The following is a 57,671-nucleotide window of genomic DNA, read 5'->3' as shown; positions in this document are numbered from 1 at the left end:
TTTACTATTGGTGGTATAACTGTCAATCAGGTGAAAAGCAAGGATCACATTCCGGTTTATTTTAATAAAATGATCCGGATCCAGCTGACTTTCCATATCTCTGGTGGTGATGTCTATAAACCAGATGCTGCCGTCTGTTAGTGAAGCTTTCCCGGTACCCGATTGTCGTACAAAGTAATTCAGCTCCTTTACATGGAAAACACGCTTCTTTTTACCCAGTACGCCTTCAAATACCTGTGCCCGCTCAGGTTCCAGTGGTGTCGGACCATAATCGTGGCCAGTCTTTATTTTCATATACCAGCCATTCATAAGGTAAATCAATAGTTTAGCCAATGGAAATTCTGAAAGGAGGCAGCTGTTTCCTTGAAAATCCAGCTTGAAAAGCCACAAAAAAGACTTAATCAGAACCAGGTCGAGATATACAGGAACTAAAGTGCAAAATAGCAACTGATAAGCCAGTCGCCTGTTCCAGCCTGAGGGCCACGGACACCATCGATCAAGCAGTATGGAAACCAGGTGGATGTAGTTGATTAAGACCATGACGATGGCCACACTGAACAGCAAAGTGATAGATATGCCGGAGGCAACAATCAATTCATTCACCGGACTGATCTGGCCTTCTGCCACGATATAAACAGCCACCAGAATAGCCAAAACAAACCTGGTGTAAAAGGATGGGTAATGTGTTTTTTGGTTTGAAATTGAGTACATAAAATAGAAATATTTATTTTTAAATAGAAAATATATCAAAAAACATATTCAATAAAAAAATACAATATTATTCCTATTCGCTATAATTATTTTTATCAGGAGGGACTAAAAAGTATTCGGGCGGATATTTGACGTTTTCGGACCGTTTGGATGACAATTTGGACGATTTAATCAGCTAATCCGGCTCTTTTATATCAGCGACACAACTGACAGTTTTTTTTAACCGGCAGAGTTGATAAGTTTGATGATCGCAATGTTGCGTGTAAAAAAGATGATGATGAAAAAAATTAAATCAAATGCCGGAGGGCAGCAGCAACTGCTGTCCAAAAGAAGGCCGTTAGTCGTACGTCAGGAACAAAGCAAAGGCACGACTGCCAATGGTGCCTATAGCGAAGATGCGCTGATCACCTAAATTAAGATGGCCAATCCTGTTATTGCCTGCCACAATTGGTTTGACCGACACCCGTTGTGGTAAATCATTCCGGATCAATCCCTACTGCTGATCACATCCCTGATATTTATTTCCGGCTTAAATGAGGCATATCCTTAAGATCAAAAATTAGCGTAATGATACGACAACCAATGAATAACCTAACGCCATCGTACTGGCGTTTTAAATTTATTTATGTTTTGCCATATGAAGGACAAGAGTTGTAAGCTAGATGTTTAGATAGCTTATTTGGATATAATCAGCACTGGTTTTCTGATTCCCCGGCTATGTTAACCTTCGTTCTGCTTCATTAATGGCTAAGTTATTGATGCTCGCATATCTTTTAGCCATTAAACCGTTTTCATCAAATTCCCAGTTTTCGTTCCCATATGCCCTGAACCAGTTACCTTCTGAATCCTGGAATTCATATTCGAACCTTACTGCAATACGGTTGTCTGTATGCGCCCAGTATTCTTTTCTAAGCTTATAGTTCAACTCTTTTTTCCATTTTTCAGAAAGAAATTTTACAATTTCTTCTCTTCCGTTTACAAATTGGTCTCTGTTTCTCCATTCACTATCGATCGTGTAAGCTTTAGCGATTTTCTCAGGATCCTGTGAATTCCAGGCATCTTCGGCAAACTGGATTTTCTGTAATGCGGTCTCCAATGTATATGGTGGCAGCGGATGTTTCTGTTCCATTATTTTAATGTATTAAGTTATTTATAATTGATTTTGATTTTTCTATGAGTTGATTCGATTTGAACAGTTTACTTTCCATCATGCAGCTTTCGAAGAGCAGATAAATGTGATCCGACATCATTTCATCAGCTATAAGTGACTGAAAAAATGCCCGGAGGTCTACCTTATGTTTCAGGATCGGATTCAAAATTTTAACATGATCACCTGGTCTTTCAACTAAAATATTCAGGAAGCTACACCCTCGAAAATTTTCCTTGTGATTCATGTGAATCAAAAAATCAAATGATGAGATTACCTTTGGTTTTACCTCTTTTTCATTTTTTATAAATTCGTACAGTTCATTGAACCAGTACTCATGCCTGGCATTCAAAAACTCGACGCAAAGATCCTCCTTCGACTTAAAATGCTGATAAAAACTAGCTTTGGCAACATATAAGCGCCATCAAGCTATTTATCAATTTTTGAAAGATGGGCAATGGCATAAATTAAATATGATTTTTGACTTTCATTAATAAGTAAGATTCTAAGAGAATAATCCAATAGGTTTTTAACAACAACCCAATGCGGTTCTACCTGTTTTGCACCGGGCACCCACCTCTGGTGCGGCTTGACTTGTTGATTTAATCTGAGTGATTTTTCTAGGTTTTTAAGTTGCTCTTCAATAAAAAAATATTCGTTTTCAGAAGAATGTACATGGAATACTTCAGAAAGGATTTCATTTTGCCTCGAGAACTGCTGAAAAAAAAGATCGTATAAGTTTTTTCTAGCCTCAACAATTTGATCAAATAAATGATTTTTTTTATTGTCATATGCACTAGAAATCCAGGTTCTTTCGACGAAGCCTATGAAATCGATCCATTTGCTTTCAGCTTCGAAGAAAACATCTTTAATTTTCTTTATAATAACAAGTGCAAAAAATATTGATTCACTTTCGTTCTTTAAATCCTTACTGAAGGTGTTGCTAATGGTATTAAAGAATCTGAAGAATGGAACTACCATGCCTCCTCCCCCAAAAATCAATGAGAAATCTATATTAACAGGATAGTGGATTTTGACCGGGCTAATTTGGGTAGAGAAAATTTCTTTGATTTTCGTAATTATAGAGTTGGGAAAATTTTCGCTTTCTACCTGTAAAACCAGATAGAGGGTTTCCGCAGATGAGGAGTCGTCTCCTATTGGTCTTGATCTGAAAGCAAAATAGTATATGATATCTTCTTTAATCGTTTTAATAGCATCTTGAATCAAATAATGAACTTTGAAAAAATCATGCGTTCCAAGGAAGTTAATAACCAAATAGTTGAATTTTAACTCTATCAATCCGGAATATCTGCTGTATCCTTTATCTAAAGTGCCCATTGGGACTAACTCTTTCCGGATGAGATTCAGCAAAGCATCAGGATTTAATGAGTGGCTAAAACTTCTCATTTCATTAAGTAGTCTATTTGATAGAGCCGGCGAAAACAGATTCATTTCTCTTGCGAGATGTTTATGGTTGTTAACCCAACGAAAATTTGAGTGAAGATAGTACTGTATGAATGTTCTATAAAGTTCCTGCCCAAGTATCATTTTCTCTTCATCTCTATTATTCGCAGACAAATCGGAAATCAAATTAAGCATGTTTACCTTATATAAGTAAAGCTCATTGTATGTACAAAGGCGAGGTCCATCATTATAAAGTTTTTTGCATTCGCTGATAAGCTGCTTTAGATAGTATCCGTTATCCAAAAGTATCAGGCCTTTGGCAAATGATCCGAGATGGATGCCTGTTCTTGCAAACCAATCATACCATAATATCTCATCAACTTTAGCGACAGGAATATGAACAAGCTGTATTTTTTTACTCTCCCAAAGAAAAAGCTCACTAAAAACGTAATCTCTGGTATAAGTCAGCAGATAAATATCATAATCTGATTCATCATTTGCATTTCCATCAACCCTACTACCTGTTAGAAATGCCACATAAACATCGGGAAATTTTTCCCTAACAAATGTTAGTAATTTTTCTTCAATTTTTCCTGCCATTTACGCTTCGATATCTTCTTTAAAAGTAACATTTCTGTAGCTTTAAAAAAAAAATCATATGAAAAATCTAACAGCATTAATGCTCGCGTTCCCAGAAATGGAGGAATCCGAGAAACAATCAACAAAAGGAGGTTCCGATGATTATTCTGGCTGGACATGGGGTAGCGGTGGATGGGTTAATATGAACCAGGATGGTCAGGGAACTTATTATGGCGGTGATTTGGGGACTGGCGCTACAATTAGACCAGATGGCAATAATACGCCAGGAGGACAATGGAGCCCTTATAATGGCCAGCCCAACCCATATGGCGGTGGCGGCGGTGGCAGCACTGGCGGTGGCGATGGTAGTGGTGGTGGTTATGGAGAGGGTACAAATACAGGAACCGATAGCTCGTTTGTTACTACCTTCAAAAATGCTTTTATGGACGTTTTGAGGGATTTTTGGAATAGCCCAACCATGAGGACTTATTTCCCGGATGTAGTTAGCATAAATGTTTCATCAACAGCTGTTCTCGGTGTGGGCCGAAGCGGAACGCTTTCCCTTAACATCATCACACGAGGAAATCCAAGCCTCTCAGCGACATTCACTGAGGGAGTAAAAGCTGGACTTCATGCTGATGCTTCTGTAAATGCTTCTGTTGGATGGATACTTGGTGACGTCCAGAACGCTTCGTTAGACGGGATTCTGGGAAGAGGAGTTGAAGGAAGTCTTGATTTTGAAGCAGTAGGAGTAGGTGGCTGGACATCAAATAATGGGGAGACCGGAATGCCGACATGGGTAGGTATGAGTGTAGGTGCTGGTCCCGGAGATGGCGGATCTGTTGGTACAACCGACACACATCTACTTTATATTAATGGCGTTCCACTAATATTAGATTAATGAAAATAAATATATGGTTTGCCATTGTTTTTTTTGGGTTATTTTTTGGAATCACTGCTGTTATGTATTTTAATGGTCGTAAAGAACTGGAAAGCATAAATTTTAGTGGAATAATTGAAAAGCTTAGCTATGATGAAAAAAACATTCCAGATGTAACAGTTAAAGGTATAACTTATAATTTGACCCCACTAAGAAAGGAATTCAAAGAAAAGGTTAGAGTAGGTGATTTAATAGAGAAAAAAAAGGGGATATCAGTTTATAAAGTTACAAAGCAGCAGACTGGTGAAATAATCAATTTTGCGTTTTAAAAAATATATGAAAAATTTTAAGTGCTTCTTTTGTTACACCATTTGGTGTCTTTTAGTGTGTAGCTGTACTTTTACAACCAGCAAATTAAATGACAAATCAGACCAACTATTAGGAGAGAAAATTACAAGTGATTTCTACAAGGCTATGAAGGAAAGGAATTATAAGAATTCTGCCGGCTATTTTTCAGAAGAATTCTCAAAAAAAACAGATACTGGAAAGCTTTTCAAATTTTATAGAGATTATGAGAAGAAAACCGGTCTGATTAATCGTTCGGCTGTAGTTAGTTGCGAAACTAAATCTACAAAAGAAGGAAGCAATATTTATAAATCATTTGTTGTGATTTATCGGGTTGAAAGATCAATAAAGCCTACTCAGGAAAGATTTATACTTAAATCAATGGGTAACGCCGAACCTAAAATTTATCGATACGAAATTGACGATAAATTAAAATAGCCAATTCTTACTTAATAGAGCTTACGACATCCCATAAGGAATAATTATCGTAGGCTCTGTTTTGCTAACCTTAAAATTCTAAAAAGACTTTCTGAAATGAAATAGTCTATAAAATTATTAGGTATCTCCTTAACAACATTAAATTGATAAAATTACGCTCTTTCCCAAGTGATAGGCAGTTAGATAAAATGGACTGTGGTCCTGCTTGCTTAAAAATGATTGCTAAGTATTATGGTAAATTCTATTCATTACAATATCTAAGAGATAAATGTGGCGCTACAAAGGAGGGCGTCTCTTTTTTAGATCTTAGCAATGCTGCGGAAGAGATAGGTCTTCGTAGCCTTTCCATAAAATGTTCAATTGATGATCTCTTATTTAAGGTTCCGCTCCCAGCCCTAGTTCATTGGAATAAAAGCCATTTTATAGTTGTACATAAAGTTAAGGCGAGTAAAAAAAGGAAAAAAAATCATGATTCGGCGGTAATTCCATCATCACTGAAGAATACTGATGGAACAATATACGTTTCTGATCCGGCGAAAGGACATGTTAAATATGGCGCAAAGGATTTCGCAGACAGATGGATCAGATCAGATAGTAACAATGGAAAGCTAATGGCCTTGGAGCCACAGGCAGACTTTTATCAGAGGCAGGGTGATGAAAAGCTCGAAAGGCGAAAAACCTTTGAAAATTTTATTGGATACTTTACTCCCTATAGAAAAAGTTTCATTAACCTATTCATTGTGATGCTGCTCGTCACTGTTTTACAGGGATTACTACCATTTATAAGTAAGGCTGTTATTGATGTAGGAATACAAACACACGATATCGATTTTATAAATATAGTCTTAATTGCTAACGTTGCCATAATCGTCAGTGTTCTCTTAAGTAATCTTGTTCGTGACTGGATTTTGTTACATGTTACCTCAAGAGTTAACATTGCTTTAATCTCAGACTACCTTATTAAGCTAATGCGTTTGCCCATCACCTTTTTTGAAAACAAGATGACAGGTGATATTCTGCAGAGAGCCCAGGATCATGAGCGTATCAGAAGTTTTGTGATGAACAATTCACTTAATATGGTTTTTTCGGCACTCACTTTTATAGTTTTTGGGATAATTATGTTTATATATAATCCTGTTATTTTCTATATCTTTCTGTCAGGAAGCATCATTTATATAGCATGGGTACTAGCATTTTTAAACGTCAGGAAAAAACTTGACTGGGAATATTTTGATCTGGTAAGTAAAAACCAAAGTTACTGGGTTGAGACGATAGCAAGCATTCAGGATATAAAAATAAATAATTATGAAAAACAAAAAAGGTGGAAGTGGGAAGATATTCAAGCTCGTTTATATAAAGTTAACTTAAGGGTATTAGGAATTACGAATACCCAGAATTTAGGCGCACAGTTCATAGACAGTCTCAAAAATTTATTTATTACATTTTATTGTGCTAAAGCTGTAATCTCCGGAGAAATAACCTTCGGAGTGATGATTTCTACCCAATTTATAATTGGAATGCTCAATGCCCCGGTTGTACAGTTCATTCAATTTATTATATCATTTCAATTTGCCAAGATCAGTTTCTTAAGACTTAACGAGATACATCAATTGGATGATGAACATGAAAGTATCGGCAGCAATAATGTTGATCTGCCAGAAAACAAAAGTCTAATTATTAACAATGTGATGTTTCAGTATTCTCCAAATAGTAAAATGGTATTGCAAGGCTTAAGATTAGTTATTCCGGAAGGCAGAGTGACTGCTATAGTAGGCGATAGCGGTAGTGGCAAATCAACTTTTTTGAAATTATTGCTTCGTTTGTACAAGCCAAGTTATGGGGAGATCATGATAGGAAATATGAATATCAATAATATCAGCTTAAGGCAGTGGAGAGATAAATGTGGAGCAGTAATGCAGGATGGCAAAATATTCAATGATACCATTTTAAACAATATCGTTCTGGATGATGAAAAAATTGATTATAGCAAATTGAAAAGAGCTCTGGAAACAGCCAATATTGCTCAAGAAATTGAACAGCTTCCTCTTGGCTACCAGACAATGATGGGGGAGCAAGGAAGAGGATTAAGCGGAGGGCAAAAGCAAAGAGTACTTATTGCCAGGGCACTGTATAAAAATCCCGATTATTTGTTTTTCGATGAGGCAACCAATAGTTTGGACACCATAAATGAGCAGAAAATTGTAGCGGCTTTAGATGATGTATTTAGAGATAAGACCGTAATCGTTGTTGCACATCGTCTAAGTACAATTCGTAAGGCGGACCAAATAATTGTTATGCAGGACGGCCGTGTAATTGAAATTGGAAATCATGCCTCCTTAATGGAAAGAAAAGGGCATTATAATAGATTGGTTCAGTCTCAAATGGATTTAACCAGCACGGTTTTAGTTGAGTTAGATAAAAATGGACAAAATTAAGTTATGATTGAAGATAAGAAACGCTTCGGAGATGAAAGAACTGAAGAGATACAGCATATTATCGAAAGAATGCCAACTAGTTTTGGAATTTGGGTTTCAGCAATTGTATTCTTTCTTTTTTCATTAATGTTTCTATTCGGATGGATAGTCCGTTATCCTGATATCATAAACGGACAAATTTCCATAAGTACAAACAATTCACCTTTGAAGTTAATAGCAAATAGTAATGGTAAATTGAGATTGAATGGCATTAAATCTTTAGATAAGATAAAGGAAGGGCAACTATTGGCCTATATTGAAAACTCTGCCAATCCAGAAAATGTAATTTATCTGGATAGCATACTTAAACTTTTCAATCCAAATACTGATAGCATTATAACAATACAGAGAAAATTGCCACATAAGTTTTCTTTAGGGGAACTAAACTCCAAATACTATGCTTTTGAAAATAGTCTTCAGGAATTTATAAACTATAAACAAGATAGACTCTTGAATAAACAATCTGATAACTATAAAGGACTTCTCCGAGAACAGAAAAAGGCTATATCAACTGCTTATAATAGAGTTGAAATGGCAAAAAACAGCTTATTATATGCGCATAAGTTTTTTAGCCGGGATTCTACACTTTTTGTGAAAAAGGTTATTAGCGAGTCAGAGCTTGATAAAACACAAATGAGCTACCTGACAAGTAAGGACGCATTGCAAAATGCCCTAAACAATTTGACCAATGCAATACAAGCAGCCCAGCAAACCGAAAGCAAAATTCAGGAAATAGGCATACAAAAACCTGAAAAAGAAAAGGAACTTCAGATTTCATTAATCTCTGGTTACAATGATCTGTTAGATAATATAAAGAATTGGGAAATAAAGTATATTTTCAAAGCACCTTTCGATGGAAAAGTTCAATTTCTTAAATTTTACCATGAGAATCAGTTTGTTCAGAGTGGAGAACAGATTTTTACTATTGTTCCAAAAGAACAGAAAGCATTTGGACAAGTAATGTTGCCAGCGCAAGGAAGTGGCAAAATTAAACTGGGCCAAGAAGTAATCGTTAAATTAGATAATTACCCATTTTTAGAATATGGATCTATAACTGGTCGTATTGAATCAGTTTCATTAACATCAAATACAACCAAAACTGAAAAATCCGAAGTCGAAACTTATATGATTCTTGTTACTTTTCCTGAGCAACTTAAGACTAACTATGGTACTAATCTTGCTTTCAAAGCAGAGGCAAAAGGCTCAGCAGAAATTATAACAAATGATAGACGTCTAATTGAGCGTTTATTTGATAACTTAAAGTACGTCATGAAAAAATAACTATTATGTTCTAAATCAGACAAACACCTTTCTTTGTTGATTCTAAATAATGCCACCATCACTAAAGCTATAATGTCGGGAAGGAGCGTAGCCAAGTTATTATAATCTACCGCTTTAATGTATCATTAAAAGGAACCTAGCTTACGTAATCAATATTTTGGATAAGGCAATACAAATCAATATCCCTAACGTAATCTCATTGAGCGCGTTAATTTAGATTATATGAGACTTACCTTTTGATAGTTTTCATTTTTTGGTATAAAGCTCAATTCATTTAATATTTTTTAAGCATATAGGCTGCCCGTAGTAGAAAAAAGTGTATGTTTCAATGAAAGTAACATCCTGCACTTCAAGCCAAACCGCCCACTGATTTGATTGCTGGATTTTGTCCATCATGGCACTTCCATTCTCGACCGGTATAAACAGCGGCGCCAAATCATAACGAGAAAATATGCGATCAATTGAAAGCCATCTTCGTGCACAAACCCAAACGGATAGGAAAGTGAAAGATTGTGGCGACTAAAAGGGATAGCAGGCAGGAATTCGTTAATCTACCCCATCATTTATTACGAAAGCCCCATCAGTACCTGATGGGGCTTTCATATTTATATACTTTAGAATGTTGACTATAGCAGTATACGTTAAACACTTGCAGGGCAAGCCCCAAGCTATTTATACCTGCGCTTCACTGCTGCTGATCAATGCCAGTGCATTTAAAGCGGCCTTGTTGCCATTGAAAAGATCCTGGTCTACCTGACCAGCCACGCCTGTTACTGCTCCGGCTCCCGAATATTGCCAGAATGTATATGCCTGCCATGAACCAAATAACCCCGGTGGGTTAGATTGGTAAGAAGGCACCCATAAAGGATAATCAGGGAAAGTGACTCCGTTAAAATATTCCGTCCAGAACGATTTTGCGGTATAGATCATCGGGATGCGACCTGTTGCAGCGGAAAGTTGCGTAAGACAATCCTGAATCAGCTGAACGCAGGCATTTTTATTATTCAGGATGTACTGGTTCATGGCCTGGCTCTGCGCATCATTTGAGCTGACCTGCCATTCAATATCCAATACCGGTGGCAAGGTGCCCGGGGCCCTGAAATCAATGCCGCACGATAAAAAGTTCTGCATCTGAACAGCGGCAGAATCCTGAAAGGTTAAGAAATGGTAAGCACCAAATATCAGCCCCTGCTGCCTGATGCTTGCCATGTTAGAAGATAGCGTAGCGTCTTTAAAACCTGCGCCCTGACTGGCTTTGCAATACACAAACTGAATATGCGGTGATAACTGGGCGAAGTTGATAAGGCCGTTAAAATGACTGATATCCATGCCCTGCGGTACCAGATTATCCAGCACAGCCCAGGTAGCGGGCCCGGCAATGCCATCAGCAACTAATTGATGATCCGTTTGAAATTGCCTGACTGCTGCCTGGGTACCCGGGCCAAAGTTGCCGTCAATGACCAGTGAATAATTAAGAAAAGAGAGTGCTCTTTGCAGCATAAAAACCTCGCTGCCTGCTGAGCCGATTGAAAGTGTTTGCATGAGATAAGATTTAGATGAATGAATATATTAAGTTTTAACGGGTATTGCAACAGCTATCCGTAAAATGCATTACCTCCGCTGCTTGTATGAAGAGAAGGGCTTTGTATAGCCGCGTGTGTGTGTAATCAGGAACGCCGGTTTTTGGTATGCCCTCAGCCTCATTTTTTTTTGATCGAGATAGCCATAAATATGGCGCTGCTTATGCCCATGAGCATAAGTAAAGTCTCGCTTAACGCTGGTCAGGCACCGCCTGTTTTAATTTCTCCTATTGTATAAAGGGATATGCTTACGCCGACCAGTGTCCATACAAGGTGCTGAAACCGGTGAAAAAAGTGCGCTGCCATGAAAACCACGTAAAGCCCGTTATGGCGAAGCAAAGGGAAGGCCTGAGGGAGAGCGTAACGCAATATGCGGAGATAGACAGATCATCTTGCGTCCAAAATTGCCGTCTTGCCCTAACAAAAAAAGGATGAATTAGGGTTTAAAAATGCCTATTTTCCACATTTGGCCTTTATCATTGGTCACCTCATCTACTGCCAGGAACTGATATTGTTCATTTAATTTTTTCCATAATACCGCATGCTCGGCATAGTAGAAAATGGAAACCATAACAGCACCACCAGGCTTCAGGTTTTTGGCGATAGCAGAAGCCAGTTTATCAAAGGGTTTTTTGAAATAGTAAAGGCATTCATTGAAAACAATGATATCAAATTGTTCATCCAGGCGACTATTATCGAAGTCCATTTGCTCAAATCTGGCACCCGGAAAGCTGGTTTTAGCCTGCATAATGGCAGTATCTGAAATATCTACACCCAGGTAGGCTTCAGGCGGATGAATATCCTGCTGAAAATAATGGTATAAAACGCCTTGTCCGCAGCCCACATCCAGCATACTTCCCTTCCCGTATTGCCTGTAGAATTTGGCTATACTTTTGTAATGCAGGGCTTCCTGGTCTGCATAAAGATAATCCCACTTTCCATCTTTAAACTGCGCTTCCCAGATATTTTTGCTGACCGGACTTCCAAAACCATACCGGTAAAAAAATTTCCGCAGAAATCTTTGCTTGAAATAATTAAAGGTCTTTTCAATGAGCAGCATGATCCATTAATTTAGATAGGTGTAATAAGCAAAAGGGCGTAGGCAACAGATTAAAAATCGCGGTATAAGTTTCTGAAGGTACTTCTGATCCCAAAGGTAATTAAACCTGTATTTTGCGCCGTCAGGGATGAAGATTCTCTTCTGAGAATGCCGCCAACTTCTGCACGCAGGTTATATTTGGGATTAATCAGGTAAGAAACCTTTGCTTCCGTAAAAAACAGGTTGGTTTTAATGCCTTGTCCCGTGTGTACGCCATAATCCTGCACCCGTGTCTCATAACTTAAAAAGATATTTTTACCATAGTTCAAGCCTTCCGGATCTTCACCATAATTGGCATAAATCATTTGTCCCTGAAAATCGAAACGCTTGTAGCTATAGTTCAGCAAGCCTAAAAATTCCCTGAAATTTGCACCAAAGGGATGGGCCAATGGCTGGTTCATGGCGGCATAATTGGAAACGCGGTCAAAGTGGGCATAGGTATAAGGTTTGGCCGTATTAAATTCAGCCAGGTAGTTTAAGCGGGGCACCTTAAACAGATCGGATCCACGGAAGCCCAGCTGAATGGCATGTTTGTTGGCCCAGTAGCCCGTATTGGCAAAGATTTCTTTGGCTGTAAATTCATCAAACATGAACTGACCATAAAGCGTGGTTTTGTCTAGAATTTCATATTTCAGGTTAATGCCTAAACGCATTTTATCCGGTGAAGTGGTATTGGCACTCTCCACAGAACGCAGGAAGATAAAGGGGTGTACATAATTAAAGTCAAAGCCTCTTTTCCCTTCCTTCTCTGCATCAGCCCAGGTAACTGCCTGAAAAAAGCCGGCAGAGAAACGTTTGGTGATATTCCAGTCGAGGTAGTGCGCTGCCATCCACTTGCCACGATCGCCCAATCTTCTGTCTTCAGTAAAGCGCTCCGCACCCGGATCAAGCATATAAGCAAAGATGGTTTGATATTGCACATTACCCAATGAAGTCCTCAACCTTAAGAAGGAATAGTTTGCCGCCACGTCAGAAAGCAACATGGAACGGTAACCATCACCAATAAAATTTTTGTCGTAACCCAGCGCAATATTTAAATGTTTATTGGCGGTAAAAGAAAGTAAGGCTGTTGCATAAGACCAGTCTTTCGTTTTCCCGTCCAGTTTGCCTGTCATTTCACTTGGCACCACTTTGTTGGTATTGATAAAATCAGTCACATAATTGGCAAAAACACCCTGGTTTTCATAGGCACTGGCATAAAACGAGAATTGCTTCCCGATATCGCCGCCAATCTGGAAACCCCTGGTATTTAACCAGGTTGTTTTACTTTCCTTAAATTCTCTTCCGATCTGAAAATCAGGTAGGAAATCGATGTAAACATGGTAATCATCTCCATTGAAATTGACCAGATGTTCATCAGTGAGTTTTCTTCTTAACCAGCTTCTTTTATTCAGACTGTCTACACCCAGTTTCATTAGCGCCTGGTATTGGCCATTTAACAGGCTGTCATCCGCATAAAAGCCTCTGATGGAACTGTGAAAGCTGGAATTGATATCGTAAACAGCAGAATTTAACTTTTGATAGAACTGGTAGGAATATGGAATTTGCTGATTGGGGGTTTGTGCAAAAGATCCTTCATGTAAGGCACAGGAAAGGATAAGGGTAACCAATAAGATTAAAAATGGCGTATTAGTTTTTTTCATTCGCATGATCTAGTTCTTCGTAAATTGAATTATTGCTTTTATATTCCTGTACCAGTTGCTTCATCAGCACGACCACCTGACGGCTATCGTTTAACCGGGCACAGTCAATGAGTTTATAGATGTGCTGTTCTACATCATTAAAGATATATTCCCTTACCCGCCCGATCATAATTTTATGGTGATGGGTTGGCATGGTATTTTCATTATCATTCAAGAGCTCCTCAAAGAGTTTTTCCCCCGGACGCAGACCGCTGTACTGAATTTTAATATCCTGATTAGGAATTAATCCGGCTAAGCGGATCATTTTCTTGGCCAGTTCCACAATTTTAACCGATTTACCCATATCAAAAATATAAATTTCACCACCCACACCCATGTTTCCGGCTTCGAGCACCAGCCGGCAGGCTTCAGGAATGGTCATGAAATACCGGGTAATTTCCGGATGCGTAACCGTAACCGGTCCGCCCTTTTCAATCTGCTGTTTAAACCTCGGGATCACAGAGCCGTTTGAACCGAGCACATTGCCAAACCTGGTGGTGATGAATTTAGTAATCGGTTTTACATTCAACCCGTTGATGTAACTTAGTCCGTTACTGAAAATATGGTTATGATTGATTAAGGTATTATTTAAAGACTGTACATATATTTCGGCAATTCTTTTGGAAGCCCCCATGATATTGGTTGGATTTACGGCCTTATCGGTCGAAATCATCACAAACTTGCGTACACCATATTTTACAGAAAGGTCTGCGAGGATTTTGGTCCCCATCACATTGGTTTTAATGGCTTCACAAGGGTTATCTTCCATTAAAGGCACGTGTTTGTAGGCTGCCGCATGGTACACAAAATGTGGCTTATAGGTTTCGAACAGGTACTCCATTCTTTTCACGTCGCGTACATCACCTACTGCAGCATGGTAATTGGCATTCTGGCTGGATTCTTCCAGTTCCAGGTAAAGCTCATGCAAAGCGGTTTCCGACTGATCGTTCAGGATGATGAGGCTGGGCTCAAATTTGAGCAGCTGACGAACAATTTCACTGCCTATGGAACCGGCTGCCCCGGTAATTAAAATCCGCTTGTTTCTGATCTGGCTGCGGATCCCCTCCACATCAATTTCTATGGTTTTCCGGTTCAGCAGATCTTCGATATTCAGGTTTTGAATCTGAGACGACTGCAGCTTGCCATCGATCCATACATTGGAAGGCGGAATATTCAGCACCACCACATCATAGGCCAGGCAGGCATCAACAATTTCATTTTTCACCTCAATAGGAATACTGAAGGAGGCAAAAATAAGTTCATCAATTTCCCGGTTTGATATTAATAATTTTAGGTCCTTTGCATCCAGGATCCTAACCCCGTCAATAGTTTTCCCTACTTTTCGCAAATCATCATCCACAAAAGCGACAATATTTTTATTGATGCGGTTATCATGATCAAAGGTTCTTTTAGTCGCCACACCCGCTTCACCAGCACCGTATATCACTACCCGCATCTTATCCAGATTCAGGTTTTTCACATAGGTAAAGAAATATTTGATCAGCACCCGGTAGGTAATCAATGCTACAAAACTGACTAAACCATATACCACCACGATAATATTGGAAATCAACATCTTGTTCATAAAGGCCAGAATAGACACATTCAGAATAAATAAGCTGGCACTACTTAATACCACCGCAAACAAAATACGTAAAGTGTCCTGAGCACTGGTATACCGGATAATACCACTGTATGATTTAACGGCCAGAAAAACGACAATATTAATCCCGATGGTCACTAAAGCACTGCGGCTAAAAAAGATGACATCTAAATCGGTGATATCAAAATTATACCGAATAAAATAGGCGACTCCAAGGGAGATGAGGCAAATCATCAGGTCAATGATGAATATAAGCCAGCGGGGTACTATATTAACTTTGCTAAACACCGGATTTTTTTAACTATTTTCTGCGTAGGTGCGATCAACCAACTGCCTTTTGCCCTGAATGATCAACCGGGACACTACAATAAACGTACCTGTTATCACCAAAACCAGCGCAAGATAAGATAATTTGTTTACAGACCAGTAAATCACCCCCGCATTAACGGCCAATTGTACCATACAATAAGCCGTGGCCACTATTAAATGTGGCTTTTTTTTCTCATTCACCAGAAACTGATAAAAATGAGTGCGATGGGCTTCCACAATATTTTCCCTTCTGATCATCCTGAAAATTATGGTGCTCACCACATCCAGACCGTAGACCAGCAGTAATAAAATATAATTGAAGTTTTCAGTTACCATGATGAGCCGGAGCATAAAGAAAAGCATGATAAAAGCGATACTTACACTGCCCACATCTCCGGCAAAACACCTCGCTACCCTCCGGAAGTTGAAACAATTGAAAACCAGTAGCGCAATAATGGCCGCCAGCAGCATCCGTTGATCGGTAAAGGATACGATTTTAATATTGATGTAACACAATGTCAGTAAAGTAACCAGCGCATACCCACCAGTTATCCCGTTGATGCCATCCATAAAATTTACGGCATTGATGCTGCCGATGACAAAAAACAAGGCCAATACCACGAGATACCAGGGCAAAACAAAGAGCTGCAGCTCATAAAACAGCAGGGCTACTGCAAGGAGGTGCACACTGAAACGTAACCTGGCTTTTTGTGGTTTAAGGTCATCCAGAAAGCTAACCGCACTGATCAGGACCAAACCCAATATGAACCAGCCATACTGGAAACCAGAAAAGGCAAATTCAAGCAGCAAGGCCATGGGAAAAATAATTCCGCCGCCCCTGATGGTATGAACAGCATGAGAACTCCGCGCATTTGGCTTGTCGATAATATCATATTTATCTGCAATCCGAAGGTAGAGCAACATCATGCCAAACAACACAACCGTAAATAAAATCAGGGTAAAGTCAATCATATCTTAAAATGTTCCAGAACAGCTCTGGATTGCCAGTTGGTTATTGTTCTGGCCTTTTGATCTGTAAAAGTTAAAGTATTGGTCATTTTTTCCAGCTTCCGGATATTGATCGGGAATCGCGGGCCTAAAAAATTCCCTGCATAGGCCAGGGTCCTGATTAAAACATATGGTATAGCCTTTGGCTTCCCTTTACCCAGCTGTCTGGCCATCAGATGGGAAATTTCACTGAAACCCGGATGATATCCATCTGTTAAGTGGTAAGTGCCGCCAATCTGGTAAATCTTTTCTATAAAAACAGCCACATCCTCAATGAGCACCATGCTCTTTTTTACAGGAGGTACCTTGATGTCAAAGTAATAGCCTTTGCTGATGCCCTTGATCATGGCCTGTAAATTACCGGGAGGATTTTTACCCGCCAGCAGCGGCAGGCGGAGAATGGTACAAACCACATCATTGTCCCGGCACCATTTTTCTACCAGCTGCTCGGCTTCAATTTTACTCTTTCCATAAGGGTCGGTAGCACCTAAAGGATGATTCTCATCAATTAGCACCCCATGTTCCAGGCCATAAACGGCGATGGAACTGATGAAGACAAAATACCTGGGTAAACGGGCTGCCTGACTTAATGCCTGAAGCAAACGGCGCGTACCCCCCACGTTTACATGTTTAAAAGCGGCACTTTCTGCTGCTGTTCCCGGAACCGAGTGTGCCTTACCTGCTGCATGGATAACCAGGTCTGCAAGAGGAAGTAGTGGAAGTTCCTGTTGCAGATCCGCCCTCACCTCACCTGTTGTTCTGCCCAGGCGGATCATGGTTTCAGCAGCGAAATGATGGCCAATGGCCTTACCCAGAAAACCATTGGCACCTGTTAATAGAATGGTCATCTGGCAAATTGAATTAATCTTTTAACCATTCTTTTAGGCATCAGCAGAAAAGGAGCCTTAAAATTATTGATTTTCCAGGCCCTTAAAATTTCCTGGTTGCCCCGAACGATATTTTTAATACTGGCATTGGTTGCACCACCCAAACGCATTTTAACAAATAAACGATTGATATACCGGCTCTTATACCGGTTAAGTTTAAAAACCCGCAGCATCAACTCATAATCTGCAGCCAGCCGCATATCCAGGTTAAATAAACCAACCTGTTGATACACTTCACGCTTCACAAAAAGTGAGGGATGCGGCGGTACATGGCCATCTTCAAAAAACGTAGGGTAGTAGCTTTTCGAAGTCCACCGGCGAACCACCTGGTTCAGGTCGTTATTTTTAACGTACACCAAATCTCCATAGAGCATATCCAGTTCAGGGTCTTGCGCAAACACCTGCATCACTTCCTTCAACACATTCGGGTCTGCATATACGTCATCCGAATTCAGAATACCGATAACATCGCCTGTACAACGTGCTATCCCCTTATTCATGGCATCATAAATGCCCTGATCAGGTTCAGAAATGACCTGGCTGATGGCTTTACCATAACGACGGATCACATCCATGGTGCCGTCTGTTGATTGGCCATCAATGATCATATATTCTATATCGTCATAATGTTGACCTAAAACAGAATCAATAGCTGTTTGAATGGTTTTATGGTTGTTGTAGACTACAGTGATGATTGAAATTTTCATTGTCCTAAATCGTGGTATACCTGTAGGGTTTCGTGGAAACATTTTTCCCATGAAAATTTACCGGCCTGTGTTTGCCCTTTCTCTTTCAGTAATGCCTCATTCCCGTTAATCTGTAAAATGGCTTGTTCAAAAGCATCAAGATCGAGCTCATCTACCAAAATCCCGGCATTTCCGGCTACTTCCGGAATAGAAGATTGATTTAAGGCTACAAAAGGAGTTCCAGTTTTCATCACTTCGAGTAAAGGAATTCCAAAACCCTCATATGAAGAGGGATAAATTAAAGCATAAGCCGCATTGTACACCCGGTTTAACTGCTCATTGTCTATATTGGTGAACATCTTCCACCTGCCAGGAATTTTTTGGTTCAGTAAACGGATTTCTTTTTCCGAAAGTGACGAACCTACTATATAAAAGTTAAAATCGGTTAGTCGGCCTAAAAGTTCAACGGCAAAGTTAAAGTTTTTGTAATGGGCTCTTGATCCGATAAACAGCAGATAGGGATTGAGCTTTTGATTACAGCCATCACTAAGCGGATAAAAACTTTCGGAGACACCATTATAGATCACCGCAATGTTTTCCTCCTTTAAATAGGGATGAAAGTGAAGTAAATCCTGTTTGGTATGCTCAGACACGACAATAATTTTTTCAGCAAGGCCGATAGCTTTATTTTTCTGATGAAGGTGCAGGTACCGCCGTAAGCCGTTGTAAAACTTTTCGTGTACAAAATCGTGAATGGTCAGCACCTGCTGCGCATGAGGATTGGAAGTAATGCGGTTATAGCTGGAATGAAAAATAAAGGGATCTTTTTCTGCTCTTAAAGACAGTATCTTAAAACGGTTGAATAAAAGTCGTCCGCCCTGCGTCAGGGTTCGGCTTTGTTCAGGAATATGTAAGCCTGCACGGGAAATATTCTGATGAGGCAATTCTGTAAACCTTACTTCATACTGATCACGCAGCAGCCTGTAAATCAGTTCCGTCCAGTAAGTGGAAATGCCGCCTGCCCTTTGCAGGCTGTAAATAATATTATCAAAGTGTATCTTCATCTGAATCCCCCCAGCTTAACCTTTGCCATCACCTTTTTGCGCAACAGGAACAAAGTATACAGGTAAACGACATTTTTGCCTAAACCGATTTTAAAAATATGGTATCTCCACATGGTCCTGAACAATGCCAGAAAGCTTTTCTGATACTGGTAAAGAAAACTGCTGATCATCTTCACCTGTTGATCAGACAGTTCATTCTGGTAACGGTCAAAAAAAGACTGCAGCAATTCATAATTATGGACCAAAGGCTTCAGCATATAGGTTGTGTTGCTAAAGTACCGGTTAAACCGGCTCATGAAAGTCATTTTGTTTACATTACCACTTACATTTTTTTGATGCTGACGGTAAAGGATGAGGTCTTCATCAATTAAGATATTTTTACCAAAAGCACCAATCACCAATGCGGCATAATAATCATGGTTAACCGACTCGGCCGGAATGTGTTTTATTTTCTGGACGGCCGCCCGGTTTAAGATCATGGTGCAGCCCCAGGCATAGTTTTCATTCATTAATACCGGTAAACTGAGCTGAGCGGGCAATGGCAGGCGGGCATCGATCAGATGATCATGCTCATCAATAAAGGTAAGGTTGGCATAACAAAGCAATGGATAATCTGACCCATAAATCGCTTCATTTTTTAATAAACCTGCAAGTGAACGCTCCAGCTTGTTCACCAGCCAGATGTCATCCTGATCTGCAAATAAAACATATGATTTATTGTTTTCGTAAGCCCAATCGAAAAGCTGGGAAAAATTGCGACAGGCAGAACCATGCACCGAACCATACTGAATACATGTCACGCGTGCATCTTTTCGCACATAGCTGTGAATGATCTCAGGAGTCGCATCGGTAGACCGGTCATCACGAATGATCAGTTCCCAGGCTTCATAGGATTGATTTAAAATACTATCCAGTTGTTTCTCCAGGTATTCGGCACCATTATAAGTGGCCATCAGGATCGTTAATACCGGTGCTTCTTTCATGTTTATTTAATGGCTATCCGGTTGACAATGAAAAAGAAAGCCACAAAAAACATGTGGTAAAAATTGGTAAATGAACTCATAAAGATGCAGAATATAAATAAGGACCATTCTACAATATAATATTCGCCATTTTTAGACATGTAATTTTTAAAGGCATTCATGGATAAAAACCCATATAAAAAATTCAGGGCGATTACACCAAACCACCTGAAATCCAGAAACGGATCTACAATATAAGTCCCGATTTTGGTATATGAACTGTATAGCGGCGGATAAATGGCATTTTTATCAATGGGTAGCACGGTAATAAGGGGTCTGGCAGAATAGGCCCCATAGCTGACATAATCATCCCGTAAAGCCGTACTGACAATTTCACTTCCGGTAGAAAAATTAACGGCCCCATACAGGGACAGGTAGGTTTCAATAATATTGGTGGGCTTGGTAATATCGCCGTAATCCCTTAAAAATTCATTGACGGACATTTCTTTATCGTCTTCTGCTGAGCCACCCCGCAACTGGCCCAATATAACAAACAGGACGATACAGGCCGCACCGATAGAAAAAAGCCGGAGTAAGGGAATGGTTTTATAATAGCTGTAGGCAATCAGCATCGAAAAGAAAAACAGGACGATGATTTGCCGGCTGAAAAAGTTCAGGATAATAAAAACGCAGACAAAACTGAGTGCCAGAAACTGCCAGAAACGTAAGGTCTTTTTCTTATACAGGATATAGAACATGGCCGGCAATACCGAATTGAGTACAATAAAGTTATGCAGGGGGGTAACATCATTTTCATTGATGTCCTGGTACACGGCGGCATTTCCTAAATTTAGTACCGGTAAATAACCCAACTGGCCTACTTCCATGATAAAGACGCCTATACCCGCTATAAAAACCAGTAATAAAAAAGCCAGGCTTAACCTTGGGCTTAACGGCGGGATATAATTTTTAAGACTAAAGGAAAATGTTTTCATGGATACCAGCCCGCCAATGATAAAAAAGGCTACACTAAAAGCCAATACCAAAACAAACTGCCATTCGTACCCCATTTGCCTGTCTGAAACCATCAGGAAGGAGAAACCGGCAATGTATACAAAAATGCTGTAAATGGTAAAAGGGTTGATGATTTGCCCGAACCTGATCACGGAGAAGACCGATAATCCCTCTGCTACCAGCAGGAAGAGGGCAAAGGGGAAGAGCTCTTCCAGGCTGCAACCCCATGACGCATACCTTGCCAGCAGGTAAACATCAATAAACAGCAATGCACCAATAATGAGTACTAATATATAAGGTTTAATACCCATTTATCTGATCGTTTTATACATCCTGATGCCTAATTTTAACATTCCCTTTTTGAGCAGGGGCCACTCCTGAAGCGGATTTTTTACAAAATTACTGAAAATATACCCAAACGCCTTTAAAACACTGAGCGAACGTACTTCATGAAGGGCCAGTAAATCCAGGTTCAGTTTCTTTAACCATGCCATTGCTTTTGGATCCTGTAATGTGGAAAGTGCCTGATCCATATGGTTCCGGACCACTACTTCGCCTAAAAACATGTTTCTTTTATTGTTGATGGCGCTTTTTCCATGTACCCTGATCAACGCGCAGGAACGGTCATCCCCGTCAAAAATAAAATGCGGATGGTGCATGGCTACCTTAAACCACAGCAACCAGTCTTCATTGTTTTTCAAATCCTGATCAAACAGGCCTGCAGCGATGACGAGTTCTTTTTTTACCAATGGACTATTGATGGTTAATATATTATTGGTCACCTGCCTTTTTAAAAGTTCAACACCACTTAAGGTTTCCGTGGCTAAAAAGCCGGCAGGATATTTCTGAATTTCTTCTCGTGCTGTAGCTTCTCCGGTAAAAAAGACTGCTTTAGAAAAAACCAAGCCAGCACCTGATGTTTCTGCCAGGGCCACCTGAATGCTTAATTTCTCTGCACTCAAGAGATCATCGGCATCTAAAAACTGAAGGTATTTGCCTTTCGCCAGCCGGATGCCCGCATTTTTTGCGGCAGATGTGCCCCCGTTTTTCACCGGATGAAAAGTGATGCGATAGGTTGGATGCGCCGCGATAAAGCCGGCTACCACTTCGGCGGTATGGTCTGTTGAACCATCATCAATGATGATACACTCCCAATGAAGGTAGCGTTGTTTGATGACGCTCTGCAGGGTTTCTACGATCAGATGACCATAATTGAAAGCAGGAATAATAATACTCACCAACGGTTCCATCATAAAGCTTCCTGTATTTTTTCGTGAATCACCTGCCAGCGGTTTTCCCATTGATGATGGCGAATCACATGATTATAATTCCGTTCAATCAGTGCATGATAATCTTTATAACTGGCCAGAACATTGAGCATCTGGTCTCCGGCATGGTCCATGTCAATCTCAACGATCGGATTATAGCCAAATAATTCTGCCATATCCGAAGGTAAAACACCGACAATCAAACATTTGGAAGCCATTGCCTGAAGATACCTTAACGTCATGGAAGAAATATATTCTGCCCGGTGAGGGTGAGTGATATTAGAGGGTACACAAATGACAATCTTAGCCGCCGCCAGTGCCGCAGAAAAAGCAGGCTTATCAGGAAAAAGTAAATTCATTCCCGGTTTCCTGTAGACGTGATGCTTTCCGTTGAGCTGAAGCGGCCCGGTGATCAGATGATGGTATTCATCATACATCCGGCCAAATTCAAGCACATCAATTTCTTTGTCATGGTATGCCTTGAAATGATAATCCTGAGCAGATAAAGCTTCGGGAAGCCAGATGGCCCGGCATTTAATATGGCTATAATTTTGATTAAAATTCTCCATCACCTGTTTAGAGGAGAAGAATACATAATATACATTAAAAAAATCAAGAAGCGGGAAAATCCAGCGGTGAAACCTTGGCCACACATCGTACATGTACACAAAGTTCAGTTTTGTTTTAAAAGCATGGGGAATAAGCAACCTGAAATCGCCGCTGATCATGGAAACAAAATTAACAGCAAGCTCCTGTTTAAATCTTAACCGCAGTTTAAATAAGGATGGATACCGGGTAAGTTTTCTAACAACGATAGACTTAAAACGGGAGTGTTTAAGCATTTTACGCGCTGGGTCAAAACCTGCAGGTGCCTTTTCTATTGTACGGTATAACTCATCAATACAATCAAGAAAGTATTCTCCATCATTGGATTGCAACAGGCGCAGTTTTATTCCCATAGATTACAAATGTGCAAATTTTTATAAACTTTAATCAACCTTAATATGATACCCGTATGCGTTGATGTGCTTTTGCCAGAACGCTAAATTATACTTCCACCAGGCATGGCAGCCAAAAGGCAATTCGTGGTGATTCAGCTCAAACAATACCTCTGGGTTCACTTCAAAGCTGAATTTCATGGCTTCATCGATTGTGGGTAATTTGAAATCAGGAAAATTATGAGGAATCACTTCTGACCAGAACAGATCTTCATTGATGATGGGCTGAAAAGGATAACCAGCATAAATATAAACCATCTGGTGTTTGATATAACGGTAAAAATTGATGTAAAATGGCCGGTTTGTATCATCAAATGTGCGGGTAAACTTCAGTTTTTTAAACTTCGTGACCACTTCATAACACTTTCTCACCTTCCGAAGGCAAAAGCCGCCATTGCCTAAACTCACCAGCGGACTATCTGTTCCGGCCAAATCATGTCCTTCAAACAGCGGTGCTCCGATATTATCGTATCCCTTTTTACACCAGTCCATCAATTCGTCTTTAAATACAAAGGCATCCAGTTGATGGATGAGCATAAAATCGTAAGCTAAAAAGCTGGCATATAAACCATGGTACTTCATTAACCGGTTATAAGCCGGAATATCGGCAAAAAACTGATCGTCAAAAAGCTTATAACCGGCCTGATGATTAAGCACATAATCGTGATTCCGGATAAAGCCTTCCAGTCTTCTGGGTGCGATAAAATAGATATCATGTTTAGCCAGTATACGGAAACACTGATCCATAGAGATCTGCTCAAATAAACCAACCTGATCTGTATACACCGGAATTACAACACAAGCTTTCATAATTAAATTTTTTGTAAAAACTTTAAGGGGCCAAAACCTGCCAATACTTCTAAAACATTCCTGTTTTTCCAAACCCATACCTGCATGAACAGATAAACCAGGCCGCACAGGGGCACGGTAATGATGACAACCACGATGGGCAGGCTGCTGATTTTCAGCACCAGCATTTTAATCAGAAAAAACAAAGCCGAAGTAAATAAGGCCTGTAATGTTTCTAGCACAGGAAACTTTACCTTAAACAGTTTAAACGAAAAAAAGAACAATAGCATGGTCACACTGCATTCTGTAGCCAGTGAACTAATTGCTGCACCATTTTGCTTATAGATGGGGATCAGTAAGAAATTTAAACCCAGACTCACAAAAACGCCGAACAATGAGGCATACAGAATTTTACGCTCCTGATGCAGGGGCAAAAGAATCTGATGTGCAAAAACCTGTGCCATACCCACAAATACCACAATGAAACACAGAATTTGTAAGGAGCTTACGGCCGGCAAATATTTCTGACCGGCAAATAAGCGGATAATTTCTTCTGACAGGCAATACGTACCAATGGCAATGGGAATACTTAAAAACACCACAAAGTTGATGGATTTGTGCAGCAGTAATCTGGCCTCTGCCCAGTTTTCGGCTTTAAAAGCAATGGTCAGCCTGGGTAACAGCACTGCTGATAAAACGCCAATGACGGCCAGCGAAATTTTACTGATCCGCATGGAAGCAGAATAATACCCTACATAGACATCACTGGTTAAAAATCCCAATATGATGGTATCAAAAACCAGGTAAATGGTGGTGATGATGCTATTGGAAAAGATAATGAAGAGTGGTTTCAGGTGATGCCGGAGGGTCAGGTTTTTAAAAGAGATTTTGACCAGCTTACTGACAGAATACATATTGGTAGCAGCAGCAAGCAAGGTAGCCACCAGGTTTAGGGCATAATAGGTATTCCGGTCGGCCACCGTATGCACCAGGGCAAAAAGCAATATGATGGTGAATAAACGGATCAGAACCGTCCGGATGGCAATGTATTTGAATTTTTCTATGCCCTGAAAAAACCATTCGGCAATAAAAACATTACCCAGTAAAATGGCCATCCCGATTTGATAAAGCTGAAAATTCGAAAATAACTTATCACTCGATAAGCTGATGCCCAGCAATACCACAATGGAAATTAGTGACGTAACGAGGTGGATGAAGATCAGTTCGGAATACACACGTCCGAGTGCGATGGAATCATGTTTTACCTTCGCAATTTCCCTTACGCCATATAAGGGAATACCCAGTGCTGAAAAAATTAAAAAGTAGGTAATAAAATTATCGGCAAAGTTTACGGCACCCATACCTTCCGGCCCCAATATGCGTGAAGCATAAGGGAAGGTAACCAACGGAAATAAGATTTGAGAAACGGATAAGAGTGTATTAAAGACAATATTTTTCTTTAAGCCCGACATGCATTATTTAATCATCAATAAAAATCCGCGTCTTACCAATAACAGTACCGACATTAAGAATCCGGCCAGGAAGAAGCCAACCACCATCCCCTGAGTTTTGGTGGTCGCCAGTTTGGTTAAAGGTAAAACCGGTGCATCGATCATCTGAATTAAGGGCATTTCCTTGCGTTGTGATACTTTTGACATTTCCAGGTTTTTCACCAGCTCCGTCAGAATGGCTGTATTGGCCTGTGCATCCACCTGTCTCCGTTGGGAGGGTACCTTCAGGATTTGCCTGGCCGGGTTAGGATTGGGATTGGCATCCGTTAAAGAAGCCATACCAGCCAGTGCGCCGTTTAATTCCCGCTTCACTGAATCCGTTTGATGCTGCAGAATGGCCACGTTCTGCAATGATTTTTTTGTCTTCGTTTGCACATAAAATTCATTCACATTCTTGACAATCTCATCATCAAATGCCTTGGAAAATAACTCGTCTTTAGAAGTCACCTGAACCTTTAAAATACTTAGTTTCTTATCAGGCTTGGTAACCACCAGGTTATTTTTCCCGATTTCTTTAACAACTTCACCAAGAACACTGTCCTGAGCCCTGGTTAAACGGTCATTTTGTTTTAGCTTAAAGTTGATATTTTTCAGCACCGGATGTTTGGCCCATTTCTCCTTCAGGTGATTAAATTCCAGGTAACGATCAATCAATAACTGTTTTTTGCCATTAAAATCAGCCTCATTTAAAAGTGACTTCTGGATCATGTTCCTGGATTTATACAGTTCAATCAGGTTATCACCCTGAAAAACACCTCCATTACCGGAAGTACCGATCTCAATACCCACCATGGATGCCAAACCCGCCATCTGTCCGAGGCTTCCGCCGCCATTTGCATCTTCCAGAGCAAAAGTACTTGCCGCTACATACTTTGGTTTTTTATACGTTGCATAGAGGTAGCCCAATACCACGCCACATAGGCAGCCGATCAGCATGATCAGCCATTTCGACCGGAGATAGGATAACCACTCATTTGTTTTGATGGCCAGTTCCTTCAGCGTAACTTCTTTATGATGGATTTCAGACATGGCTTAACGTAATAAACTCACAATAATGGCAGCCAGTGAGGCGATACCTGTTGATATTCCAATAAACGTAGCGGCATTGAGCTTCTCACGCTCTGCCCTTTTCGGCACAAAAATTTCAGCACCCGGTTTTACCTGCGGAAAATTATTGAAGAACAAAAATTTCCGGTTGGCAGCAACAGATCCGTTGGAGTATACAATAAATGCGCCTTTTCGGTATGCATTATAGCTGAAACCACCTGAGCCACTGATGTAACCGGTAAAGCTTTTGCCTTTGGTATACACAATGCTGTTGGGTTTTAAAACTTCGCCAGTTACCCGAACGGTTTGCAGCTCTTTGGGTACCCGGATCACATCTCCGTTTTCTACAATCAGGTCGTTACGTGATAATGGCTTATTCATGATCTTTTTCAGGTCGATCCCAACCAGGTCACTTCTTAATATTTCTAGGTCTTTATCTAAACTGGTGGTATCCCTTGCGCCTGATTGCTTTAAACGCTGCAGGTTTAACAATTTCTCGCGTTCTTCTCTTCTGGTCTCCAGACTGTCCATCCGTAAATCGCCTTTACCAGTCCGCCTTAAAGATGCACCTTCTACATAAGCCAGCGGACTTAATCCTCCAGCCCTTTTAATTATATCAGAAATCCTTTCGTCTTTTTTGGTGATGGTGTATATCCCCGGATATAACACTTCACCTTCAATTTTAATCTGGCGTTGCGTATGGTAACTTTCCGAACTTCTGATGGACACAATATCAAATGGCTTTAAGGTAAAATCCTGGTCCTGTAATTTTAAATCCGGATCTACATTAACTGTAAATACCTCTGCCGTTTGTGCCGAGACCGAGGTGGCATCGCTGTTTTTAATTCTTCTGGATATTTCAATTCTGTTTGGTGTGGCGCTTTCCCTGAAGCCACCCGCCATCTGGATTAAAGATTCCAGGTTCATTCCTTCTGCATACATAAAAGTGCCCGGCTGTCTCACTTCGCCCTGAATGGTCACCCTGAATTCTTCCCGTAACTGAAATATTGATTTAATGCTGACCCGGTCTTCCCGCTGCAACCTGATATCCGGTTCAGTACCGGCTAAAATTTTGCCCAGATCAAAAGAAACCAGTGCCAAACTGTTATCGGCATTTAACCTCGAAATATAACCCCTGTTTAAAAAGGCATCCTCTTTAACCCCATCTGCTTTTTGAATCAGGCCCTTCAGCGTCAGCTGATCATCAAGTTCATATTGTCCCGGACGAAAAACAGCCCCATCAATTTCCACCCGGTTGGCAAAGCGGTCCAGAATTTTCTCGACCAGAAACTTATCGCCATTTTGAGGTTGATAGGTTTGAAAATCAGATTCCGGAATGTCTGTAATTTTACGTTCCCTGTTTGTATTCTGCAATACTTTTATCTGTGCCGAATAGGCTTCATTAGAAAAGCCGCCTGCAAAACGCAGGGCATCGGCCAGTGTTTCGGTAGCTTTAATTTCGAAATAAGCCGGACGTTTCACTTCACCGGATAATGCGATACGGGTTTGGTATACCGGTACATTGATAACATCCTGATCCTGCAGGCGGATATTGCCTTTTTGAAGCCCGTTGAGCAGGAAATCGTAAATATCAACCGTATAAATGACTTTATTGTTCCGGATCACCTGGATGTTCCGGTAAGTACCGTTTTTATTCGGGCCACCCGCACCACTTAAGATATTGAATAAGGAAGACAGGGAAGATACCGTATAGGCGCCCGGCCTGGTTGCTTCACCCACCACCATGATGGTGATACTTTTAATGTTGCCCAGCGTGATCGATACGGAAGTTCGGCCAGATTTAATGGCCGGATAGGTACCGGCAAGCGAAGACCTGATTTTAGAAGTGGCCTGCTCAATGTTCAGCCCTGCTACGGAAATAAGCCCCACGTATTGAACCCTGATGGTACCATCCGGGCTCACTTTTGATTTGTAACTGACTTCGTTATCACCGGTAATATCGATCAATAACTCATCATCAGGACCTACCACATAACTCTTTGGCGTAGCCATTCTCAGGTTGGGCTCAAAGGTTTGTGTACCTGATCCGAAAAGTTCCTCGCCAAATATTTTCAGGTTATTTAAGGCATTGGCATTGGCCAGAGCCTGTTCTGAGAGGGAGTTATTGATCTTTTTGAGCGAATCTATTTTACTTTGTGCACTGTTGACCCTTGAACGTTCTACATCTACAAAAGGCTTATTTGCCGCCTGACCGGTATTGGTACTGGTATTGGTTGTACCGGTTCCATCCTGCTTTCTGATTTTCTCTACCCTGACACGCAGTTTCTCAATTTCAGTTTGTGGCATACCCTGGGCCAGTGCTAGCTGCTCCAGCTGGGCATCATTATAGCCGATAGATTCTGCCCGCTGCATCAGCTCCCTGATTTTGGCATCGCTCAGTTCATCCACCTTTACATCAGCATAATTGGTTTGCGCAGATAAGGATGTGGAGAGAAAAAAGGCAAAGAAAAGTAACAGGGCCTTAAGTAAATTTTTAAACTTCATGTGTAGGTTTTTTATGAAAAAAGTGCGGATCGTGTTGATGCCATCACGAGCATGCACAAATTTTCATTTTATTGATATGCTATATTGCACCAAAAATACAAAATTATTTCATTGCACAGGAAAGCATATCAAACATGAACACATGTTTTACGCTTGCGCATGGTATAGCGGGTCAGGCTTAGCGCATTTAAATGGTTTGTGTCATATCCTGTCCGAAAAGCTCTTTATTTTTAAATGGATAATGACCCAGTAAATCATATAGCTTTCCGCTTTGAACAGCTTCCGTAAGGGCATTGAGGTGTTTATCGTGGTGCAGGTCTGTTCCGGCAAGGTCATACATGTTTTCTTTTAACAGATATTCTGCAAATTGCTTTACTTCTTTGCCATAATAACCCACAATTGACAACAGATTTAATTGCAACAAGCAGCCTTTGTCTTTAAAGCGGTTGAGTCTTGTCCTGTCTTTAAAATAGAATGTATAACGCTCAGGATGCGCCAGAATAGGCCTGTATCCTTTAATTTCTACATCAAAAACCCGCTGACTGATATTTGGACTTTCATTCAGATAGGACATTTCAATTAACAGAAACTTTTGTTGAATAGGGCACATTTCTGCTTCCAGGTCAAAATCCTGATCGATCATATATTCCGCTCCGGAATCTAATTTTAGTGAAACCTTTGCCTGATCCATGGCCAGCTGCAAGGCAAACCGGGCCTGATCTATGCTGAGTTTGGTATTCGGGTACAATTCCTTAAAGATATGGGGCGTTGCAATCAATTGATCGAAACCCAGATCCTCCAATGCCTTCACAAATCTTAATGAAGTGGCCACATCGGGCGAACCATCATCAATACCAGGAAGAATGTGCGAATGCATGTCTATTCCCAACCAGGAAATATCCGTAATTTTATTTTTTTTACTAAAAAAGTTAAACATTTTTATCAGAATACTGAATAGTTGTTAAAATAATTATTTAAAAAGCGACTCTTCCCCTTATCATTAAATTTAGCCGCCCTACTCTTTAAAATTCTTGACAGTTATTTTTATTTGTTTTAATTCACAACATAAAAAGAACTTAATTCTATAAATCCACCACGCTATACTATTTTAAATTAGATATTTAATCCGGAATATCCCAAAGTGGCTCATCATATATTCAGTATTCTTTTTCTTCTTATTCAAAATAATTCAGCGTTCTGTAACCACCTTGTTTAAGGTATTCATCCTTCTTCATTAAATTCAGATCAGATGAGATCATATCTTTTACCAATAAGGGCAGGTCATATTGAGGTGTCCAGCCCAGTTTTGTTTTGGATTTGGTGGGATCGCCCAGTAATAAATCAACTTCGGTAGGCCTGAAATACTTTGGATCAACCCGCACAACTGTTTGCCCTGGTTTAAGGTTTTCAGCATTTAACCCTAAACGTGCAATACAATCCTGATCAACATCAATAATCACGCCCTTTTCGTGCTCATCCTTACCGGAAAATTCAATTTCGATACCCAGTTCGGCAAAACTCATGCGCACAAAATCGCGAACTGTGGTGGTTACCCCGGTGGCAATTACAAAATCTTCCGGCTGATCCTGCTGCAGAATTAACCACATGGCTTCGATGTAATCTTTGGCATGCCCCCAATCTCTCTGGGCAGAAAGATTACCTAAATATAAACACTGCTGTAAACCCAGGGCAATTTTACAGGAGGCCCTGGTAATTTTCCTGGTAACGAAGGTTTCACCACGCAGCGGACTTTCATGGTTAAATAATATACCATTGCAGGCAAACATCTGGTAGGCCTCACGGTAATTTACCGTGATCCAGTAGGCATACATTTTAGCTGCCGCATAGGGTGAGCGCGGATAAAAAGGAGTGGTTTCGCTTTGCGGAACCGCCTGTACCAATCCATAAAGCTCAGAAGTGGAAGCCTGATAGATTTTTGTTTTTTGGGTTAAACCCAATATCCTGACCGCCTCCAATAAGCGTAAGGTGCCGAGACCATCTGCATTGGCTGTATATTCCGGCATTTCAAAACTCACCTGCACATGGCTCATGGCCGCAAGATTGTAAATTTCATCGGGTTGCACTTCCTGAACAATCCTGATCAGATTGGTCGAATCAGTTAAATCACCATAATGCAGTTTGAAACGCACATTGCTTTCATGCTGATCCTGGTACAGGTGATCAATGCGGTCGGTATTAAAAGACGAAGCACGCCTTTTGATGCCATGCACAAAATATCCTTTTTTAAGTAAAAATTCTGCAAGGTATGCACCATCCTGTCCAGTTACACCTGTAATTAAAGCAACTTTCATAAACTATTCTAATTCTCGAACTGCAAACATACTGAATAATTCATTTGATTGATAAAGCACGCTATATTTTAGAAAACAGGGGTTAAGCATTGATCAGATTTCCTGTCAGATGATTTAAAGATTTCCTTAAAAAAGCAAAGATTAAGTAAGTGAATTTTGCCTGTTAAACCTATTGCGTTCTTTACGCTTTTCATTTTCTTTTAAACGTTTAAGGGCGAGGTATGCGATTAAATTAGAAAAAACTACGGCAGCAATGCCAAGGATTTCAATTTTCGTAATCATAATAAAGGGATAAACTAAATTGGAAACGAAAAATCAAAAGAAATGTTTTATGATTTTATTAAAAATCCTTACAACCTGGCATCTACCGCAGCACGATCAATGAAGGCCTTTGTATCAAAAATAATGGTTCCGCTGTCTTTCCATGACTGGAAATCAATTTTCTGATAAGCGGCATGTGCTACGGCCAGTATTACCGCATCATAAGGCATAAAATCATCTGCAGCAATCAGGTCAATTCCATATTCCAGCTTCACCTCTGCCGGGCTCGCCCATGGATCATAAATATCGGCCTCGATACTAAATGACTGCAGTTCCTTATAAATATCAATTACCTTGGTATTCCTGGTATCCGGGCAATTTTCTTTGAAGGTAAACCCGAGGATCAATACTTTAGCACCCTGGATAGGCTTGTTTCGGGCCACCAGCATTTTGATGATCTTATTGGCGACGAACATCCCCATATTATCATTCACCCGTCTTCCTGATAAAATCACTTCCGGCTTATAGCCCAGTGCTTCTGATTTGTGCGCCAGGTAATAAGGGTCGACGCCTATACAGTGCCCCCCCACTAAACCAGGCTTGTAATTTAGAAAATTCCATTTGGTGGCTGCCGCGGCAAGTACATCAGCGGTATCAATCTCCATCCGGTCGAAAATAAGTGCCAGCTCATTTACAAAGGAAATGTTTACATCACGTTGTGCGTTTTCAATGGCTTTGGATGCTTCTGCCACTTTAATACTGGGTGCCAGGTGTGTTCCGGCCGTAATGATTGTGGCATAAAGTGCATCAACTTCATCTGCAATCTGGGGTGTAGAACCTGATGTAACTTTTTTAATTTTGGTGAGGGTGTTCACCTTATCGCCGGGATTGATCCGCTCAGGCGAATAACCACAAAAGAAATCCTGATTGTATTGAAGCCCTGAAACCCGCTCCAACACTGGGACACAGTCTTCTTCTGTACAACCTGGATATACGGTGGATTCATAAATAACGATATCACCTTTTTTTAAAACAGAACCAATCATTTCACTGGCCTTCAATAGCGGCTGAAGATCCGGCCTCTTCAGGTGATCAATAGGTGTAGGTACGGTAACGATATAAATCTGCGCATTGGCAAGATCAGCGCGGCTGGAACTTAACATCAGGCCCCGGTCTTGTTCGGCTGTTGCCAATACCTGCGCAAGATCAGGAAGATTGGCCTCATGGGTAAGATCGATTAAATTACCAAGACTCCTGACCCTGCTTTCATTAATATCAAACCCAATTACACGAAAGTGTTTGGCAAACTCGATGGCTAAAGGCAGGCCAACATACCCAAGGCCGATAATGGCTATCTGTTTGTTTTTATTCATTTTTATTTTGGTGATTGGGCAAAGATAAGATAAATCAAGGATGCTTTAAGTTGATCTTTTAACCACCCCAAAAGATACAAGGCAAAGCGCGCATGAAGGGAAGAAAAAACAATGGGGAGGATTCTTGAACCGGCTAAGCTTGCTGTTTTTAAAGATTCCTGTACAAGCGCCATACCTGTTTGCGAAGACAGCGAGCGATGATTGGACTTTAACGACCTGCGCGGTTCAAAGATTCCGCTACGGCGATCGGAATGACGATGAACTTAGCTGATCTGCCTATAAAAAAAATCCCAGGTTAAGAATTTATCTTAATCTGGGATTTAAAAGGAAATCGAGTAGGCTATTTAATCTGTTTTAACAGGTAAGCACCATATCCGCTTTTAACCAATGGCGTTGCAATCTTTTTCAATTGCTCCGCATCTATAAAGCCCATGCGATAGGCGATTTCTTCAATGCAGCCAATCTTTAAGCCCTGGCGTTCTTCGATGATCTGCACAAACTGCCCCGCCTGCATTAAAGAGGTAAATGTTCCGGTATCTAACCAGGCTGTACCACGACTTAAAACACCAACTTTCAGTTTTCCACGTTCGAGGTAAATGCGGTTAATATCCGTAATTTCATATTCCCCACGAGGTGAAGGTTTAATATTTTTAGCAATTTCAACCACTTCATTATCGTAAAAGTATAAACCCGGAACGGCATAATCTGATTTGGGAGAAACCGGTTTCTCTTCAATAGAAATCGCCTTTTTATCTGCATCAAATTCCACTACCCCATAACGTTCCGGATCAGAAACCTGATAGGCAAATACAACACCGCCATCCGGGTCTGAGCTGGATTGCAGTAATTTGGCCATTCCATCGCCATGGAAGATATTATCACCCAATACAAGCGCCACTTTATCCTGACCAATGAATTCCTCACCAATGACAAAAGCCTGTGCTAAACCATTCGGCTCGGCCTGCACCGCATAACTCAGCTTACACCCAATGGCAGATCCATCACCTAATAATTTTTCAAAGTTAGGCAGATCATGTGGTGTGGAAATGATGAGAATTTCTTTAATCCCGGCCAGCATTAAAGTTGACAAGGGATAATAGATCATGGGCTTATCATAAACCGGCATCATTTGTTTGCTGCAGGCCAGTGTAAGTGGGTGTAAGCGGGTCCCGCTTCCGCCGGCAAGAATTATACCTTTCATATCAGATTCAAGATTTGAGACATTAGATCTGAGGAATACTCAGCCAATACCTGTTTTTAGTTTAACTATTATTAATTTGTTTGATACATTCAACCAGGCTGTGTCTCCAATAAGGGATCTCCAGTTGAAACGTTTCTTTGATTTTTGTTTTATCCATCACTGAAAATGCCGGCCTGGTGGCCTTCGTGGGGTAGGCAGACCCCGGAATAGGGTTTACCTTAACCGCTGTATTACTGATATCAAAAATTGCTTTTGCAAAATCAAACCAGGACGTTACGCCCTCATTGCTGTAATGATAAATGCCATACGCATCAGAACCAGATTCAATAATATCAAAAATAGCATTCGCTAAATCAATGGCATAGGTTGGTGTACCAACCTGATCGGCAATGATATTTAATTCATCACGGTCAGCCCCCAGCTTCAGCATGGTTTTGACAAAATTATTGGCATATTCTGAATATAACCAGCTTGTACGAAGAATAAAATGAGATTTTAGTAAGGCGATTACGGCCTGTTCCCCATCAAGTTTAGTCTGTCCGTATACATTAACCGGATTGGCGACATCACTTTCCAAGAGAAGTTTCACCTCATGGCCTTCAAATACAAAATCAGTGGATACATGAATCAACGTTGCTCCTGCATCAGCACAGGCAATGGCCAGGTTAGCGGCACCGGTTTCATTTACCGCTTTCGCTAATTCTACTTCATCTTCTGCTTTATCCACGGCTGTATAGGCCGCACAGTTGATGACAAATGCGGGTTGTGCTTTAGCTAACAAATTCTGAAGGCCTTCCAGATTCAGAATATTCGCATCAGTTTCTGAGGGGAATACAATTTCTGTGATGCCACGTCTGGAAGCTACAGTTTTCAGGCATTGCCCCAGCTGGCCTCCGGCACCAATTACAACAATCTTATCCATGATGCAGTTCTGCAAAAGTTTTTAACAAAAGATCCTTTTCTGAAACAGACTGCTGATCCTGAGGAATCATCCAGTCGATGTTTAGATCCGCATCATTATAAATGACGCCTGTTTCTGAGGCTTTATTGAAGAAATTATCACATTTATAAAGGAATTCGGCCGTTTCACTTAATACGGAGAAACCATGAACAAAACCCCTTGGAATATACAATTGCAACTTATTTTCTGCACTTAAACGCACAGCCACATGCTGGCCATAAGTGGGTGAACCCGGACGTGCATCTACAGCCACATCCAATACCTCACCCTTGGTTACCCGCACCAGTTTGGCTTGTGCGAAAGCACCAGTCTGCGCATGTAAGCCACGGATAACACCATAAGCAGAATAAGATTGGTTATCCTGCACAAAATCGCCGGATAAACCTGTTTTTTCTTCAAAAGTTTGTTTATTAAAGCATTCAAAGAAATATCCCCTGGGATCTTCAAAAACCCTGGGTTTGATAATGATACAGTCTTTTAATCCTGTTTGTACAATATCCATTATTTTTCGCTGTACTGCTTCTCGTAATAAGACTGATAATTTCCTGAGGTGACGTTATTTAACCATTCTTCGTTCTGCAGGTACCAGTCAACGGTTTTGGCTAAGCCTTCTTCGAATTGCAGACTAGGTACCCAGTCTAACTGATTCTGCAGTTTGGTAGAATCGATGGCATAACGTAAATCATGGCCGGCACGATCAGTAACATAGGTAATCAGTTTGGCTGATTCACCCTTTTCACGGCCTAATTTCTCATCCATAATTTCGCAAAGCAAATGGATGAGATCGATATTTTTCCATTCGTTATGGCCACCAATATTATACGTATCGCCTGTTTTAGACTGGTGAAAAATCACATCAATCGCCCTGGCATGGTCTTCTACCCAAAGCCAGTCGCGCACATTTTCACCTTTACCATATACCGGAACGGGTTTATTATTTTTAATGTTGTTGATGGCCAGCGGAATTAATTTTTCCGGAAAGTGGTGCGAACCATAATTATTAGAGCAATTGGAAATGACACAATCCATTCCGTAAGTATCATGATAAGCCCTGACAAAGTGATCAGAACTGGCTTTTGATGCCGAATAAGGGCTATGCGGATCATAAGCAGTCGTCTCTGTAAACATACCTTCCTCACCCAGCGCGCCATAAACCTCGTCCGTACTCACATGATAAAAGCGTTTTTGATCATATTGGCCTTTCCAGTGTTCGCGTGCGGCGTTAAGCAAATTAACCGTACCGATAACATTGGTCATCACAAAAGCTGTCGGGTCTGAAATGGAACGGTCTACATGGCTTTCTGCGGCCAGGTGAATTACTGCATCAAAATTTTCTTTCGCGAACAAATCGCTCATGGCAACCGCATCAGTAATATCTTCTTTTACAAAACGATAATTCGGCTCATTTTCAATATCGGTTAAATTGGCCAGGTTACCTGCGTAGGTAAGCTTATCCAGGTTTACAATTTGGTAATCAGGATAATTTTGAACAAATCGACGGACTACATGAGAGCCTATAAAGCCTGCCCCACCAGTGATTAGAATTTTTTTCACAGTATATTAAGTATTTTCAATTGGCTAAAATAACATAGTTATTACAAATAAACAATTTTGTGTATAATCTTTATGTGTGAAGGCGCTGCTATCTCCGAACATTTATGAGCAGTTAATGCTTAATTTTCAACAGATTGATCAGAGTGCAGCAACAGAACTTTCCAGTTCTTTATACCACTCTTCACCATATTTTCTGATGAGCGGCCCCTTCAAAAAACTATAAACAGGAACTTTCAGTTCTCTTCCAAAGGTACAGGCATCGTGACAGATATGCCAGCGATCATAATTTAATACATCAAATTCGGGGTATTTGGTAATGCGGATAGGATACAGGTGGCAGGATATGGGTTTCTGCCACTCCACGATGCCTTCTTCATAAGCTTTCTCAATGGCGCATTTGGTGATGCCATTTTCAAAAAGCACATAAGCACATTCTTTATTTTTATCTACACATGGGGTTGTCAGATCACCATCTTCATCGACCACGTAAGTACCCTGTTCTTCGATCGCTTTAATGCCCTTCTCGTTTAAGAGGTGTTTGATTTTAGGGTAAATTTCAGTTAAAATTGCTGTTTCTTCCTGATCAAGCGGCGCACCGGAATCGCCCTCTACACAACAAATCCCTTTACATTTGCTCAGGTTACAAACAAAATTCTCTTTTAATACATCTTCGTGCACCAGCACCTGTTCAACTTCTATCATCATTATTCTTTTGCCAAGGCATATTTTAAACCTGCAGCTGATTTTAATTCCATGGTGACCGCACCCACCAATATTTCAACCTGGGCCTTTACCGGCACCCTGTTTCCATCATCTGTTACCCAGAGATACAGTCGGCTGTCTTTTTTAAAGATCCGGCCGGGTTTAATGGACGGACTAAATTTGAGGCACCTTATATTGCCCAGTTTACTTTTGATGGTTTCCTTACCCACATATGCTACTTCCAGCGCAGAGATCTCATCCTGAAGAAAATAATTGAGTTTAAAGGTATCGCCAATTTTCATTTTACTGATGTCCAGGCTTCTGGCGAAATAATATGCAGACACCAGATCAAAAGTCTGCGTGGTCGGTGTGCTGAATGTGCCCCGGTTGGATACAACTTTTTTTCCATCCTGGTTAAACCGCGCCTTATCCTGTCTTTTGTAACTCGACTCCCTGATATTCTCCTGATAGAAGTAGGGCAGTAAATCTGTTTTATCAATATAAGAATCATACCGGTCTCTGATTTTGTAAAACACATCAAATGTACCGGATGTATGCGCATCAACTGACAGCCTGTATGTAGGCTTGTTATCAAACTTCAAATCAGAATTGGTCACTTTTATTGTGGCTTCTGCAGCGGTAATAAAACCATAACGGAGCCTATATTGCAATTCTTCACCTTCCTGAAAAACAGGCTCCTTTTTTAAAGGCAATTGTTGTGCAATACCTGTTAAGGTTAAACTAACGGCCAGAAAAGTTAAAAATATTTGTTTCATTTACTTTTGTGTATAGAATATAGATTCAAAGAGAACTTACTAAATGCTGAATCCTGAAAGGTATACAAAAAGCAAACCAATTTAATCTTTTCTTTTAAATACCGGAACAGTAGAGCAGGGTTCGCCAAACATTATGCTTTTTACTACGGGTGTTAACAGGTTGGTAATTTCCACATAGGCGGATACCGGAATATCAATATCACCGCAACCCTTGATGACCACCCGCTCATTCGCATAATCTGCAGGATTGATTTTAGATAATGCCTTAGTCATGAGTACAGCTTCTAAGGTATCGATGCCCCCAAAAACCACCTCATTGGCATAAGGATTCATTTTATTGGCCAGCAGCATATATGCCCAGGTAGGCACAATGGCATCAGCAGAACAAATAATGGCTATATTTTTATCCTGATATTGCGCCCAGTCATGTTCTTTTATAAATGCCCTGAAATCTTTTTCCCTTAGCATCAGCCCATGGAAAAGATTTTCTTTGATGTCATAGATTACCCGTTCACCCTGGTGATAAAAATCTTCCAGGTTTAACGTCATTAATCCACTGTTGGCTACTTTATTGATGATATTCTCTTGGATGTCCATGGCCTTAAATAAAAAAACCGTTCCGAATATGCTTCGGAACGGTTACAAAATTACGCATTTTCTGATTAATAGAATTTCACGCGATTGTCTTTTATCTTGGCATTATCCTGTAAGGCCTGAAAAGCCGATTGTAAAGAACGTTGTCCTAAACTCAACAGCATGCTTTCCTTTTGCTTAAACATGTTGGCAATGGGTGCAGGATTGGTAAATCCATCAACAGAAAACACATAAACACCGCGTTCGCCATCTACCGGAGCAGAAACTTTACCTGGCTGAGCACCAAATACACTTCCCACTAATTTATTTTCCTGCGCAATGCCCGGAAGAATAGGGTTTGCAAAAACAATGTTTTGTACAGGATTAACTGTACGCCCAACTTTAGAAGCAACCTGAGCCAGGCTTGCTTTGCCGGCACTGTTAAATTTATCTGTCAGCATTTTGGCCTTCACGGCATTGCGAACCATCGGTTCAATTTCTTTTTTAACCTGTGCTAAAGTTAAGGTACCTTTTGGTTTAACATCAGTCAGGTGGGCAACCACATAAGCATTGGTCATGGTGTAGATTTCAGGTAATACATCACCTTGATCGGCTGCATAGGCATCCTGAATTAATTTACGTGGATTATCTAATCCTGGCGCAAACCCCTGAATAGCAGAAACCTTATCCGCCACTGCAACTTTTAACCCTTTGTCTTTTGCGTATTTTGAAAAATCTTTCCCTTTAACATCGTTTAGAAAACTACTGGCTGCTTTGTACGCTACCGCCTGAGTTTTACTGCTTGGAGCCAATGCTTTTTCTATATAAGCCAGCTTAGCCACTTTAGATGAACCGATTTGTTTTTCAATTTTAATAACATGCACACCAAACTGCGATTTAACCACTTTGATATCACCGGCTTTTCCATCAAATACAGCATTCTCAAATTCCGGCACCATAGCGCCACGTGCAAATGTACCCAGCTCGCCGCCTTTATCTTTAGAACCATCTACACTATAGGTTTTCGCCAACTGGGCAAAGTTACCGCCTTTTTGAATCAGGCCTTTTAATGAATCTGCCAACTTGATGGCCTTATCTTCTCCGCCAACTTTAGCCGGATCAATTAAGATATGGCTGGCCTTTACCGAATCAGGAGAGAAACGGGTATCCACCACCTTAACCAGTTTATATGAATTATTTGATAAAACAGGACCGTAAAAACTTCCTGCCGGAAGCGCAAAAACTGCTGAATCTACTGCCGGATCTAATTTACCTTTTGTTAAATACGTAAACGGAACTTTTACTTCTGAATTGATTGCTGCAAAAAGAGAATCGTTTTTAGCCGTTTTAAAGTCGGCTGCGATTTTGTCTATTTGTGACTTAACTGCTGCTGAATCTCCTGAAGTAGGTTTAATATCAAAAGAAACATAATCAAAAGAGCGGCTTTCCTGTGGATTATTGAAACGCGCTTTATTTTGATCGTAATAAGCACTATAATCTGCATCCGTTAATTTCACAGTGGCATCCGGGATACTCGAATAATCCAGGCTTACATATTTAAAGTTAGCCAGTTTATTCCGGTTGGTATATTCATCTGTTGCTTCAAGTGAGGTTACATAAACAGAATTGCGGATCAGGTTTGAATATTTAGTCTGCAAAGCCTGATTTGTAATTTCCTGTTGTAAAAGGGTAGACTGCTGTAAAGCCTGTGGTTCTTTTGATTTCAGAAAGTTCATTAAGGTTGCGCGGTCTAACTGCCCTGTCTGCGGATTGGCAAAATATTGTTTAATCAGCGGGCTTGGATTTTGACCCTGTAACAAGTCTACTAACTCATCTTCAGAAACAGTAAGGCCTAAACGATCGTATTCTTTGGTTAATAATACTTTCCCCAATTCAGCATTCCAGGCCTGATCTACAGCCATCGCAGTCATTTGTGGGTTTAAGCTTCCGCCGTATTGTTGTTTGAATTGATTCAGGCTTTGATCTACTTTAGGTTGAAAATCATCAATGCTGATATCATTTCCATCCACAGAACCCACTACCTTCTGATTTGCTGACCAGAAAGGTTTACCCACGTTAATTGCATCACCTACTAAAAATGCAACAATTGCAAAACCGATGGCGAAGACCAGGATATAGCCCGCACGGTTACGCAAAAATGTCATTAATCCCATATTGTAATTATAATTTATTTAGTTTTTTTTAAGAGGGCGCAAGATACAAATTTGCCTTAAAAAAGAAAATACAAAATTTTATTTATCAAGTGTTTAATCTTTAAGCAAATAGAACGCTTTAATTAGTGGGATGAGGGAGGGGTAGAATGATAGAATAGCGCATAATTTAAGCCAAATGAAAACAGGTTTCTTTCATTCAAAATTCATGCATTCTATCGCTACCTACGGCGCAATACCTTCCTGCATATTTAACTGTCCGCTTCCGGTTTCCATTTCATATGTACTGAAATCCTGAGGGGCTTTAAAATTAATTCCGTCTCCGATACTGCCGTCTGCACCCTTAACATAAACCCTCTGGTTAGAATAAAAAATCTTCTTATTTTCATCCCAGATTAATTCTTCAGAAGAAAAGGTATCGCCTTTATTATTTTTTACCACTACATTTTTTCTGAAGATGGTTTGCTTTATTTCATCTTTTCTGATGGCATAATCACATACCAGATTACCATCAATGGTTCCTTTTGGATTAAAAAAATCGATATTCACCCCTTTGATCATTTCTTCATAGGCCACACCGGCTGAGGGCGTAACTTTATCCATGATGGGCGCTTTGCCTCTTGCTTTCACCCTGGCCGAGTCACTGTAAATAATTTCCACACCTAAAGTACGGTCACGGGTGAACGTTATTTTTTTAGCAGAAACTGCATTTGCATTTTTCAGGTCATCCTCTCCACAGGCCACCATAAAAAGTGGTAACCCCAGCACCAAACCATAAAGCAATGTTTGCAATCTCATTAATCAACCCTGTATCTGCGGAACCAGGTATCATTAAGCGTGAAACCCAGGTGAAAGTTAATGTATTGTTCTTTAACCAGGTTATTCATCATAGTCCCTCTCTGGCCTACTTCTGTAGTAAAATTGATTTTATAAAAAGCCGAGCCTGCATTGGCCGTTGGAAGCGGGAAGCCAAAGCCCAATGATGCACCCATTTGTTTAATGTCCTGGTTTCCGATTTTAACGTAAGTTTTGTCGTAGCTAACCCCTAAACGGTAATCAACACGTTTCAGATAACTGTTATAGGAAGTATAATCCGGTGTCCACTGCCCTCCCAATGAAGCACCCCAGCTATCTTGCAAGCCCGAATTAACATTATTGATAGTGGTTGCCGCCCATTTACTCATCCTGAAATCTGCGCCAATTAACCATTTATCATTTTGCTGTATCGAAATTCCGAAATTGTGTGATAAGGGTAGTTTCAGATTAGATTTTGCGCCGTTAATTACATTTAAAGTATCTGTAGCCAGATTTTCAGTTCCGTCTGCTGCCCTGGTGTACTGAATAGCATAGGCATTTTGCTGAGAATTAATGGTAGATGATGTGCTTCCTGAATAACCTAAAGTAAGCAGTGTTTTACTGCCCAGGTTGAAATCATACTGAATACCGTAAGAATAATTTAAGCCGCCAACACTATTTTTATTTTGAAGCTTCGCATTAATTGCACCTGTTGCCGTGTATTCTGTAGCCCGGGTGGTTTGTAGGTTACCAAAGATATATTCAACATTTCCACCTATTCTTAAATGGTCTCCAAAGCGATGGCCATAGCCAAAATAGGCCTTTGACAGGCCACCTTCACCTTCGTAAAGCTGATCAACAGATAAGGTATCTATTTTCACATTGTTTCGGTAAGAATATCCGAGATCAGAATAAGGCATGATACCAAAGCTGATTGCTGATTTTCTGCTTACCGGAATAGCAAAAGCCAGATGACTGAACGTAGAGTTAAAACTTGATTCAGTTAAATTGTTTTTGGATAAGCTTGTTAAGCTGGCACTCATCCCAATATCAATGGTGGTTAAGGTTATGCCGGAATACGAAGCCGGATTTTGCATGTTGATGTAATTAAACCCGGTTACTTTATTTACCGCAGTTGAAATTCCACCCATGGCCCTAAGCTGAGGGAGTAATGAACCCTTTATATTTCCAAGTCCGAATCTTGAATATGGTGATGAGGTGGTAACCTGCGCCTGGGCACCTAAACCACAAACGAGAACGAGTATGGCTGCAATATAATTTATTCTTTTGTACATTTTAATCTGCAATAGCTTCATTTAATCCTTTTAATACCAAGTACGGATCTTTTATAATTTGAGGGGCAAAGATGCTGTTTTGTAATTGCTTAAACAAAAAATTAGCGTCGCCACCTGTTATAATCACCTTTAAAGCACTTTCTTTTATATTATTTAAGGCTATATAACCTTCAATTTCATTAATAATTCCTTGCAAAACACCATTTTTCATTGCAGAAACGGTATCAACACCTTGCGGAATCTCTTCATTCGCATCCCAATCTATTACAGGTAAACGACCTGTATACTCATGCATGGATTTGAAACGCATTTTTATCCCCGGACTTATACTTCCGCCGAAATATTCGTTACTTCCTGTGCGCAGGTCATAAGTGATGCAGGTACCAGCATCGATTACCATACAAGCCGTTTCAGGAAATAAACCATTGGCTCCCAACATGGCTGCCCACCTGTCTAAACCTAAGGTATTGGGTGTTTGGTACCGGTTGATCACGCCATTCGTTAATAAAGTTGAAAACCGGGTATAGCTTGTTCGTTTTTTTAAAAATTCTTCTAAAGGTGTGATGTCCTGATTTACACTACTGATAATTGCTTTACGAGGTGAAAACTTATCAATCAGGTGTGCCAGATCAATAATACCTACCTTAAGCAAACGAAGATGATGAATCATTTCACGATCGGCAAAAACGCCTATTTTTGCTGATGAGTTCCCGATATCAATAGTTAACCTATGCATGTCATTTTATTATGCTTTATCTACTGACCTGAAAACATGCCTTATCAACCAGATTAAAACCTAAAAAAGCTTTAATACGAAACTTCATGCCACAAAGCTATTAATCTTTGTTAAGTTTTGTTCTAGTTTTTTGTTAAAAAAGGTTAAACAAAAAGAAAGTACTGTACAGAAAGGATAAATAAAACAAACAGCGTTTCATAAAACCATCTTACCTTGGCATTACTAAAATAATAGGCCAAAAGTACTGCGCCTGGAGGTACAGCCAGTAAAAAATGCCAGGTACGAAAATGAGGCTTAAGGTAAAAACTCGCCCCGGCAACAATAAACATGAAGAACAATAACTGGAAGGCCTTGCGGGTGCTGATAAAACTCCTGAAAAAATTTTCGCGAAGTTGTAACGATGCCAGAATAATAATAATGGTAACGGGAATAAGCACCAGGTAATCGTTGTAATTAATTTTAAACACGGATGGAAATTTACTGCCTAATGGCCTCCAGATCTGGTAAAAAGAGCCAATGTTATTGTTCCAGTAATAAAATACAGCCAGGAAAAAAAAGATCGTAATAAAGCCCACCAAACCGGCTACCCATTCGCGCCAGTTAAATGATCTGAAAAGCAAAAGTGCCAGAAAAATGAGCAGCAGCATAGCCATAAACGGGAAATAAACTAGGGTGCCCACACCAATGATCATCCCAATATCAAAAACGGTTGTGATTGAATTTGCGCTTTTATTCAGCTTCAGAAATTTATCAATCAGCCAGATCAGCAAAAAATTGGTGATTAATGCCGGACTTAAAACCATAAATGGCATAAATAAACTGGTACCTGTAACATACATTAAAGCAGGCAAAAAACTGGGCTTTGAAAGCAGGTTATGGTTATTCGTAACACGGTTAAATATTAAGGCCTGGATAAAAACAAGCATTGTGGCAAAAAAGATATTTGCAGCCGGTGAAAGTGCCTGATCTAGATCTACATGAATCAGCAATCTTGCAAAAGGCTCGAGAAAATCAAAATTTAACTGGCCCGGCAACTCATAAAATATCGCTATACGCATAAAAAACGTATAAGCTAACAATAAGATGAGGTTAATGGGATTTAGCTTTCTAAACTGATTAATCATGCCTTTTTCAAAGAGGTGCAAAGTAAAGAAAATAATTTAAGAAAGATTAAAGCGAAAAGACTAAAGCTTAAAGACCAGGCAGAAAGCTTAAGCTTTGCTTTGCAGTTTAATAACACTCCGGCTTACATTAACTTATATGTATTATATGGTCAAAAAATAAGACTATAGCTTAATCACAACTGCGCAAAGCTTTTCGCTTTGGAATAAAAAATCTTTATTTATTAGGAATTAACTGCAGTGTTTTAAGTAGCTAAATGTTTAACCACCTGAAATACCTCAGCATTTCACTATAAAAGAACCTGATAGACTCAGGACTTTACACACATCCCATTTGAATTAAACCCTTGCATATTTTTTTACCATATCATCAATAATCCGGGCTGTTTCATCCGGAAAATCAAATTCATGTTTTTGAGGGTTTGCCACCCAATCCTTTATAATGGGCAACCAGTTATCAGAACTCCCCCAGATTACAGGCAGACCAAATTGTTTCAATGCATAAGCATTACACTGCTGCTCAAACTGAAAGCGCATGGGTGCCACCAATAATTTTTTCTTTAAATAGAGTGCTTCAGAAGGCCCTTCAAATCCGCCCCCGGTAAACAAACCTTCACAGGTAGCCAGACTCTTGTTGAATTTTTCATTGTTCACCGGTTCTACACATACATTTCCTTCCTGATAGGCCACTTTACTATGCTTGGAAAAAACTTCCCATTTTACCTCTGGCAGTTGCATAAAAAGCTTCACCAGTCGTTTATCATCTATAGCAGGCAAGTAAACAGTATAATGGCCCAGGTTCTCCGTTTTCATGGCCCTGATTTCAGACCGGATCACCGGTGTATGAATAAAGCTGTCATACCGATCAAAATGAAAACCAATGTGGTATTTTGTGGGTGCGTACCGACTCAAAATTAACTTACCCCAATCCAATGTTTTCGGGCGGGGAACTTTTTTAGATTTAAATGCCGCCTGATGGCTTAGTGACACACAATCAATTCCCTGAAGTTTACAGGCCCATGCGCTTACAGGCTCAAAATCATTCACAATCAGGTTATAATCTTTTAAGGGCAGCTGCTTCATGTCTTTTCTGAAACGAAAAAGGTTCATACTCAGCCAGGTTTTGAAATGGTCTACACCACCTTTTTTGCCAAAGATAAAACTGAAACCATGAAGCTGGTATTTCACCGGCTGACTCAGCTTTACATCTGCCTGTGTGCCACTCACCAGAATATCAAGTTCGCCATATTGTTGCAGCAATGGAATAATTTCCCTGGCACGGCTAATATGTCCGTTACCAGTTCCCTGTATGGCATAAAGTATTTTCATTTAAGCCCTAATATCTCAAAATTATTGGGCAATTTCATATTTTATATGTTGCAAAAGAATATTTACATCCAGCTTGCTCTTCAAATCTTCTGAATCTGAGAGGATTCCATCATCTGTTTCGTCTTTTATAAACTCTTTATGATCATACTTAAAAACCGTCCAGTTTTGATCCTGATACTCTAAAGCGGTGAGGCTTTCTACCCAATCTCCACTATTCAGATAAGTTACCGTTCCGTTTTCCATTGTAATATTACGCTTTTCAGCCTGATGGATATGACCGCAAACCACATATTCATAACCCTTTTCAATAGCCAGCTCGGCCGCAGTTTGTTCAAAGCTATTGATAAACTTTACGGCGTCCTTAAATCTCGCCTTGATCTTTTTTGAAAAGCTCATTTTTTCTCTTCCAAAGGCTGTGAGTACCCAATTTACAAAGCTGTTAATCAGGATCAGACTGTCGTAACCAACTGCGCCCATTTTCGCCAGCCATTTAGAGTGCTGCATGGTCACATCAAAAACATCACCATGGAAAAACCAGGCTTTCTTGCCATCCAGCTCCATAATGAGTTTGTTTTGCAGGTGAAATGTACCCATTTCCATACCGTCAAATTTACGCAGCATTTCATCATGATTTCCGGTAAGGTAATGAACCTGCACGCCTTCAGAAACGAATTTCATTAATTTACGAACAACTTTCATGTGCGATTCCGGCCAGTAGCGTTTGCTGAACTGCCAGATATCTATAATATCACCATTTAAGATAAGTGTTTTGGGCTTAATACTCTTTAAGTACTTTAACAGTTCTTTGGCATGGCAGCCATAGGTGCCCAAATGCACATCGGATATTACGACTACATCAACATTTCTTTTGTTCATAAACTAAATTTTGGGGGGACAAATGCTATTACCGCTTTAAAAAAGCAGTTCAGATATAAAAAAACTGCCCTACCAGTCTTCTTCCTCATCAAGCTTTACCTCGAAAGGGCTAAAGAAATAAAGTACAATTATGAGCAGGCATACGGCGAAGAATAATTCTAGCATATCATCTGGTTTTACATTACAAAGGTAAGACACTGTCTATCAACCAAATGTTACGTGATTGTTAAATTTTATTACAAGCGTGATTCAATGTTATTTGACCATTAGTTGGCTAACCTGGCTTAAACCTTTTATGCTACATAAACTGAAGCAGCGGAAGAGATCTGATCCATACAGGTTAAGACAGCTTTGCCTTCTGCGCTGAAGGCGGTAGCAGGCTGGAAATTGAAATAAGTTAGAACAACTTGCTATCCAGACTTAAACCAATAAAAAAACCCCGCATGATTGGAATCAAGCGGGGGTATAGTTTTATCAGAGCCTATGTTAAACTTTAACCGCTTTCTTTTTCTTTTTTTCTTCTGTGTAAAATCCAAAGCCTAAGCCAGCCAATAACAGGATTGATCCTGCCAAGGATATTTTCTCACCAGTATAGTATGAAGTTGGATGAAAAATGAATTCAAGCTTGTGGTTACCTGCTTCCAGCTGTGCCGCACGTAAAACGTAATCTGCCCTGAAATAGGGTTTTTCTACACCATCAATATACATTTTCCAGCCTTTATTGTAATAAATTTCAGAAAAAACAGCCACGACATCTTTAGCTGTTGAATATTCATAAGTGAGATGATCAGGATGATAATCAGTGAGCTTGATAAAGCCTCCCTGTCCGTTCCCTAAAATTTTACTATCGATCAAAGCTTTAAAGCTTTCATCTACAATAGCCTCTTTCTTCGCATCGAAACTGCTGATGGCTTTCATTTCTTGATCGGCATTCTTTACAAACTGAACGCTTTCTACAAACCAGGCGTTGCCCGCAGCGGTAGGATTACGCTGCATTTTATATGATCCGTTCTGCGGATCCTGTGTGATGATATACTTCGTATTCAACATATCCAGCACATCCTGATTGATACTTTTAGTCATTTGATGATCAACCAATTCCTGAAAACGCTTTAATCTTGCTGAATGGAAACCACCAACCGTCTTATGGAAGTATGATGTTTCGGCACTTTTGAACGGATCGCCAAGCGACAAATCAAAAACCCTGAAATTCGGATCTTTATCTGCAGAGATAAAATTATCTACGTCCCTCGCCTGATAGTGGTTTGCCAGATCGGTTTTGCTCACAAAATTCTGGCTATTCAGGTAGCGACGGTCAACTTGCCATAAATCGATTAAAACAAACAATGCTAATAAGCCAAAAACCAATTGCATGTTCATTTTTTTAGTAATAAAAGCCCATGTTAAACCGAAACCGATCACGATGAATAACAATGTACGCCATGCATCAGCACGGGCAAGTGATACACGATCAGCAATAACTCCATTGATAATTTCCATGGCAGCACCTCTATTATTTTGCAGTGCTTGTGTTAACGCATCCAAAACCTGAGGCTGGTTTGCCTGTGTAAAGCTGAAAAATGCAGTTGGAATAATTGCAATGATTAATGATAAACCGCCCGTAATCCCGGCCGACCATGTTAATCGCTTGACTAAATACTTTTGATCATACTTACCTTCCTGTGCTTCCTTAATCGCTAAAACAGCCAGTAACGGAACTAACAAACCTACAACGGCCAAGATTGATTCAACTGCTCTGAATTTGTTATACATGGGCAGATAATCGAAGAAAATGTCTGAGACTAGTGGGAAATTTTGTCCGAATGACAGCAACAATAACAAGATACTACTGCCTAAAATCCACCATTTCCAACGGTGTTGAACGATAAATAAGCCAAATACAAAAAGCAGGCAAATAATGGCACCAAAATAGTAAGGGCCAGAAGTACCCGGTTTATTTCCCCAGTATTGGTTTGTACCCAAATTTTGAGCAACATAGCCGATTACTTGTTTTGGATCAATGCCCTGAAGATTTTTTTCTACTGCTTTATAGGTATTGCTTTCAGGTTTGATCATCTCATCAATACTGCTCGCTCCACCATAAATATTTGGAATCAGGAAGGAGAAGCTTTCTCCTACACCCTGGCTCCATTGATAAGCATATTCCTTATCAAGGCCATTTGCCGGCTCTGCCTTATCCGTTGTTAAATTTGATTTTCCACGAATGGTTTCTTTTCCATACTCATATGTTGTCCATAAAGTACCGGCATTAACTAAAACGGCCAATACCATTCCGGCAACAATAAAACCTATTGACTTGCCGAAAGTAGCCAATTGCTTCGCTTTAAAGGCATGGTAAAACTCAATACAAGCCAAAATGAACAAGGCAATAAATAAATAGTAGGTCATCTGGATATGGTTTGAACGGATCTCCAAAGCCATAAACAATGCGAATAAACTTCCTCCAACCAAATATCGTCCTCTTAAGGTTAAAATGATTGCAGCTAAAATAGGAGCGAAGAATCCAATCGCTAATGCTTTATTACTATGACCGGCAGCTATAATGATAAAATTGTATGACGTAAAAGCAAAAGCTATCGCTCCCGCTGCTGCAAGCCATGGATTGATTTTGAGTACGCAGAAAAGAAGATAAGCGCCCAATAAGTATAACACGACTGTTCCAACCGGATCAGGAAATACACCTTTAATGACATCAATACCATAAGTAGTAATGTTTAATGGATATTGCACCCAGATTTGATAAGCTGGCATACCACCAAACATCTGGTTTGTCCATAGCGGCCCTTTACCTGTTGCCGCCTTTACATCCATAATTTCTTTTTGCATGGCTTTCGCTTGCAAAACATCACCTTGCTGTGGTGCTTTACCCTGTAAAACAGGACTGAAGTAGGCAAAAGTGATGACTACAAAAATTGCTATGATGGCTAAATGGATGCCATTTTTGTTAAACCAGTTATTCATTAAGGTTTGTTTATGTTTAAAGGAATGTCAAAAATAAAAATTTGGTCCGTATAAAAAAGGAATAAATTAAATGTGAGCAGAATAAAAAATTAGTTTTGTGAAATCAAAACTGCAAATGAAGCCACCTTATGAGAAGAAAATTTGTGTTTACCGTATTGCTATTCGCCACATATTCGATTACCAAAGCGCAAATAGTGAGTTTAAATAATGAGGAGATCAACATTTTAAAAACCCAGATTTCCAATGCGCCTGCGGCAAAGAAAATATATGCCGGCTTTCAGAAATCTGCAAAGCAGTATTTAAACGAACAACCTGATCCTATTGATACCATCAGGACTGAAGGCTTACTTAAAGGCAATCCAAAAAAGGAGAAGTCAAAACTGGCACTGGCAGATATGCCTAAAATGTATGCATTGGCACTCCAGTACCGGCTTACCGGCAATCAGACTTTCCTGAATCAATGTACTTCATTTTTAAGTGCGTGGGCTAAAATCAATCATTCCGGTGGCGATCCGATTGATGACACCAATCTGGATAAGGCTATTGAAGCCTATGATCTGATCAAAAACAATATGGCCAGGGGCGATAAAAAAATCATCGACAAATGGTTAAGTGAAACCGCCAGTGCAGAAATTAACAGTAAACGCATGAAACCTGGTAAAGCCACGGCCATTAATAACTGGAATGCGCACCGGCTAAAAGTAGTGGGTGAGATTGGATATGCTTTAAACAACCACGAATTCATTAGCTGGACGATAGATCAGTTAAAAAGTCACATTAGTATTAATTTATATCCTGACGGAAGCAGCCTGGATTTTAAGCAAAGAGATGCCCTGCACTATCACCTTTATGATCTGGAACCCTTACTTAAGCTCGCCATTATGATTAACCGCGGAGAAGGCACCAACTTCTATACTTATTTGTCTCCAAATGGATCTTCCATTAAAAAGTCTGTAGACTGGCTTATTCCGTATATAAAGGGCGATAAAAAGCATGAGGAATATGTGAATACAACCGTTAAGTTTGATCATGATCGAGCCAAGAATAATGAACCGGGTTTTGCAGCCGGAACATTATTTGCACCTCAACTGGCTATACCGCTTTTAAAATCAGTAATTTACTTTGATCATGCCCAACAAGACTTATTAAATCAGCTATTGAATGGACAATCGGATATAAACCAAATAACTGATAAAATTAAAGCGGGAAATATAAAATAAATAAACTTTCAATAATTTTTGAAAGTTTGATAATATTATTATCTTTGTTTATGGAATTAGCAGCAGCAAAACTAAAATTTATAGAAGCCTGGGGAAAATTGGGTTCCGAATGGGGAATTAACCGTACCATGGCACAGGTGCACGCGCTTTTGCTGATCTCGCCTGAAGCATTGACCACTGAAGAAATTATGGAAAACCTGAGTATTTCCAGGGGAAACGCCAATATGACGCTCAGGGACCTGATCGGATGGGGACTAATAGAAAAGCAACATAAGGCAGGAGAACGCAAAGAGTATTTTTTTGCGGATAAAGATGTTTGGAATATTGCCCGACAGGTAGCCAAAGAAAGGAAAAAAAGAGAACTGGAGCCGGTTCTTAAAGTATTAAATGAACTGTCTGCTGTTACAGGCAACGAGAAAGACCCGGAACTGATCACATTTAAGAAATCAGTGGCTGACATTAATAAACTGGCCGGTAATGTTGATAAAACGCTGGAGACCATGTTAAAAGCGGAAGAAAGCTGGTTCTGGGGATCGGTGTTGAAAGTATTTAAATAGGAGGAGGAAGTACCAAGTGACGAGATTTAAGTATCAAAACCGCCGATGGTAAACCCTATAGCGTAAAGCATAAGCCTTATATCTTATATGGCTTTATTTTTTAAGCATAATTTTCATTTATTACTGAAAGTTTAAACACAAAAGAAATGAAAACACTTCAAAATCATATCATTTTATTTGACGATGAGTGTCCCATGTGTCAGGTTTACACCAAAGCATTTGTTAAAACCGGCATGTTGCCAGAAAACGGCAGGACATCTTATCAGCAAATTCCTGAATCAATTTGTCCGCTGGTAGACCGTCAGCGTGCGGCAAATGAAATCGCCATGGTGAATACAGAAAATGGTGAAGTGACTTATGGAATAGAAAGCTTGTTTAAAGTTATCGGAAATGCACTGCCCATATTCAGGCCATTGTTTGCGTTTAAACCTTTCATCTATATGATGACTAAGTTGTATGCTTTTATTTCCTACAACAGAAAGGTGATTATTCCGGCAGCAATTCTGCCCAATACCATCCAACCCACTTTTAAAATAGCTTACCGTATGACATACCTGCTGTTTACATGGTTAGCTACCGCTTATATCCTTACCGCTTATGCGCATTTACTTACCGGTTATGTTCCTATAGGCGGAGAATACCGGGAATATTTTATTTGTGGCGGTCAGATGGTTTTTCAGGGCATAATAATATTTTTCTATAAGAGAGCTAAACTTTGGGATTACCTCGGAAATATGATGACGATATCCTTTGCGGGATCAATCTTACTCATGCCTGTACTCCTCGCCAGTCATTTCGTTGACCTTCACCCTGTAATCTATATACTTTATTTTCTGTTTGTTGCCGGACTAATGTTTCTGGAACACATCAGAAGAAGTAAATTGTTAAAACTTGGCTGGTTATTGAGCATCACCTGGGCGATTTATCGCCTGATTATTTTAGGATTAATCTTTTATATTTAGAAATGATGAATGATCTGAAAATTATTTTAGCAGGAGGAAACGGGTACCTCGGAGGTTTACTCGCCAAACACTTCAGTGAAATCGCTGAAAAGGTAATTATTCTAGCCAGAAAACCTCAGGCACAAAATGGAAATATCACCACTGTACTTTGGGATGGAAAAACTACAGATAGCTGGGTTGAAGAACTGGAGGGAGCCGACTTACTGATTAATTTATGCGGAAAAAACGTAAACTGTCGTTACACACAAAAAAACCAGCAGGAGATTATCAATTCAAGAGTGCTACCCACCCGTTTATTGGGAAATACAATTAAAAACCTAATAAAGCCCCCTAAACTCTGGATCAATGTGACGTCTTCCACCATTTACAGGCATGCTGAAGATCATCCGCAGGATGAATATACCGGAGAAATCGGCAGTGGATTTTCTATTGATGTATGCAAAGCCTGGGAAAATTCTTTTTTCGAAACAGAATTGCCTCAAACCAGGAGAGTAGCTTTAAGAATGGGCATAGTACTTGGCAAAACTGATGGTGCTTTTCCGAGGTTACTAAACCTGGTTAAATTTGGATTAGGCGGAAGACAGGGTGATGGAAAACAGTATGTAAACTGGGTACATGAGCAGGATGCCATCCGTGCGATAGCTTGGTTATTTAATCAGGAACAAATCAGTGGGATAGTGAATTGTACGGCACCCCATGCCGTTACCAACGAAGTATTGATGCAAAGCATTAGAAAGGCTTACGGGATTCCGTTTGGTTTGCCCACACCGGCTTGGCTGCTATCTATTGGTGCGGCAATTATCGGGACAGAAACAGAACTCATTTTAAAAAGCAGATGGGTTAAGCCAGCCATTTTACTGGAACATGGATTTGAATTTCAATATGGCACAATTGACGAAGCCATACAGGATATTTTAAGTTTAAGGCTATAAAATATGGCTGTTATCATTCTTAAAACACAGATCGCAGCCCCTATAGAAAAATGCTTTGATCTTTCCCGAAGCATTGACCTGCACCTGAAGTCGATGCAACATAAGGATGAAAGGGCAATTGATGGCAGAACTTCGGGATGAATCGGATTCCATGAAACGGTAACCTGGAAGGCCAGACATTTTAGAATCCTATTCCGGATGACAGTTAAAATAACAGAGATGAAATACCCTGATCATTTCACAGATAAGCTGGTTACAGGCCCTTTCAGTAAGTTCCATCACCAGCACCGCTTCCAATCGGCCTGCGGTAAAACAGAAATGACTGATAGGCTTGAATTTGTTTCACCTTTCGGCTTATGGGGGCGATTGGCCGATTGGCTATTTCTGAAAAAGTACCTGCGGAAATTATTATTGGAGCGAAATAAAATGATCCGCCTGGAAGCTGAACGTGCATTAAACTAAAAACCCTGAAGCAGGTTCAGGGTTTAATGTTATTGTTTAACTTCTTCGTAATCTACAAAATCACCAAGTTTATCGGTTTTACCCGTTTGTTTTGGCGGCATGTAATCTATAGAGATCGATCCTTCAGGCTTCGATCGTCTTTGTTGCTGATTTGCCTGGCCGTTTGCCTGTTGCTGCATTTTGCTGGCCAGGTTACTAAAGAGCATAGGCAATATCAACCGGATCAGCATTCTGATGATCCAAAGTACCAATATAGCGATGAAAATGAACTTTATTAATCCCATTCTTTATTTACTGTTATTACAAATATAGACGTATAAGGCTTTATTTTGTTACTTTTTAGGCCTTTGATTGCATTTCAATTACAATAATTAACGCAAACCGGCTAAATAAAGTTTTATTCTGCCACAATCTCTGCCACCCGGCCAACCTGACCGTCATCTAGTCTCACCTTGATGCCGCGTGAATGAAATGCGGATGAAGTGAGTAAATCCTTTACTATGCCATATGTAATATTACCGGATCGTTGATCTTTTTTTAAGATGATTCCTACTTCTAAGCCTGCGTAAATGTCTTTTCTGTTTTGTCCGTTCATTATACTGTGGTTATGTTTGGCAAATTTCTACATTTTGCCAGGAATTTGAAATGTATACAGATATTTTATTTCCCAAATTTTTCAGCAAACATTTTTTCCAGCGCAAACATTTCATCACGGAGTTTTGCTGCCTGTAAAAAGTCCATATCTTTTGCTGCTTTCTGCATGTCCTTTTTAGTGGTATCAATGGCTTTTTGCAATTCGCTTTTACCCATATATTGTACAATCGGATCGGCAGCAATGCTGATTTCAGCATTTTCCACATAAGCCCTGGCTTTGTTATCACTGGCCTTTTGCGAGAAATCTAAAACAGATGTTTGTTCCAGAATCGCTTCACGAGATTTTCCTACGGTTTTTGGCGTAATGCCATGCTCCAGGTTATAGGCAATCTGAATATCCCGGCGACGATTGGTTTCAGAAATCGTTTTTTCCATACTCTCGGTTATTCCGTCGGCATACATAATTACCCTGCCCCGATCATTACGGGCAGCACGGCCAATGGTTTGAATTAAAGATTTTTCTGAACGAAGAAAACCTTCCTTATCAGCATCCAAAATCGCAACTAAAGTAACCTCCGGTAAATCCAGTCCTTCACGAAGCAGGTTAATTCCCACCAATACATCAAATTCTCCTAAACGCAATCCACGCAGAATTTCCACACGCTCTAGAGTTTTAATTTCAGAGTGGATATATCTCGTTTTAATATTGAGCCGATCCAGGTATTTTGTGAGTTCTTCAGCCATGCGCTTGGTTAAAGTAGTGACTAAAATACGTCCGCCATCCTTAATGGTAATGTCGATTTCATCCAGCAGGTCATCCACCTGGTTGATGGCCGGCCTGATTTCAATCACCGGATCCAGTAAACCTGTTGGCCGGATCACCTGTTCTACCACCACACCTTCTGATTTTTCTAGTTCATATTCTGCCGGCGTGGCACTGACGTAAATCGTCTGCGGGGCTAAGGCTTCAAATTCATTAAAGTTAAGTGGCCGATTATCTAGTGCAGCCGGTAAACGAAAGCCGTATTCTACTAATGATAACTTTCTCGACCGGTCACCACCATACATGGCCCTGATTTGCGGTACCGTTACATGACTTTCATCAATTACCATTAAATAATCATCAGGAAAATAATCAAGCAGGCAGAACGGACGCATTCCCGGCGTTCTTCCATCGAAGAAACGGGAGTAATTCTCAATCCCTGAACAATAGCCAAGTTCCTTCATCATTTCAATGTCGAAGTTGGTCCGTTCCTCTAAACGCTTTGCTTCCAGTAAATGCCGATCAGCAATTAACTGATTCTTTCTTATTTCCAGTTCTTCTTGTATGCCCCATATCGACTGATTGAAACGATCCTTTGGAGTGACGAAAAGATTTGCCGGATAAATGGCCATATCTTCCAGTTTTTCAATCGTTTTGCCCGAAACCGGGTCAATGGCAGAAAGCTCCTCAATGTCATCGCCAAAAAAGGAAATGCGATAAGCATGATCCAGATAGGCCGGATAAATATCAACCGTATCACCTTTCACCCTGAACGTACCCCTTTTAAACTCAGTAGTGGTTCTGGAATATAAAATTTCGACCAGGCTATGTAAAAATGCATTACGCGAAATCCTTAAGCCTACACCAAAACGGAACACCATTCTGGAAAAATCTTCCGGGTTACCCATACCATAAATACAGGAAATGGAAGAAACAACGATGATATCTCTCCTACCACTCATTAAAGAGGAGGTAGTACGTAAACGTAGTTTTTCAATCTCTTCGTTAATACTTAAATCTTTTTCAATATAAGTATTGCTTGAGGCGATAAAAGCTTCAGGCTGGTAATAATCATAGTAGGAAACAAAATAATTGACAGAGTTTTCCGGAAAGAAATTTTTAAATTCTCCGTAAAGCTGTGCAGCCAGGGTTTTATTATGACTTAAAATGAGTGTTGGCTTCTGTGTCTGCTCAATGACATTAGCTACAGTAAAGGTTTTTCCGGAACCGGTAACGCCTAATAAAGTTTGATAATGTTCGTTGGCATTTACACCATCAACCAGCTGTTTAATAGCGCCAGGCTGATCTCCTGTAGGCTGATATTCGGATGTGATCTTAAATTTCATGTGTAAATCAAATGTACGATTTTAGGGCTTAACAGTTAAACAGGTAAAAGTCAGGAATGTTTCTTTTATGAAATGATGAGCATTGATGAAGTGACCAAATGATGTAAACCAGAGAAGAAGTAAATATCAGGTGCAATCCTGGAAAGACCTTTCTCTACACAAATAAACAGTACACAAAAAATCCCCGCTGAAATCATTCAGCGAGGATTTTTTATGAAGCAATAACTGTTAATATTACTTACCCGCAGCCACTTTCATTGGGTTTAAGCCCACAGACTGGCCCCTTACCGCACCACCAGCTTTGGCTTTAAAGGTTTTAAATTTGCTTTCTTTTGCTTTTCCACCCCAGGCATTATTGGTGGTATCAATATCTGCCGTTTCACGCAACGGATCTAAGAGGATGGACTCAACCTCCTTATCTTTCACATAAAATTTAGATGTTTTCAATTCGTTATGCCTCCAGATTTGTGCAGGAATCCGATCGATTTCTTTCGTACCGTCTTTGTACGTAAACTCTACAATCACCGGCATCACCAAACCACCTTT

Annotated in this window: 54 protein-coding genes (2 of these 54 only partly in view); 12 read left to right on the top strand and 42 right to left on the bottom strand. The window is 40.1% G+C overall.

What is annotated here, in order from left to right; all coding sequences use genetic code 11:
• Nucleotides 1–711 carry the 5' portion of a LytTR family transcriptional regulator DNA-binding domain-containing protein gene (locus OQX64_RS16480; RefSeq protein WP_265819588.1) on the bottom strand. 114 nt of this gene lie to the left of the window's left edge, so 711 of the gene's 825 nt are visible here — the first part of the coding sequence; the start codon lies at nucleotides 709–711; its stop codon lies beyond the left edge, outside the window.
• A 271-nt stretch (nucleotides 712–982) separates the two neighbouring features.
• Here OQX64_RS16480 and OQX64_RS16475 point away from each other — a divergent pair, with 271 nt between their 5' ends.
• Nucleotides 983–1,123, top strand: coding sequence for a hypothetical protein (locus OQX64_RS16475; RefSeq protein ID WP_265819587.1), 141 nt, complete (start codon nucleotides 983–985; stop codon nucleotides 1,121–1,123).
• 303 nt (nucleotides 1,124–1,426) lie between these two features.
• Here OQX64_RS16475 and OQX64_RS16470 read toward each other — a convergent pair whose 3' ends face one another.
• Nucleotides 1,427–1,840 carry a nuclear transport factor 2 family protein gene (locus OQX64_RS16470; protein WP_265819586.1) on the bottom strand — a complete coding sequence of 138 codons (414 nt, stop codon included), beginning with the start codon at nucleotides 1,838–1,840 and terminating at the stop codon, nucleotides 1,427–1,429.
• A gap of 447 nt (nucleotides 1,841–2,287) precedes the next feature.
• Complete coding sequence (locus tag OQX64_RS16465; protein WP_265819585.1) at nucleotides 2,288–3,862, bottom strand: nucleotidyltransferase domain-containing protein; 1,575 nt, start codon at nucleotides 3,860–3,862, stop codon at nucleotides 2,288–2,290.
• 58 nt (nucleotides 3,863–3,920) lie between these two features.
• Here OQX64_RS16465 and OQX64_RS16460 point away from each other — a divergent pair, with 58 nt between their 5' ends.
• The 5 genes from OQX64_RS16460 (at nucleotide 3,921) to OQX64_RS16440 (ending at nucleotide 9,259) form a co-directional block, all read left to right on the top strand.
• A complete protein-coding gene (locus tag OQX64_RS16460; protein WP_265819584.1) occupies nucleotides 3,921–4,742 on the top strand; it encodes a hypothetical protein in 822 nt (273 codons plus the stop codon).
• Complete coding sequence (locus OQX64_RS16455) at nucleotides 4,742–5,050, top strand: hypothetical protein (protein ID WP_265819583.1); 309 nt, start codon at nucleotides 4,742–4,744, stop codon at nucleotides 5,048–5,050. The genes OQX64_RS16460 and OQX64_RS16455 overlap by 1 nt, the downstream gene beginning before the upstream one ends.
• Nucleotides 5,051–5,057: 7 nt before the next feature.
• Nucleotides 5,058–5,504, top strand: coding sequence for a hypothetical protein (locus OQX64_RS16450; RefSeq protein WP_265819582.1), 447 nt, complete (start codon nucleotides 5,058–5,060; stop codon nucleotides 5,502–5,504).
• 143 nt (nucleotides 5,505–5,647) lie between these two features.
• Complete coding sequence (locus tag OQX64_RS16445) at nucleotides 5,648–7,939, top strand: peptidase domain-containing ABC transporter (protein ID WP_265819581.1); 2,292 nt, start codon at nucleotides 5,648–5,650, stop codon at nucleotides 7,937–7,939.
• 3 nt (nucleotides 7,940–7,942) lie between these two features.
• Complete coding sequence (locus OQX64_RS16440) at nucleotides 7,943–9,259, top strand: HlyD family secretion protein (protein WP_265819580.1); 1,317 nt, start codon at nucleotides 7,943–7,945, stop codon at nucleotides 9,257–9,259.
• 672 nt (nucleotides 9,260–9,931) lie between these two features.
• On the opposite strand, the gene OQX64_RS16435 is transcribed toward OQX64_RS16440, so the two are convergent.
• The 35 genes from OQX64_RS16435 to OQX64_RS16265 all read right to left on the bottom strand — a co-directional run bounded on the left by OQX64_RS16435 (nucleotide 9,932) and on the right by OQX64_RS16265 (nucleotide 50,289).
• Nucleotides 9,932–10,801, bottom strand: coding sequence for a GH25 family lysozyme (locus OQX64_RS16435; protein ID WP_265819579.1), 870 nt, complete (start codon nucleotides 10,799–10,801; stop codon nucleotides 9,932–9,934).
• A gap of 474 nt (nucleotides 10,802–11,275) precedes the next feature.
• Nucleotides 11,276–11,899, bottom strand: coding sequence for a class I SAM-dependent methyltransferase (locus tag OQX64_RS16430; protein WP_265819578.1), 624 nt, complete (start codon nucleotides 11,897–11,899; stop codon nucleotides 11,276–11,278).
• Nucleotides 11,900–11,949: 50 nt separating this feature from the next.
• Nucleotides 11,950–13,581 carry a gliding motility protein RemB gene (locus OQX64_RS16425; RefSeq protein WP_088301028.1) on the bottom strand — a complete coding sequence of 544 codons (1,632 nt, stop codon included), beginning with the start codon at nucleotides 13,579–13,581 and terminating at the stop codon, nucleotides 11,950–11,952.
• Entirely contained in the window at nucleotides 13,568–15,457 is a 1,890-nt protein-coding gene (locus tag OQX64_RS16420) for a polysaccharide biosynthesis protein (protein WP_265819577.1), read from the bottom strand. Before OQX64_RS16420 ends, OQX64_RS16425 begins: the two co-directional genes overlap by 14 nt.
• 63 nt (nucleotides 15,458–15,520) lie before the next feature.
• The gene (locus tag OQX64_RS16415) at nucleotides 15,521–16,504 is read right to left on the bottom strand and encodes an MraY family glycosyltransferase (protein ID WP_088301030.1); all 984 of its coding nucleotides are present in this window, start codon (nucleotides 16,502–16,504) and stop codon (nucleotides 15,521–15,523) included.
• On the bottom strand, nucleotides 16,501–17,388 hold the full coding sequence (locus OQX64_RS16410) for an NAD-dependent epimerase/dehydratase family protein (protein ID WP_265819576.1): 888 nt from the start codon (nucleotides 17,386–17,388) through the stop codon (nucleotides 16,501–16,503). Before OQX64_RS16410 ends, OQX64_RS16415 begins: the two co-directional genes overlap by 4 nt.
• Nucleotides 17,385–18,134: a glycosyltransferase family 2 protein gene (locus tag OQX64_RS16405; RefSeq protein ID WP_265819575.1), complete on the bottom strand. Its 750-nt coding sequence runs from the start codon at nucleotides 18,132–18,134 to the stop codon at nucleotides 17,385–17,387. The genes OQX64_RS16410 and OQX64_RS16405 overlap by 4 nt, the downstream gene beginning before the upstream one ends.
• Nucleotides 18,131–19,177 (bottom strand): glycosyltransferase family 4 protein, encoded by a 1,047-nt coding sequence (locus OQX64_RS16400; RefSeq protein WP_265819574.1) that lies wholly within the window; start codon nucleotides 19,175–19,177, stop codon nucleotides 18,131–18,133. The genes OQX64_RS16405 and OQX64_RS16400 overlap by 4 nt, the downstream gene beginning before the upstream one ends.
• Nucleotides 19,174–20,160, bottom strand: coding sequence for a glycosyltransferase family 2 protein (locus OQX64_RS16395; RefSeq protein WP_265819573.1), 987 nt, complete (start codon nucleotides 20,158–20,160; stop codon nucleotides 19,174–19,176). Before OQX64_RS16395 ends, OQX64_RS16400 begins: the two co-directional genes overlap by 4 nt.
• A 2-nt stretch (nucleotides 20,161–20,162) precedes the next feature.
• The gene (locus OQX64_RS16390; RefSeq protein WP_265819572.1) at nucleotides 20,163–21,464 is read right to left on the bottom strand and encodes an O-antigen polymerase; all 1,302 of its coding nucleotides are present in this window, start codon (nucleotides 21,462–21,464) and stop codon (nucleotides 20,163–20,165) included.
• Entirely contained in the window at nucleotides 21,465–22,406 is a 942-nt protein-coding gene (locus tag OQX64_RS16385; protein WP_265819571.1) for a glycosyltransferase family 2 protein, read from the bottom strand.
• The gene (locus OQX64_RS16380; RefSeq protein ID WP_265819570.1) at nucleotides 22,403–23,380 is read right to left on the bottom strand and encodes a glycosyltransferase; all 978 of its coding nucleotides are present in this window, start codon (nucleotides 23,378–23,380) and stop codon (nucleotides 22,403–22,405) included. The genes OQX64_RS16385 and OQX64_RS16380 overlap by 4 nt, the downstream gene beginning before the upstream one ends.
• A gap of 30 nt (nucleotides 23,381–23,410) precedes the next feature.
• On the bottom strand, nucleotides 23,411–24,229 hold the full coding sequence (locus OQX64_RS16375; protein WP_265819569.1) for a DUF5672 family protein: 819 nt from the start codon (nucleotides 24,227–24,229) through the stop codon (nucleotides 23,411–23,413).
• 2 nt (nucleotides 24,230–24,231) lie between these two features.
• Nucleotides 24,232–25,680, bottom strand: coding sequence for a flippase (locus OQX64_RS16370; RefSeq protein WP_265819568.1), 1,449 nt, complete (start codon nucleotides 25,678–25,680; stop codon nucleotides 24,232–24,234).
• A gap of 3 nt (nucleotides 25,681–25,683) precedes the next feature.
• Nucleotides 25,684–26,748, bottom strand: coding sequence for a lipopolysaccharide biosynthesis protein (locus tag OQX64_RS16365; protein ID WP_265819567.1), 1,065 nt, complete (start codon nucleotides 26,746–26,748; stop codon nucleotides 25,684–25,686).
• Nucleotides 26,749–26,751: 3 nt separating this feature from the next.
• Entirely contained in the window at nucleotides 26,752–29,271 is a 2,520-nt protein-coding gene (locus OQX64_RS16360; RefSeq protein ID WP_265819566.1) for an SLBB domain-containing protein, read from the bottom strand.
• A 187-nt stretch (nucleotides 29,272–29,458) separates the two neighbouring features.
• Entirely contained in the window at nucleotides 29,459–30,208 is a 750-nt protein-coding gene (locus tag OQX64_RS16355) for a tyrosine-protein phosphatase (protein ID WP_265819565.1), read from the bottom strand.
• A gap of 238 nt (nucleotides 30,209–30,446) precedes the next feature.
• Nucleotides 30,447–31,583 (bottom strand): GDP-mannose 4,6-dehydratase, encoded by a 1,137-nt coding sequence (gmd, locus tag OQX64_RS16350; RefSeq protein WP_088301043.1) that lies wholly within the window; start codon nucleotides 31,581–31,583, stop codon nucleotides 30,447–30,449.
• Between the two features lie 141 nt (nucleotides 31,584–31,724).
• The gene (locus OQX64_RS16345; protein WP_172406482.1) at nucleotides 31,725–31,865 is read right to left on the bottom strand and encodes a hypothetical protein; all 141 of its coding nucleotides are present in this window, start codon (nucleotides 31,863–31,865) and stop codon (nucleotides 31,725–31,727) included.
• Nucleotides 31,866–31,933: 68 nt separating this feature from the next.
• On the bottom strand, nucleotides 31,934–33,217 hold the full coding sequence (locus OQX64_RS16340; protein WP_265819564.1) for a nucleotide sugar dehydrogenase: 1,284 nt from the start codon (nucleotides 33,215–33,217) through the stop codon (nucleotides 31,934–31,936).
• Nucleotides 33,218–33,557: 340 nt separating this feature from the next.
• Nucleotides 33,558–34,418, bottom strand: coding sequence for a glucose-1-phosphate thymidylyltransferase RfbA (gene rfbA, locus OQX64_RS16335; protein ID WP_265819563.1), 861 nt, complete (start codon nucleotides 34,416–34,418; stop codon nucleotides 33,558–33,560).
• A 61-nt stretch (nucleotides 34,419–34,479) separates the two neighbouring features.
• Nucleotides 34,480–35,340, bottom strand: a complete 861-nt coding sequence (gene rfbD, locus OQX64_RS16330) for a dTDP-4-dehydrorhamnose reductase (protein ID WP_265819562.1) — start codon at nucleotides 35,338–35,340, stop codon at nucleotides 34,480–34,482.
• Nucleotides 35,333–35,881 carry a dTDP-4-dehydrorhamnose 3,5-epimerase gene (gene rfbC / locus OQX64_RS16325; RefSeq protein ID WP_265819561.1) on the bottom strand — a complete coding sequence of 183 codons (549 nt, stop codon included), beginning with the start codon at nucleotides 35,879–35,881 and terminating at the stop codon, nucleotides 35,333–35,335. Before rfbC ends, rfbD begins: the two co-directional genes overlap by 8 nt.
• On the bottom strand, nucleotides 35,881–36,933 hold the full coding sequence (rfbB, locus tag OQX64_RS16320) for a dTDP-glucose 4,6-dehydratase (RefSeq protein ID WP_088301048.1): 1,053 nt from the start codon (nucleotides 36,931–36,933) through the stop codon (nucleotides 35,881–35,883). Before rfbB ends, rfbC begins: the two co-directional genes overlap by 1 nt.
• Before the next feature lie 138 nt (nucleotides 36,934–37,071).
• The gene (locus OQX64_RS16315; protein ID WP_088301362.1) at nucleotides 37,072–37,635 is read right to left on the bottom strand and encodes a DUF3109 family protein; all 564 of its coding nucleotides are present in this window, start codon (nucleotides 37,633–37,635) and stop codon (nucleotides 37,072–37,074) included.
• Between the two features lie 2 nt (nucleotides 37,636–37,637).
• Complete coding sequence (locus OQX64_RS16310) at nucleotides 37,638–38,411, bottom strand: DUF3108 domain-containing protein (protein ID WP_088301049.1); 774 nt, start codon at nucleotides 38,409–38,411, stop codon at nucleotides 37,638–37,640.
• Between the two features lie 81 nt (nucleotides 38,412–38,492).
• Nucleotides 38,493–39,008: a DUF2480 family protein gene (locus OQX64_RS16305; RefSeq protein WP_088301050.1), complete on the bottom strand. Its 516-nt coding sequence runs from the start codon at nucleotides 39,006–39,008 to the stop codon at nucleotides 38,493–38,495.
• A 65-nt stretch (nucleotides 39,009–39,073) separates the two neighbouring features.
• Nucleotides 39,074–41,158, bottom strand: coding sequence for a peptidylprolyl isomerase (locus tag OQX64_RS16300; RefSeq protein ID WP_088301051.1), 2,085 nt, complete (start codon nucleotides 41,156–41,158; stop codon nucleotides 39,074–39,076).
• Between the two features lie 222 nt (nucleotides 41,159–41,380).
• A complete protein-coding gene (locus OQX64_RS16295) occupies nucleotides 41,381–41,953 on the bottom strand; it encodes a hypothetical protein (RefSeq protein ID WP_265819560.1) in 573 nt (190 codons plus the stop codon).
• Nucleotides 41,953–43,245, bottom strand: a complete 1,293-nt coding sequence (locus OQX64_RS16290) for a hypothetical protein (RefSeq protein ID WP_253248996.1) — start codon at nucleotides 43,243–43,245, stop codon at nucleotides 41,953–41,955. Before OQX64_RS16290 ends, OQX64_RS16295 begins: the two co-directional genes overlap by 1 nt.
• A gap of 1 nt (nucleotide 43,246) precedes the next feature.
• Nucleotides 43,247–43,981, bottom strand: a complete 735-nt coding sequence (locus tag OQX64_RS16285) for a type III pantothenate kinase (RefSeq protein WP_088301054.1) — start codon at nucleotides 43,979–43,981, stop codon at nucleotides 43,247–43,249.
• 143 nt (nucleotides 43,982–44,124) lie between these two features.
• Complete coding sequence (locus OQX64_RS16280; RefSeq protein WP_265819559.1) at nucleotides 44,125–45,105, bottom strand: DUF6427 family protein; 981 nt, start codon at nucleotides 45,103–45,105, stop codon at nucleotides 44,125–44,127.
• Between the two features lie 336 nt (nucleotides 45,106–45,441).
• Nucleotides 45,442–46,431 (bottom strand): glycosyltransferase family protein, encoded by a 990-nt coding sequence (locus OQX64_RS16275; protein WP_088301056.1) that lies wholly within the window; start codon nucleotides 46,429–46,431, stop codon nucleotides 45,442–45,444.
• A 21-nt stretch (nucleotides 46,432–46,452) separates the two neighbouring features.
• Nucleotides 46,453–47,307 (bottom strand): UDP-2,3-diacylglucosamine diphosphatase, encoded by an 855-nt coding sequence (locus OQX64_RS16270; protein WP_265819558.1) that lies wholly within the window; start codon nucleotides 47,305–47,307, stop codon nucleotides 46,453–46,455.
• Nucleotides 47,308–47,793: 486 nt separating this feature from the next.
• Nucleotides 47,794–50,289, bottom strand: a complete 2,496-nt coding sequence (locus OQX64_RS16265; protein WP_265819557.1) for a YfhO family protein — start codon at nucleotides 50,287–50,289, stop codon at nucleotides 47,794–47,796.
• A 128-nt stretch (nucleotides 50,290–50,417) separates the two neighbouring features.
• Between OQX64_RS16265 and OQX64_RS16260 the strand changes: the two genes are divergently transcribed.
• The 6 genes from OQX64_RS16260 (at nucleotide 50,418) to OQX64_RS16235 (ending at nucleotide 54,422) form a co-directional block, all read left to right on the top strand.
• On the top strand, nucleotides 50,418–51,509 hold the full coding sequence (locus tag OQX64_RS16260; RefSeq protein ID WP_265819556.1) for an alginate lyase family protein: 1,092 nt from the start codon (nucleotides 50,418–50,420) through the stop codon (nucleotides 51,507–51,509).
• Between the two features lie 50 nt (nucleotides 51,510–51,559).
• Nucleotides 51,560–52,066 (top strand): GbsR/MarR family transcriptional regulator, encoded by a 507-nt coding sequence (locus OQX64_RS16255; RefSeq protein WP_088301060.1) that lies wholly within the window; start codon nucleotides 51,560–51,562, stop codon nucleotides 52,064–52,066.
• Between the two features lie 146 nt (nucleotides 52,067–52,212).
• Nucleotides 52,213–53,028 (top strand): DUF393 domain-containing protein, encoded by an 816-nt coding sequence (locus OQX64_RS16250; RefSeq protein WP_265819555.1) that lies wholly within the window; start codon nucleotides 52,213–52,215, stop codon nucleotides 53,026–53,028.
• A gap of 2 nt (nucleotides 53,029–53,030) precedes the next feature.
• On the top strand, nucleotides 53,031–53,960 hold the full coding sequence (locus OQX64_RS16245; protein WP_265819554.1) for a TIGR01777 family oxidoreductase: 930 nt from the start codon (nucleotides 53,031–53,033) through the stop codon (nucleotides 53,958–53,960).
• Nucleotides 53,961–53,963: 3 nt separating this feature from the next.
• On the top strand, nucleotides 53,964–54,101 hold the full coding sequence (locus OQX64_RS16240) for a hypothetical protein (RefSeq protein ID WP_265819553.1): 138 nt from the start codon (nucleotides 53,964–53,966) through the stop codon (nucleotides 54,099–54,101).
• Between the two features lie 78 nt (nucleotides 54,102–54,179).
• Entirely contained in the window at nucleotides 54,180–54,422 is a 243-nt protein-coding gene (locus OQX64_RS16235; protein WP_265819552.1) for a hypothetical protein, read from the top strand.
• A 29-nt stretch (nucleotides 54,423–54,451) separates the two neighbouring features.
• On the opposite strand, the gene OQX64_RS16230 is transcribed toward OQX64_RS16235, so the two are convergent.
• The 4 genes from OQX64_RS16230 to OQX64_RS16215 form a co-directional block, all read right to left on the bottom strand.
• Nucleotides 54,452–54,706 (bottom strand): DUF4834 family protein, encoded by a 255-nt coding sequence (locus OQX64_RS16230; RefSeq protein WP_265819551.1) that lies wholly within the window; start codon nucleotides 54,704–54,706, stop codon nucleotides 54,452–54,454.
• Between the two features lie 113 nt (nucleotides 54,707–54,819).
• Nucleotides 54,820–55,017 (bottom strand): YwbE family protein, encoded by a 198-nt coding sequence (locus OQX64_RS16225; RefSeq protein WP_029281115.1) that lies wholly within the window; start codon nucleotides 55,015–55,017, stop codon nucleotides 54,820–54,822.
• A 65-nt stretch (nucleotides 55,018–55,082) separates the two neighbouring features.
• Nucleotides 55,083–57,125, bottom strand: coding sequence for an excinuclease ABC subunit UvrB (gene uvrB, locus OQX64_RS16220; RefSeq protein WP_088301064.1), 2,043 nt, complete (start codon nucleotides 57,123–57,125; stop codon nucleotides 55,083–55,085).
• A 234-nt stretch (nucleotides 57,126–57,359) separates the two neighbouring features.
• Nucleotides 57,360–57,671, bottom strand: the 3' end of a protein-coding gene (locus tag OQX64_RS16215; RefSeq protein ID WP_265819550.1) for a M1 family metallopeptidase. The gene runs 2,064 nt beyond the window's last position; 312 of the gene's 2,376 nt are visible here — the last part of the coding sequence; its start codon lies off the right edge, out of view; it ends in the stop codon at nucleotides 57,360–57,362.

This window comes from Pedobacter sp. GR22-10, from assembly GCF_026239715.1.
Taxonomy (GTDB): domain Bacteria; phylum Bacteroidota; class Bacteroidia; order Sphingobacteriales; family Sphingobacteriaceae; genus Pedobacter.
This window is presented reverse-complemented; position numbering and strand designations above follow the sequence as displayed.

Excerpts from the sequence above, each read along its gene's own strand:
- OQX64_RS16475 (WP_265819587.1), top strand. The coding sequence starts at position 983 with ATGATGATGAAAAAAATTAAATCAAATGCCGGAGGGCAGCAGCAACTG.
- OQX64_RS16470 (WP_265819586.1), bottom strand. The coding sequence starts at position 1,840 with ATGGAACAGAAACATCCGCTGCCACCATATACATTGGAGACCGCATTA.
- OQX64_RS16465 (WP_265819585.1), bottom strand. The coding sequence starts at position 3,862 with ATGGCAGGAAAAATTGAAGAAAAATTACTAACATTTGTTAGGGAAAAA.
- OQX64_RS16460 (WP_265819584.1), top strand. The coding sequence starts at position 3,921 with ATGAAAAATCTAACAGCATTAATGCTCGCGTTCCCAGAAATGGAGGAA.
- OQX64_RS16455 (WP_265819583.1), top strand. The coding sequence starts at position 4,742 with ATGAAAATAAATATATGGTTTGCCATTGTTTTTTTTGGGTTATTTTTT.
- OQX64_RS16450 (WP_265819582.1), top strand. The coding sequence starts at position 5,058 with ATGAAAAATTTTAAGTGCTTCTTTTGTTACACCATTTGGTGTCTTTTA.
- OQX64_RS16440 (WP_265819580.1), top strand. The coding sequence starts at position 7,943 with ATGATTGAAGATAAGAAACGCTTCGGAGATGAAAGAACTGAAGAGATA.
- OQX64_RS16435 (WP_265819579.1), bottom strand. The coding sequence starts at position 10,801 with ATGCAAACACTTTCAATCGGCTCAGCAGGCAGCGAGGTTTTTATGCTG.
- OQX64_RS16430 (WP_265819578.1), bottom strand. The coding sequence starts at position 11,899 with ATGCTGCTCATTGAAAAGACCTTTAATTATTTCAAGCAAAGATTTCTG.
- OQX64_RS16425 (WP_088301028.1), bottom strand. The coding sequence starts at position 13,581 with ATGAAAAAAACTAATACGCCATTTTTAATCTTATTGGTTACCCTTATC.
- OQX64_RS16420 (WP_265819577.1), bottom strand. The coding sequence starts at position 15,457 with ATGATTTGCCTCATCTCCCTTGGAGTCGCCTATTTTATTCGGTATAAT.
- OQX64_RS16415 (WP_088301030.1), bottom strand. The coding sequence starts at position 16,504 with ATGATTGACTTTACCCTGATTTTATTTACGGTTGTGTTGTTTGGCATG.
- OQX64_RS16410 (WP_265819576.1), bottom strand. The coding sequence starts at position 17,388 with ATGACCATTCTATTAACAGGTGCCAATGGTTTTCTGGGTAAGGCCATT.
- OQX64_RS16405 (WP_265819575.1), bottom strand. The coding sequence starts at position 18,134 with ATGAAAATTTCAATCATCACTGTAGTCTACAACAACCATAAAACCATT.
- OQX64_RS16400 (WP_265819574.1), bottom strand. The coding sequence starts at position 19,177 with ATGAAGATACACTTTGATAATATTATTTACAGCCTGCAAAGGGCAGGC.
- OQX64_RS16395 (WP_265819573.1), bottom strand. The coding sequence starts at position 20,160 with ATGAAAGAAGCACCGGTATTAACGATCCTGATGGCCACTTATAATGGT.
- OQX64_RS16390 (WP_265819572.1), bottom strand. The coding sequence starts at position 21,464 with ATGGGTATTAAACCTTATATATTAGTACTCATTATTGGTGCATTGCTG.
- OQX64_RS16385 (WP_265819571.1), bottom strand. The coding sequence starts at position 22,406 with ATGATGGAACCGTTGGTGAGTATTATTATTCCTGCTTTCAATTATGGT.
- OQX64_RS16380 (WP_265819570.1), bottom strand. The coding sequence starts at position 23,380 with ATGGGAATAAAACTGCGCCTGTTGCAATCCAATGATGGAGAATACTTT.
- OQX64_RS16375 (WP_265819569.1), bottom strand. The coding sequence starts at position 24,229 with ATGAAAGCTTGTGTTGTAATTCCGGTGTATACAGATCAGGTTGGTTTA.
- OQX64_RS16370 (WP_265819568.1), bottom strand. The coding sequence starts at position 25,680 with ATGTCGGGCTTAAAGAAAAATATTGTCTTTAATACACTCTTATCCGTT.
- OQX64_RS16365 (WP_265819567.1), bottom strand. The coding sequence starts at position 26,748 with ATGTCTGAAATCCATCATAAAGAAGTTACGCTGAAGGAACTGGCCATC.
- OQX64_RS16360 (WP_265819566.1), bottom strand. The coding sequence starts at position 29,271 with ATGAAGTTTAAAAATTTACTTAAGGCCCTGTTACTTTTCTTTGCCTTT.
- OQX64_RS16355 (WP_265819565.1), bottom strand. The coding sequence starts at position 30,208 with ATGTTTAACTTTTTTAGTAAAAAAAATAAAATTACGGATATTTCCTGG.
- gmd (WP_088301043.1), bottom strand. The coding sequence starts at position 31,583 with ATGAAAGTTGCTTTAATTACAGGTGTAACTGGACAGGATGGTGCATAC.
- OQX64_RS16345 (WP_172406482.1), bottom strand. The coding sequence starts at position 31,865 with ATGATTACGAAAATTGAAATCCTTGGCATTGCTGCCGTAGTTTTTTCT.
- OQX64_RS16340 (WP_265819564.1), bottom strand. The coding sequence starts at position 33,217 with ATGAATAAAAACAAACAGATAGCCATTATCGGCCTTGGGTATGTTGGC.
- rfbA (WP_265819563.1), bottom strand. The coding sequence starts at position 34,418 with ATGAAAGGTATAATTCTTGCCGGCGGAAGCGGGACCCGCTTACACCCA.
- rfbD (WP_265819562.1), bottom strand. The coding sequence starts at position 35,340 with ATGGATAAGATTGTTGTAATTGGTGCCGGAGGCCAGCTGGGGCAATGC.
- rfbC (WP_265819561.1), bottom strand. The coding sequence starts at position 35,881 with ATGGATATTGTACAAACAGGATTAAAAGACTGTATCATTATCAAACCC.
- OQX64_RS16315 (WP_088301362.1), bottom strand. The coding sequence starts at position 37,635 with ATGATAGAAGTTGAACAGGTGCTGGTGCACGAAGATGTATTAAAAGAG.
- OQX64_RS16310 (WP_088301049.1), bottom strand. The coding sequence starts at position 38,411 with ATGAAACAAATATTTTTAACTTTTCTGGCCGTTAGTTTAACCTTAACA.
- OQX64_RS16305 (WP_088301050.1), bottom strand. The coding sequence starts at position 39,008 with ATGGACATCCAAGAGAATATCATCAATAAAGTAGCCAACAGTGGATTA.
- OQX64_RS16300 (WP_088301051.1), bottom strand. The coding sequence starts at position 41,158 with ATGGGATTAATGACATTTTTGCGTAACCGTGCGGGCTATATCCTGGTC.
- OQX64_RS16295 (WP_265819560.1), bottom strand. The coding sequence starts at position 41,953 with ATGAGATTGCAAACATTGCTTTATGGTTTGGTGCTGGGGTTACCACTT.
- OQX64_RS16290 (WP_253248996.1), bottom strand. The coding sequence starts at position 43,245 with ATGTACAAAAGAATAAATTATATTGCAGCCATACTCGTTCTCGTTTGT.
- OQX64_RS16285 (WP_088301054.1), bottom strand. The coding sequence starts at position 43,981 with ATGCATAGGTTAACTATTGATATCGGGAACTCATCAGCAAAAATAGGC.
- OQX64_RS16280 (WP_265819559.1), bottom strand. The coding sequence starts at position 45,105 with ATGATTAATCAGTTTAGAAAGCTAAATCCCATTAACCTCATCTTATTG.
- OQX64_RS16275 (WP_088301056.1), bottom strand. The coding sequence starts at position 46,431 with ATGAAAATACTTTATGCCATACAGGGAACTGGTAACGGACATATTAGC.
- OQX64_RS16270 (WP_265819558.1), bottom strand. The coding sequence starts at position 47,307 with ATGAACAAAAGAAATGTTGATGTAGTCGTAATATCCGATGTGCATTTG.
- OQX64_RS16265 (WP_265819557.1), bottom strand. The coding sequence starts at position 50,289 with ATGAATAACTGGTTTAACAAAAATGGCATCCATTTAGCCATCATAGCA.
- OQX64_RS16260 (WP_265819556.1), top strand. The coding sequence starts at position 50,418 with ATGAGAAGAAAATTTGTGTTTACCGTATTGCTATTCGCCACATATTCG.
- OQX64_RS16255 (WP_088301060.1), top strand. The coding sequence starts at position 51,560 with ATGGAATTAGCAGCAGCAAAACTAAAATTTATAGAAGCCTGGGGAAAA.
- OQX64_RS16250 (WP_265819555.1), top strand. The coding sequence starts at position 52,213 with ATGAAAACACTTCAAAATCATATCATTTTATTTGACGATGAGTGTCCC.
- OQX64_RS16245 (WP_265819554.1), top strand. The coding sequence starts at position 53,031 with ATGATGAATGATCTGAAAATTATTTTAGCAGGAGGAAACGGGTACCTC.
- OQX64_RS16240 (WP_265819553.1), top strand. The coding sequence starts at position 53,964 with ATGGCTGTTATCATTCTTAAAACACAGATCGCAGCCCCTATAGAAAAA.
- OQX64_RS16235 (WP_265819552.1), top strand. The coding sequence starts at position 54,180 with ATGAAATACCCTGATCATTTCACAGATAAGCTGGTTACAGGCCCTTTC.
- OQX64_RS16230 (WP_265819551.1), bottom strand. The coding sequence starts at position 54,706 with ATGGGATTAATAAAGTTCATTTTCATCGCTATATTGGTACTTTGGATC.
- OQX64_RS16225 (WP_029281115.1), bottom strand. The coding sequence starts at position 55,017 with ATGAACGGACAAAACAGAAAAGACATTTACGCAGGCTTAGAAGTAGGA.
- uvrB (WP_088301064.1), bottom strand. The coding sequence starts at position 57,125 with ATGAAATTTAAGATCACATCCGAATATCAGCCTACAGGAGATCAGCCT.